Annotated in this window: 49 protein-coding genes; 3 read left to right on the top strand and 46 right to left on the bottom strand. The window is 34.8% G+C overall.

Annotation, left to right across the window (positions count from 1 at the left end; genetic code table 11):
• The 3 genes from HMPREF3029_RS07285 to HMPREF3029_RS07275 form a co-directional block, all read right to left on the bottom strand.
• Positions 1–531: sigma-70 factor domain-containing protein (locus tag HMPREF3029_RS07285; protein ID WP_305778327.1), on the bottom strand; the 531-nt coding region annotated here is incomplete at its 3' end.
• A 15-nt stretch (positions 532–546) separates the two neighbouring features.
• The gene (dnaG, locus tag HMPREF3029_RS07280; RefSeq protein WP_070710279.1) at positions 547–2,298 is read right to left on the bottom strand and encodes a DNA primase; all 1,752 of its coding nucleotides are present in this window, start codon (positions 2,296–2,298) and stop codon (positions 547–549) included.
• An 11-nt stretch (positions 2,299–2,309) separates the two neighbouring features.
• The gene (locus HMPREF3029_RS07275; RefSeq protein WP_070710278.1) at positions 2,310–3,116 is read right to left on the bottom strand and encodes a pyruvate, water dikinase regulatory protein; all 807 of its coding nucleotides are present in this window, start codon (positions 3,114–3,116) and stop codon (positions 2,310–2,312) included.
• A gap of 257 nt (positions 3,117–3,373) precedes the next feature.
• Between HMPREF3029_RS07275 and HMPREF3029_RS07270 the strand changes: the two genes are divergently transcribed.
• Positions 3,374–4,765 carry a glycine--tRNA ligase gene (locus HMPREF3029_RS07270; protein ID WP_070710277.1) on the top strand — a complete coding sequence of 464 codons (1,392 nt, stop codon included), beginning with the start codon at positions 3,374–3,376 and terminating at the stop codon, positions 4,763–4,765.
• 38 nt (positions 4,766–4,803) lie between these two features.
• Here HMPREF3029_RS07270 and recO read toward each other — a convergent pair whose 3' ends face one another.
• The 21 genes from recO to lepA form a co-directional block, all read right to left on the bottom strand.
• Entirely contained in the window at positions 4,804–5,544 is a 741-nt protein-coding gene (recO, locus tag HMPREF3029_RS07265) for a DNA repair protein RecO (protein WP_070710276.1), read from the bottom strand.
• An 8-nt stretch (positions 5,545–5,552) separates the two neighbouring features.
• Positions 5,553–6,455 carry a GTPase Era gene (gene era, locus HMPREF3029_RS07260; protein WP_070710275.1) on the bottom strand — a complete coding sequence of 301 codons (903 nt, stop codon included), beginning with the start codon at positions 6,453–6,455 and terminating at the stop codon, positions 5,553–5,555.
• Entirely contained in the window at positions 6,455–6,871 is a 417-nt protein-coding gene (gene cdd, locus HMPREF3029_RS07255) for a cytidine deaminase (RefSeq protein ID WP_040928377.1), read from the bottom strand. Before cdd ends, era begins: the two co-directional genes overlap by 1 nt.
• Complete coding sequence (locus tag HMPREF3029_RS07250; protein WP_070710274.1) at positions 6,872–7,225, bottom strand: diacylglycerol kinase family protein; 354 nt, start codon at positions 7,223–7,225, stop codon at positions 6,872–6,874. It lies immediately after the preceding gene.
• Position 7,226: 1 nt separating this feature from the next.
• Positions 7,227–7,691, bottom strand: a complete 465-nt coding sequence (gene ybeY, locus HMPREF3029_RS07245; RefSeq protein ID WP_070710273.1) for an rRNA maturation RNase YbeY — start codon at positions 7,689–7,691, stop codon at positions 7,227–7,229.
• A complete protein-coding gene (locus HMPREF3029_RS07240) occupies positions 7,678–8,640 on the bottom strand; it encodes a PhoH family protein (protein WP_070710272.1) in 963 nt (320 codons plus the stop codon). The genes ybeY and HMPREF3029_RS07240 overlap by 14 nt, the downstream gene beginning before the upstream one ends.
• A gap of 41 nt (positions 8,641–8,681) precedes the next feature.
• A complete protein-coding gene (locus HMPREF3029_RS07235) occupies positions 8,682–9,416 on the bottom strand; it encodes a YwiC-like family protein (protein ID WP_070710271.1) in 735 nt (244 codons plus the stop codon).
• 61 nt (positions 9,417–9,477) lie between these two features.
• On the bottom strand, positions 9,478–9,996 hold the full coding sequence (locus HMPREF3029_RS07230) for a hypothetical protein (protein WP_070710270.1): 519 nt from the start codon (positions 9,994–9,996) through the stop codon (positions 9,478–9,480).
• A gap of 8 nt (positions 9,997–10,004) precedes the next feature.
• Positions 10,005–10,997 carry a flotillin-like protein FloA gene (gene floA, locus HMPREF3029_RS07225; RefSeq protein WP_070456415.1) on the bottom strand — a complete coding sequence of 331 codons (993 nt, stop codon included), beginning with the start codon at positions 10,995–10,997 and terminating at the stop codon, positions 10,005–10,007.
• Positions 10,997–11,671 carry an NfeD family protein gene (locus HMPREF3029_RS07220; RefSeq protein WP_168165520.1) on the bottom strand — a complete coding sequence of 225 codons (675 nt, stop codon included), beginning with the start codon at positions 11,669–11,671 and terminating at the stop codon, positions 10,997–10,999. Before HMPREF3029_RS07220 ends, floA begins: the two co-directional genes overlap by 1 nt.
• A gap of 113 nt (positions 11,672–11,784) precedes the next feature.
• Positions 11,785–11,961, bottom strand: a complete 177-nt coding sequence (rpsU, locus tag HMPREF3029_RS07215; RefSeq protein ID WP_040928386.1) for a 30S ribosomal protein S21 — start codon at positions 11,959–11,961, stop codon at positions 11,785–11,787.
• A gap of 105 nt (positions 11,962–12,066) precedes the next feature.
• Positions 12,067–12,729 carry a deoxyribose-phosphate aldolase gene (gene deoC, locus HMPREF3029_RS07210; RefSeq protein ID WP_070456410.1) on the bottom strand — a complete coding sequence of 221 codons (663 nt, stop codon included), beginning with the start codon at positions 12,727–12,729 and terminating at the stop codon, positions 12,067–12,069.
• Positions 12,730–14,115, bottom strand: a complete 1,386-nt coding sequence (mtaB, locus tag HMPREF3029_RS07205; RefSeq protein WP_070622158.1) for a tRNA (N(6)-L-threonylcarbamoyladenosine(37)-C(2))-methylthiotransferase MtaB — start codon at positions 14,113–14,115, stop codon at positions 12,730–12,732.
• A gap of 71 nt (positions 14,116–14,186) precedes the next feature.
• Positions 14,187–14,900, bottom strand: a complete 714-nt coding sequence (locus HMPREF3029_RS07200) for an RsmE family RNA methyltransferase (protein ID WP_070710268.1) — start codon at positions 14,898–14,900, stop codon at positions 14,187–14,189.
• Between the two features lie 5 nt (positions 14,901–14,905).
• Positions 14,906–15,838, bottom strand: coding sequence for a 50S ribosomal protein L11 methyltransferase (gene prmA, locus HMPREF3029_RS07195; RefSeq protein ID WP_040928389.1), 933 nt, complete (start codon positions 15,836–15,838; stop codon positions 14,906–14,908).
• A gap of 2 nt (positions 15,839–15,840) precedes the next feature.
• Positions 15,841–16,974, bottom strand: coding sequence for a molecular chaperone DnaJ (gene dnaJ, locus HMPREF3029_RS07190; protein WP_070456401.1), 1,134 nt, complete (start codon positions 16,972–16,974; stop codon positions 15,841–15,843).
• Between the two features lie 84 nt (positions 16,975–17,058).
• Entirely contained in the window at positions 17,059–18,879 is a 1,821-nt protein-coding gene (gene dnaK, locus HMPREF3029_RS07185; protein WP_068128248.1) for a molecular chaperone DnaK, read from the bottom strand.
• Between the two features lie 44 nt (positions 18,880–18,923).
• The gene (gene grpE, locus HMPREF3029_RS07180) at positions 18,924–19,484 is read right to left on the bottom strand and encodes a nucleotide exchange factor GrpE (RefSeq protein WP_070622162.1); all 561 of its coding nucleotides are present in this window, start codon (positions 19,482–19,484) and stop codon (positions 18,924–18,926) included.
• 3 nt (positions 19,485–19,487) lie between these two features.
• Positions 19,488–20,456: a heat-inducible transcriptional repressor HrcA gene (hrcA, locus tag HMPREF3029_RS07175; protein ID WP_070710267.1), complete on the bottom strand. Its 969-nt coding sequence runs from the start codon at positions 20,454–20,456 to the stop codon at positions 19,488–19,490.
• 82 nt (positions 20,457–20,538) lie between these two features.
• Entirely contained in the window at positions 20,539–21,657 is a 1,119-nt protein-coding gene (hemW, locus tag HMPREF3029_RS07170) for a radical SAM family heme chaperone HemW (protein WP_070710266.1), read from the bottom strand.
• A 61-nt stretch (positions 21,658–21,718) separates the two neighbouring features.
• A complete protein-coding gene (gene lepA, locus HMPREF3029_RS07165; protein WP_070456973.1) occupies positions 21,719–23,542 on the bottom strand; it encodes a translation elongation factor 4 in 1,824 nt (607 codons plus the stop codon).
• 161 nt (positions 23,543–23,703) lie between these two features.
• On the opposite strand from lepA, the gene rpsT reads away from it, so the two are divergent.
• Positions 23,704–23,946, top strand: coding sequence for a 30S ribosomal protein S20 (rpsT, locus tag HMPREF3029_RS07160; protein WP_068128241.1), 243 nt, complete (start codon positions 23,704–23,706; stop codon positions 23,944–23,946).
• 34 nt (positions 23,947–23,980) lie between these two features.
• Here rpsT and holA read toward each other — a convergent pair whose 3' ends face one another.
• Positions 23,981–24,943, bottom strand: coding sequence for a DNA polymerase III subunit delta (gene holA, locus HMPREF3029_RS07155; RefSeq protein ID WP_068128239.1), 963 nt, complete (start codon positions 24,941–24,943; stop codon positions 23,981–23,983).
• Between the two features lie 84 nt (positions 24,944–25,027).
• On the opposite strand from holA, the gene HMPREF3029_RS09155 reads away from it, so the two are divergent.
• On the top strand, positions 25,028–25,168 hold the full coding sequence (locus HMPREF3029_RS09155) for a YqzM family protein (protein WP_083286812.1): 141 nt from the start codon (positions 25,028–25,030) through the stop codon (positions 25,166–25,168).
• A gap of 23 nt (positions 25,169–25,191) precedes the next feature.
• Here HMPREF3029_RS09155 and HMPREF3029_RS07150 read toward each other — a convergent pair whose 3' ends face one another.
• The 21 genes from HMPREF3029_RS07150 to HMPREF3029_RS07050 all read right to left on the bottom strand — a co-directional run.
• Positions 25,192–27,324, bottom strand: coding sequence for a DNA internalization-related competence protein ComEC/Rec2 (locus tag HMPREF3029_RS07150; protein WP_210400784.1), 2,133 nt, complete (start codon positions 27,322–27,324; stop codon positions 25,192–25,194).
• 74 nt (positions 27,325–27,398) lie between these two features.
• Positions 27,399–27,863, bottom strand: a complete 465-nt coding sequence (locus HMPREF3029_RS07145) for a ComE operon protein 2 (RefSeq protein WP_070622172.1) — start codon at positions 27,861–27,863, stop codon at positions 27,399–27,401.
• A 10-nt stretch (positions 27,864–27,873) separates the two neighbouring features.
• A complete protein-coding gene (locus HMPREF3029_RS07140; protein ID WP_168165518.1) occupies positions 27,874–28,464 on the bottom strand; it encodes a helix-hairpin-helix domain-containing protein in 591 nt (196 codons plus the stop codon).
• A gap of 49 nt (positions 28,465–28,513) precedes the next feature.
• Positions 28,514–29,227 carry a class I SAM-dependent DNA methyltransferase gene (locus HMPREF3029_RS07135; RefSeq protein WP_168165517.1) on the bottom strand — a complete coding sequence of 238 codons (714 nt, stop codon included), beginning with the start codon at positions 29,225–29,227 and terminating at the stop codon, positions 28,514–28,516.
• Complete coding sequence (rsfS, locus tag HMPREF3029_RS07130) at positions 29,217–29,552, bottom strand: ribosome silencing factor (RefSeq protein WP_102167356.1); 336 nt, start codon at positions 29,550–29,552, stop codon at positions 29,217–29,219. The genes HMPREF3029_RS07135 and rsfS overlap by 11 nt, the downstream gene beginning before the upstream one ends.
• Positions 29,553–29,566: 14 nt before the next feature.
• Complete coding sequence (gene yqeK, locus HMPREF3029_RS07125) at positions 29,567–30,124, bottom strand: bis(5'-nucleosyl)-tetraphosphatase (symmetrical) YqeK (protein WP_070456388.1); 558 nt, start codon at positions 30,122–30,124, stop codon at positions 29,567–29,569.
• Positions 30,117–30,680: a nicotinate (nicotinamide) nucleotide adenylyltransferase gene (gene nadD / locus HMPREF3029_RS07120; protein WP_070622404.1), complete on the bottom strand. Its 564-nt coding sequence runs from the start codon at positions 30,678–30,680 to the stop codon at positions 30,117–30,119. The genes yqeK and nadD overlap by 8 nt, the downstream gene beginning before the upstream one ends.
• The gene (gene yhbY, locus HMPREF3029_RS07115; protein ID WP_068128226.1) at positions 30,677–30,970 is read right to left on the bottom strand and encodes a ribosome assembly RNA-binding protein YhbY; all 294 of its coding nucleotides are present in this window, start codon (positions 30,968–30,970) and stop codon (positions 30,677–30,679) included. Before yhbY ends, nadD begins: the two co-directional genes overlap by 4 nt.
• Positions 30,967–31,764, bottom strand: a complete 798-nt coding sequence (aroE, locus tag HMPREF3029_RS07110; RefSeq protein WP_070622403.1) for a shikimate dehydrogenase — start codon at positions 31,762–31,764, stop codon at positions 30,967–30,969. The genes yhbY and aroE overlap by 4 nt, the downstream gene beginning before the upstream one ends.
• Before the next feature lies 1 nt (position 31,765).
• Positions 31,766–32,869 carry a ribosome biogenesis GTPase YqeH gene (gene yqeH / locus HMPREF3029_RS07105; RefSeq protein ID WP_070622402.1) on the bottom strand — a complete coding sequence of 368 codons (1,104 nt, stop codon included), beginning with the start codon at positions 32,867–32,869 and terminating at the stop codon, positions 31,766–31,768.
• On the bottom strand, positions 32,870–33,400 hold the full coding sequence (locus HMPREF3029_RS07100) for a YqeG family HAD IIIA-type phosphatase (RefSeq protein WP_070622400.1): 531 nt from the start codon (positions 33,398–33,400) through the stop codon (positions 32,870–32,872).
• A 176-nt stretch (positions 33,401–33,576) separates the two neighbouring features.
• On the bottom strand, positions 33,577–34,275 hold the full coding sequence (locus HMPREF3029_RS07095; protein ID WP_083286810.1) for a 5'-methylthioadenosine/adenosylhomocysteine nucleosidase: 699 nt from the start codon (positions 34,273–34,275) through the stop codon (positions 33,577–33,579).
• Complete coding sequence (gene greA / locus HMPREF3029_RS07090) at positions 34,268–34,747, bottom strand: transcription elongation factor GreA (RefSeq protein ID WP_040928411.1); 480 nt, start codon at positions 34,745–34,747, stop codon at positions 34,268–34,270. The genes HMPREF3029_RS07095 and greA overlap by 8 nt, the downstream gene beginning before the upstream one ends.
• Positions 34,748–34,759: 12 nt before the next feature.
• Complete coding sequence (locus tag HMPREF3029_RS07085; RefSeq protein WP_068128217.1) at positions 34,760–35,368, bottom strand: O-methyltransferase; 609 nt, start codon at positions 35,366–35,368, stop codon at positions 34,760–34,762.
• Between the two features lie 93 nt (positions 35,369–35,461).
• Entirely contained in the window at positions 35,462–36,586 is a 1,125-nt protein-coding gene (gene mltG, locus HMPREF3029_RS07080; RefSeq protein ID WP_068128215.1) for an endolytic transglycosylase MltG, read from the bottom strand.
• A 52-nt stretch (positions 36,587–36,638) separates the two neighbouring features.
• On the bottom strand, positions 36,639–36,947 hold the full coding sequence (locus HMPREF3029_RS07075) for a DUF1292 domain-containing protein (RefSeq protein ID WP_068128213.1): 309 nt from the start codon (positions 36,945–36,947) through the stop codon (positions 36,639–36,641).
• A 12-nt stretch (positions 36,948–36,959) separates the two neighbouring features.
• Positions 36,960–37,382, bottom strand: coding sequence for a Holliday junction resolvase RuvX (gene ruvX, locus HMPREF3029_RS07070; RefSeq protein WP_068128211.1), 423 nt, complete (start codon positions 37,380–37,382; stop codon positions 36,960–36,962).
• On the bottom strand, positions 37,375–37,638 hold the full coding sequence (locus HMPREF3029_RS07065) for an IreB family regulatory phosphoprotein (RefSeq protein ID WP_040928416.1): 264 nt from the start codon (positions 37,636–37,638) through the stop codon (positions 37,375–37,377). The genes ruvX and HMPREF3029_RS07065 overlap by 8 nt, the downstream gene beginning before the upstream one ends.
• A gap of 60 nt (positions 37,639–37,698) precedes the next feature.
• Positions 37,699–40,326 (bottom strand): alanine--tRNA ligase, encoded by a 2,628-nt coding sequence (gene alaS / locus HMPREF3029_RS07060; RefSeq protein WP_070710264.1) that lies wholly within the window; start codon positions 40,324–40,326, stop codon positions 37,699–37,701.
• Positions 40,327–40,548: 222 nt separating this feature from the next.
• Positions 40,549–42,915: an SF1B family DNA helicase RecD2 gene (locus HMPREF3029_RS07055; RefSeq protein ID WP_246828754.1), complete on the bottom strand. Its 2,367-nt coding sequence runs from the start codon at positions 42,913–42,915 to the stop codon at positions 40,549–40,551.
• The coding region (locus HMPREF3029_RS07050; RefSeq protein ID WP_070710263.1) for a tetratricopeptide repeat protein at positions 42,915–43,411 on the bottom strand (497 nt) is incomplete at its 5' end. The genes HMPREF3029_RS07055 and HMPREF3029_RS07050, both read right to left, overlap by 1 nt.

Raw genomic sequence — 43,411 nt, 5'->3', positions numbered from 1 at the left:
AAAGTCGAACTTTTCAACAGCTTTAATAAGACCCATATTCCCTTCCTGAATAAGATCTAAGAATAGCATCCCACGACCAACATAACGTTTTGCAATACTGACTACGAGACGTAAGTTTGCTTCAGCTAATTTATTTTTCGCCTCTAAGTCTCCCGCTTCAATACGCTTAGCGAGTTCGACTTCTTCTTGAGCCGTTAATAAATCTACGCGTCCGATTTCTTTTAAATACATACGTACTGGATCGTTAATTTTAATACCGACCGGTGCAGACATATCACGTACGTCTAATTTATCATCTTTATCTTCAGCGTCTTTTTCGTTAACAAGTTCAATCTCTGCAGTATGAATTTGCTCAAAAAATTCATCCATTGCATCAGAGTCTAAGTCAAAATTTTGTAACTTATCGGCAATTTCTTCGTGAGATAACTCACCTTCTTGTTTTCCCTTTTCTAATAGGAACTGTTTTACAGACTCAATATTCGTCATATCTAGTTCATTTTCATCTAATGATAGCGTCTTTTTAACAGACATTGAAATCCCCCTAATTTATTTTGACTTTGGAAATTTTTGGAGTTCTATTAATTGATTAAAGAGTTCTAACGCTCGCTCATCATCTCCAATGAGTTCAGCTTGCTCAATTTCTTTGATCAGATTATTTTTCTTCCCACTACTTGAACTTATACCACAAATCGCCTGTACATAATCATTTAATTCTTGCTCTTCTAAGACAGGTAAATCAGTCGCGATAATGTTTTCTAAGCAAGTGATTAATTCGGGTTCAATATAAGATAAAAACATCTGTTTATCAAATGTATCGAATTCGCTAAAATATTCCAGTAATTTATATATTATATCATAATACCCACTTGTTTGAAATAAATCTAACTTAAAATTAGAGTTGAAATACTGCATTCTCTGTTTACTGTTGATTAATGTATGCATAATGTGTTTCTCTTTAAATTCACGAGACGTTACACGTGTTACTTTTGGACTATTAAAGTTTTGCTTATTGTTTTGTCGACGCTCTTTATTAGGTAATTGTCGATGGATAAGTTCTTCCTCTACTTCATAAAGTTCAGAAATCTGTTTAACAAGTCGACTTTTTTCCACCTCATTATCGATATATTTTAATAGTTGAATCGAATGATTTAAGTACTCAGAAAACTTTAAGTCATTTCGTTTTGAATGTTTAAGTTTTTCTTTCGCATCATAAATAATAAAGTGTTCTCTAGTTTCATAAATATATTTCTCAAATGATTCTTCGCCGTGTTTTTCTATAAACTCATCCGGGTCCATACCAGTTTGTAGTGGTATGACATATGGATTACCTTTTTGTTCGAGTATCTTTTCTCCAACTGATCGTGTTGCATTTTTACCCGCCTCGTCTCCGTCGAACATTAAAGTAATATTTTTAGAGACTCGCTTTAAAATTTCAATTTGCTTTAAAGACACACTCGTACCCATCGTTGCCACGACGTTTTTTATAGACGTATTTTTTACTTTTAATACATCCATATGTCCTTCCATTAAAATAACTTCTTTTTCATCTTGGATTACTTTATAAGCGTCAGATAAATTAAAAATAATCGAGCTTTTATGGAAGATGTCTGTTTCAGGTGAGTTTAAATATTTCGGTGTATCATCACCTAACGCTCGTGCTGTAAAAGCGACATATTTACCTTTATGATTTTTAATCGGTATCATAATACGGTTTCTAAATCGGTCAAAGTACTCGAACGTCTCTTCGTTTCGTGCAACGAGACCAGCTTGGTACATCATCTCTTTAGAGAACTTTAGATTTTCTAATAGCTGAATAGCACTATCTTTTATATTTGGAGCAAAACCGATCTTTTCCTTTTTGATTTGTTCGAGTGTAAAACCTCTCTTTAATAAATAGTTCAGTGCTTCTTTCCCTTCAGCAGTTGACACTAAAATATTATGATAGTTATCTACCATAATCTCATGCATTTTAATGAGTTGAAGCTCTTTTGAATTCACATTCGTTTGTTTATGTTTAACTTTAATACCCGAACGCTCGCCAAGAGATTGTAATGCTTCATTGAAGGGAAGATTTTCCATCTCCATATAAAAATCAATTACTGATCCATTTGCTCTACAACCGAAGCAATAATAACTTCCCGTATCTTTATAAACGTTAAAAGAAGGTGTTTTTTCGTTATGAAATGGACAAAGCCCAACGTAGTTATTACCTCTTTTTTCTAAATCAACATATTCTGAAATGAGATTTACAATGTCAGTAGATTCTTTTACTTGATCCACTACAGATTTTTCTGCCATTCAATACACCTCTATAAATTCATAATTCTAATAATCTCACTCGCGGTTTCTTCTATCGCTTTATTTGTAACATTGATTGTACAGCAACCAATTTTTTTAACTGTTTGATGGAAATACTCGAGTTCCGCTTCGATTCTTTCGTTTTGCCCGTATTTAGCATTTTCAAGTAAACCAAGTTGCTCGAGTCGTCTTTTTCGGATTTCAAACAGTGAAGATGGATCAATTTCTAAACCGATACATTTATTAGGGTCGATTTCAAATAGTTGTTCTGGTAATTCGACTTCTGGGACAAGTGCAATATTAACAACTTTATATCCCCTATATGCTAAAAACTGTGAAAGTGGTGTTTTAGATGTTCTCGAAACACCAATTAATACGATATCTGCATATTTTAAACCAGATGGGTCTCTACCATCGTCATAACGTACTGCGAATTCAATCGCTTCTATCTTTTTGAAATAGTCCGCGTCGAGTTTATGGACACGACCAGGTTCATATAACGGTCCATCCTCTAGTTTTTCTTTCAGCATATCCATAACGGGTGTCATAACGTCTACAAATGGAATATTGAGTTGTGTTAGTTTCTCTACAATATACTTTGAAAGCTCTGGTTTAATGAATGTGAAAATTACAACGACATTATCTAATTTAATCGATTGAATGAAATTATCGATATCCTTTATATCTGTTAAATGCGCATATCTTTTTAAATTAGTTTCTTCTACTACAACATCAAACTGAGATAGTGCTGCTCGTGCAACTACTTCTCCAGTTTCACCAATAGAATCTGATGCAATGACTATTTTTAAATTTTTCACGTATGATCATTCCTTTATAAAACGATAGATATATGTGTGATTGATACGTTTTGTTGCATTGTGAATACTTTAATTATATAATATATGTGACAGCGAGTTAAGAGTAGTGAAAGCTTAACGCATAAATTGGCATATAAAAGTAAATAACGAAATGAAGTAATTTTAAATTATAAATAAGGGTGGAACCGCGAGTATATACTCGCCCCTGGGTAACATTTTTTTGTTATCCAGTTTTTTTATGTAAAAGGAGAATGAAAATGTCAGAAGAAAAAAAGTACTCAATGGAAGAAATTGTAAACTTCGCGAAAACGAGAGGTTTTGTGTTCCCTGGTTCTGAAATCTATGGTGGTCTTGCGAACACTTGGGATTACGGTCCACTTGGAATCGAATTAAAAAACAACGTCAAACAACAATGGTGGAAAAAATTCATTCAAGAATCTCCATATAACGTTGGAATCGATGCATCTATTTTAATGAACCCTAAAGTATGGGAAGCATCAGGTCACTTAGAAAACTTTAACGACCCGATGATCGACTGTAAAGCATGTAAAGCACGTCTTCGTGCAGATAAGCTGATTGAAGAACATATGCATAAAACAGACGATAGCTTTGTTGCTGATGGTATGGAATTCGATGAGATGAGTAAACTCATTGACGATGAAGGTATTAACTGTCCAGTGTGTGGTGCACATGACTTTACTGAAATTCGTCAATTTAACTTAATGTTTAAAACGAGCCAAGGGGTAACAGAAGATTCTTCTACAGATATTTTCTTACGTCCTGAAACAGCTCAAGGAATTTTCGTTAACTTTAGAAATGTACAACGTTCGATGCGTAAAAAATTACCATTTGGTATCGGTCAAATTGGTAAATCATTCCGTAACGAAATTACTCCAGGTAACTTTACGTTCCGTACGCGTGAATTCGACCAAATGGAATTACAGTTCTTCTGTAAACCAGGTACTGAATTAAAGTGGTTTGATTACTGGAGAGATTTTGCTGAGACTTGGTTAAAAGACTTAGATATTGATATGGATAAAATTAGAATTCGTGCACACGATGAAGATGAGTTATCACACTACTCTAACTCTACAGTTGACTTTGAGTACTTATTCCCATTCGGCTGGGGAGAGTTATGGGGTATCGCATCTCGTACAGACTTCGACTTATCTAAACATATGGAGTTCTCTGGTGTTGATTTTAAATACCATGATCCAGAAACGAACGAAAAATACGTACCATTTGTTATCGAGCCGTCACTCGGTTTAGACCGTATGACACTTGCATTTTTAGTCGATGCATATGAAGTTGAAGACTTAGGTGAAGGTCAAGAGCGTAACGTCTTAAAGTTACACCATAAGCTTGCACCTTTTAAAGCAGCAGTTTTACCACTATCTAAAAAGTTAAGTGAAGATGCAATGAAAGTATACGAGCAACTTGCTCCTGACTTCAACATCGAATTTGATGAAAGTCAATCTATCGGTAAACGTTACCGTCGTCAAGACGAAATCGGTACACCGTATTGTATTACATTTGACTTCGACTCTGTTGAAGACAATAAAGTAACAGTACGTGACAGAGATACGATGGAACAAGAACGTATCGCTATCGCTGACTTAAATGACTACTTAAAAGATAAAATGAAATAATAATAAAGCAGTGACGTAAATAATTTACGACACTGCTTTTATATTTGAAGTAACTTTCTCGTTTTAAAAAATTCTCCGGTATATTCTTGAAACAACATATCGACAAATTTAAAAAGCTTCTTTCCGTCTTCTTCATCGATATTGATAGAGTTTAAATGTTCGACTTGAACGTGCTTTAAAAATGCTGCTAAATAGATTGAGCGGCTACTCACATATACTGAGCGCTCTAAATGTTCTTCATCATAATGATCATTACATATGACTCCGTGGTATTTAAACGAATATCGGTTCATATTTTCATAACTATAACTGCCACATAATACACATTTGTCAACATTTAATAGTGCACCGTACATTGGAAATAGTTTTATAATGACAAAACTTAACACCGAATATTTTTCATTTTTTTCATCGAGTAGTTTAAACGCTTGATGCATTAGTCGGTATAACGACGGATCAGCGACTTCTTCATCGGTTACTCGACTAATGAGTTCAACGATATAACTCGCTATCGTATACGTGTCAAAATCACTATTAATGTTGTTGTAACTATCGATAATATCAATTTCTGTTAACGTGCCCATACCTCGATGTCTTGAATACGTAAATAACGTATGTTTATATCCTTGTTTTAAACTATTAAACGGACTTCTTGGCTTGTTAAATCCACGTGCCATTAACGGTACAAGTGCACCATGCTCACTGAGTACTGTGATAATTTTACTCGATTCACTGTAATTCGTTTGTCGAATCATGAATCCTTTATTTTGGTGGATCAAACTATCACCTAATATTCTTCATCTTTATAGCCTAAACTTCTAATAAATTGAGGTTTGTTTCTCCAGTCTTTTTGGACTTTTACCCATAATTCTAAATACACTTTATCTCCAAGTAATGCTTCGATATCTTTACGTGCAAGCGTTCCAACACGCTTTAGCATCTTGCCACCTTTACCGATGACCATTCCTTTTTGAGAATCACGTTCGACGTATATCGTCGCTTCAACTTTTACTTTTTCACCGTCATTTTCTCGCTTCATCTTCGTCACTTCGACTCCAATTGAATGTGGAATTTCTTGATCAGTTAAAAGTAAAATCTTTTCACGAATTAACTCTGAAACGATAAAGTGCTCTGGATGATCCGTAATTCTGTCTTTTGGATAATACATTGGTCCTTCTTCAAGATGAGTTTCGATAACATCTAATAATTGACCAGTATTTGTACCTTGTAACGCACTGATTGGTACGACATCACTAAATTCAAAATCAGTCGTATATCGTTTAATAATTTCTGGCAACTCATCTGGGTGAATTAAATCGATCTTATTGATGACTAAAATAACAGGTGTATCTGTATCTCTAATCATATTCATGACGAATTCGTCCCCAGGACCTTTTTTCTCAGTTGCATTTACGACGAATAAAATAACTTCTGTTTCACGTAGCGTTCGTTTAGCAACGCGCATCATATGTTCACCGAGTTGATGTTTTGGTTTATGAATTCCAGGTGTGTCGATAAAAATCATTTGTGCTGTTTCTGTCGTATACACACCTTGAATTTTATTTCTCGTCGTTTGTGGTTTATCACTCATAATCGCGACTTTTTGACCGAGTACGTGATTCATAAATGTCGATTTACCGACGTTTGGTCTCCCGACGATCGTAATAAAACCAGATTTAAAAGTTGACATTAATCCATATCCCTTCCGCTAAATCCTAATGGTAACAATTCATCGACTGTCTTTTTAATACAGCGCTTATCTTTACTTAGCATATAGACCGGCATATCATCATGAGTCAGTTCTTTTAACACTTGACGACAAACACCACATGGACTCGCTGGATCTTTAGCATCTGTAATTACGACACATGCTTTAAACTTTGTAATCCCTCTTGCATATGCAGAAACGAGTGCCGTACGTTCTGCGCAAATTGTCGCTGGATATGATGCGTTTTCGATGTTTGCACCGTACACATATTCATCGTCTTCAGTAATAAGTAACGCACCAACGTTAAATTCAGAATACGGTGTATAAGCGTTTTGTTGTGCTTTAATTACTTCATCGTACCATTCATCTTTAAAAATCCCATCATCAATAATTGCCATTTATAACACTCCTATCAATTTTAATAACTTTGGTAGTAATATGATTACACCAATTAAGGCTGCGTAAATACTCGAAAGTAATACTGCAAAACTTGCGATATCTTTTGCATATTTTGCATGTTGTTCAAAATCACTCGTTACGAGGTCAACGACCTCTTCGATTGCTGTATTTAAAGCCTCTGTAAGCAGCACTAAAAATATTGCACTAAGTATAAAGAGACATTCCGTCATATTAATCGATAAAAAATATGAAACGATGATGACAAACAATGCACTGACTAAATGTAAGACGTAATGAGAGTCTTTTGTAACGAGTCGTAGAAATCCAGCAAATGGATATTTAAACCGCTTCATGTTAATCTCTCGAGATTCCAAATTCATCTAATATTTCTTTTTGAAGACCGAACATTTCTTTTTCATCTGCTTCAGTCATGTGATCATATCCAAGTAAATGTAAAAATCCGTGTAAAGATAAAAACATTAATTCACGTTTATATGAGTGACCGTATTCTTCTGCTTGTTCTTTCGCACGATTTGTATTAATAATAATATCTCCAAGAGTTACTGGCATTCCTGGAATTTCTATATCATCACTTTCATCGTCTAAAAAGGCAAACGAAATCACGTCTGTCACTTCGTCTTTATTTCGATAATCTCTGTTAATTTCTTTTATTTCATCTTCTGAAACAAATGATATAGATACTTCAGCTTCTTCACTTTGTTTTAAAAACTCATATGAATAATTAAGTAGTGATTCTATATCTTCTTTTTCTAAATCTGATGAATAATTATCATCGTCCAAAAAATCAATCATTAACATTTAAATCACCTGCTTCATATGCGCGAATTATTCTTGATACAAGTGGGTGTCTCACAACGTCTTGATCTGTAAAGTGATTAATTTGAACGCCACGTACATTTCTTAATCGTTCTACACTCTCAATTAAGCCACTTCTCGTTTTACTCGGTAAGTCAATTTGTGTTTCGTCGCCTGTGACGACCATTTTAGAGCCGAATCCGAGACGTGTTAAAAACATCTTCATCTGCATCGAAGTTGTATTTTGTGCTTCATCTAATATGATAAATGCGTCATTTAGCGTACGCCCTCTCATATATGCAAGAGGAGCCACTTCAATAATACCACGTTCGATAAGTCGATCCGTATGTTCTTGACCTAAAATTGCATGTAGGCCGTCATATAACGGACGTAAATACGGGTCCACTTTTTCTTTTAAATCACCAGGTAAAAATCCTAGGTTTTCTCCTGCTTCGACTGCTGGTCTTGTTAATACGATTCTTTTAATATCATTATCTTTTAACATTTGGCACGCGATAACTACAGCTAAAAATGTTTTACCTGTACCTGCTGGTCCGATTCCAAAAGTTAAGTCGTTGTTTTTAATATGATTGACGTATATTTGTTGACCAGTTGTTTTTGCTCGAACTGGTTTACCTCTATAGTCTTTTGCGATCTCTTCTTTGTATAGATCTTCTAAATATTCTAACGTGTCTTTTTCTGCCATTTGAATTGCAGATTGTAAGTCACGTAAAGTTACTTGATGTCCTTGTTGTTTTACGCGAAGTAACGACGTTAAAATATTATAGATTTTTACTTCTGTTTCTTCATTATCACTTTTAATTTTAACTTCATGTCCATTTGAACGAATCTCAGCGTCATATTCATCTTCTAAAACTCGAATATGGGAATCGTTTACCCCTAAAATTTGTTGTGCGTCGTCCAAATTATCAAAATGTATCACTTTTGGCATGTACTAACCCTCTCTGTTTTGAAGTATAACTATTTTTTAGATTACCTAAAATATACCATAAATAGTGATATAACTATAGTCACGAACACTACATGGATGATTTCTAATATCCCAAGTTGCTTTGGTTTCCATCCTCTCCCGTAGACATAAACCGCTCTTATAAAACCAAATGTAAATGCGATACCGACTACCGGATGGTAAATAAAACCAGCTACCATAGTTATAAAATGATAAATAAATGACGCCCATTTATAAGTCGGATTGTTTTTCTCACGAATGACTGTTTTAACAACGAGTGCTGATCCAATGAAATATAGTGTCGATACAATCATCACAAAGTATAGATTAAACGTCATTGAATGAGTGTTTAAAAATCCTGTTGCTCCACCGGCTAAACTGAAAATGATAATTGCTGCTATATTATTCAGCATATTTCTTTCATCGCGTGTGTAGGAAAAATAAGCATTCAATATACCGAATGGAATCATACATAGGAAAAAGAAAATGACTCTATAATCAGTAACAATCGGATAAATTAGAATTAGAAGCGATAGACTCGTAAAAAGAAGCGCACTATTTAAAACTTCATATTCTTTACGTTTAATTCTTTTAAAAAAATAAAGTATATGATCAGCTGCAAAAAATATGAACAACCATCCGATAATGAAAAACAATTGAGAAACATGGAATCCTCCTGCAACTATTCCTAATATCGGAGGCATAAAAACCATCGCCCATGCACCGTGCTGGTTTTGCTTTTTAAATTTAAACTCCATTACTCACACCTCTCCTCCATTATACAATGAATACTCATGTAAACAAAAAAGAGCTAGGTAATTACCTAACTCTTCTCATCTTACTTTTCGGCGGACCGAGAATCTCTTTCATCACGATACCGTTAACGACTGCTTCTTTATCGAATGATAACTTTTTATTGTACGGACTATCGTCAAAGATAACTTGTTTTACTTCATCAGTTCCATTCGTGAGAACTGATTTTTCTTTATTTTTTTGTAGCTCTGCGACTCTCTTTTTCGCTTCATCCGCTTGACGCTGTCTTTCTTTGAGTCGTTCTTTTTCACGTTTATATTTGTCCTCAACGGCCTTTTTAGAAGTTTTGTCTAACTTAGGTTTTCCTTGTTGTGTTGTCGTCTCTTGCTTTAAGTCCGTAAATTCTTTTTTTAAACGTTTAAACTCGTCCACCGCTTCAGTTTTTGATTTTTGATATTTTTCATTTAGTTTATCAAAATCAATATTTCTTGGATTCTTAGATTGCTTTTCCTTTTCTTTAGCATCATTGAGATATGATATTATCCCACCAATAGCAAAAATTATTAATGGTACGAGTAACTCCATATTATCACTTACTCTTCTTCATTATATTTCGTTGGATCTGTCATCTTGTTAATAGAATCTCTCATTTTTGTGTCTGCTTCGATGTTCTTTAAATCGTAGTATTCACTTACAGTGATACGGCCTTCCTCTAAAGCTTTTGCAAATGCAAGTGGTACTCTAGATTCAGATTCTACTACTTTCGCGTGCATCTCTTGAACACGTGCTTTCATTTCTTGCTCTTCTGCTACTGCCATTGCACGGCGCTCTTCAGCTTTTGCTTGAGCGATATTTTTATCTGCCACAGCTTGTTCAGTTTGAAGGTCTGCACCGATGTTTTTACCGATATCTACGTCAGCGATATCGATCGATAGAATTTCAAACGCAGTTCCTGAGTCTAGTCCTTTTTCAAGTACAGTTTTTGAGATTAAATCTGGGTTTTCTAATACAACTGTGTGATGCTTTGAAGAACCGATTGTCGATACGATACCTTCACCAACACGTGCTACAATTGTTTCTTCACCGGCACCACCGACGAGACGGTCGATGTTGGCACGTACTGTAATACGCGCTTTCGCTTTTACTTCGATACCATTCATTGCAACACCGGCAATAAATGGCGTTTCGATAACTTTCGGGTTAACTGACATTTGAACTGCTTCTAAAACGTCACGGCCTGCTAAGTCAATTGCTGCACAGCGTTCAAACGTTAAGTTAATATCTGCACGTTGTGCCGCAATTAATGCATCAATTACTCTGTCTACGTTACCACCAGCTAAGTAGTGTGATTCTAATTGGTTTGTCGTTACGTCAATACCAGCTTTACGTGCTTTAATTAACGGTTCTACAACACGTTTTGGTTTAACTTTTCTTAAACGCATACCAATTAACGTAAATATACCAATCTTAACTCCAGCAGCTAATGCTGAAATCCATAATCCTACTGGAACAAAAGATAAAATAAACATTACCGCTATAAAAATAACGACAACGAATAATATAAGTGAGATTAAACCACCTGTCATTAATTATCCACCTCTTCATTTTTTATCGGTCTAACAACAATTCGAGTACCTTCAACGAAGATCACTTTTACTTTAACGTCTCTTTCTATAAAAGTTCCCTCTGCTACCGCATCAATTCTATTATCATCGATTATTACTGTTCCAGAAGGTCTTAATGGTACTGCAGTCACTCCTACTTTTCCAAGTAGATAAGAACGGTCATCAAATGAAGTATAACCACTTTCGCTGTCTGTCGCGTCTGTCAAGACAAAACGCTTCCATAATGGGACTCTCTTCTTTTTCATTTTGACTAAAACACCTACCTCTATCGCAACTAAAATGATAATGAGAAATACGATAACACTATAAAGCATTGGGTCATTCGTTATAAATATAATACTTATAAAGAGTAAAATCGTTCCGATGACGCCGAGTACTAATCCGAAGATAAAAAACTCTAAAACGATTAGTGCAGACGCAACTAATAGTAATAACAACGCAAACACACTCGACTCGTTTACGAGTATATGTCCGAGATAAAATGTGAAGATCGAAAATATACTCAGTACACCAACGAAATTAATTTTGTGTGAAAAGAGTTGATATGTAAGTCCTAGAAAGAACGTTAACAAAAGAATTGTTGAAACGACTGGACTCGATATAAAGTTAATAATATTTATCAATAACCCGTTCACGTTGAATTCCTCCATTTTATTATACATAACTCCATTAATTTTTTATATAAAAAAGGGGATGATTCTCATCATCCCTTTATTTATAATTCTGTTACTCGAGGGAGTTACACGAATTATCTAAATTTACGTTTACGTGCCGCTTCTGATTTTTTCTTACGTCTTACAGAAGGTTTTTCGTAATATTCTCTTTTACGTGCTTCTTTAATCGTACCGCTTTTAGAAACTGTACGCTTGAAACGACGTAACGCATCTTCGATAGATTCGTTTTTTCTTACTACTGTTTTAGTCATCGTGTTCCCCTCCCTCCGAAATAACACAAAGAGCAAATATTTAAGATATTAAAATAATATCTAGTGTATATTATATTATAAATTTAATAATATGGTCAAGGTGTTTTAATATTCTGAATTACTTTTTTCACCTAGAACAATTTTCACACCACTTGATGCACCAAGTCTTGTTGCACCTTTTTCAATCATTTGTAATGCGTCTTCTTTAGAGCGGATGCCTCCACTTGCTTTAACACCGAGTGCATCTCCAACTGTTGACTTCATTAGCGTAACGTCTTCTACTGATGCTCCTCTTCCGTTAAATCCTGTTGAAGTTTTAACGAAATCTGCACCTGCTTTTTTAGAAAGTTCACTCGCTGTTACGATCTCATCAGGAGTTAGTAACGCTGTTTCAATAATTACTTTAACAAGCGCTTCACCTTTAACATTTACGACTGCTTCTATGTCTTTTTGAACCGTTTCTAAATCTCCAGTTTTTAATGCGCCGATATTAATGACCATGTCAATTTCATCAGCACCATTACGAATCGCTTGAACCGTTTCAAACTGTTTAACTTCTGACGTCGTCGCTCCGAGTGGGAATCCAATAACTGTACAAACTTTCGTGTCGCTACCTTCAAGTAGAGACTTACATAGCTCAACGTGTGACGGATTCACACAGACGCTAAAGAAATTATATTGTTTTGCTTCTTCACATAATTTTTTAATATCGTCTGTTGTTGTATCTGGTTTTAATAATGTGTGATCGATATATCGTTCTATTTTCATTTAAATCCTACTTTCCATATGTGCAGCTTCACTTGTGTGCACATGTCTTTCTAAATAATCGTACTGTTTTACCATCGGTTTTTCGAGCACTTTAACGATTTCACCTTTTGATACTGGATAACCTGGCTCTGTCACTTTAACTTTAACGAGTTCACCAGTTAGGCTTTCATCTCCATCTACTGCTACTTTCATGTAATTATCCGCATGTCCAACGAGAATACCGTCTTCCATTTTTTCAGGAATAATTTCTAATACGTCATCTTTAAACTTCTCAGCATAGCTTAACGCAAGTGCGTCCGATAACTCGATGAGTTTTTTTACACGCGCTTCTTTCGTTTCATTATCGATTTGATCTTTCATACGTGCAGCTGGTGTTCCTGTACGTGTTGAGTACGGGAATACGTGTAATTCTGAGAAATGATGCTTTTTAATGAAATCATATGTTTCCATAAACTCTTCTTCTGTTTCACCAGGGAATCCAACGATAACATCTGACGTAATCGCAGCACCTGGCATCATTTCTTTAAGTCTTAAAATACGAGATTCATAAAAGTCCATCGTGTACTTACGTCTCATACGTTTTAAAACAGTATCTGATGCAGATTGAACAGGTATATGGAAGTGTCTTACAATTTTATTTGAATGATAAATAACTTCGAGTACTTCATCTGTTAATTGCGACGCTTCGATACTAGAGATTCTTAAGCGATTAAGACCTTCGACTTTTTCGAGATCTCTTAGTAACATCGCTAAGTTATAATCTTTTAAGTCTTCACCGTATCCACCAGTATGAATACCTGTTAAAATGATTTCTTTATAACCCGCTTCAACAAGTTTTTCTGCTTGTTCAATTACCTTTTCAGGGTCTCTAGAGCGCATTAAACCACGTGCCCACGGAATAATACAAAATGTACAGAAGTTATTACACCCTTCTTGAATTTTTAATGTCGCACGTGTGCGGTCTGTAAAGTACGGTACGTCCATTTCTTCAAACGTACGTTTTTTCATAATATTTTGAACGCGGTTAATCGGTTGACGTTCTTCATGATACTGTTCGACATAGTCAATTAACTTATCGCGATTTTCTGTTCCGATAATTATATCAACACCAGGTATTGCCTCGATTTCTTTTGGTGCAGTCTGAGCATAACATCCAGATACTGCAATGACCGCATCTGGATTTTGACGAATCGCTCGACGAATCACTTGACGTGACTTTTTATCACCTGTATTTGTTACTGTACAAGTGTTCACAACGAAAACATCTGCATTATCTTCGAATTCAACGCGTGAATATCCTGCATCTTTAAAAATTTGCCACATCGCTTCAGTTTCGTAATGGTTTACTTTACAACCGAGCGTTGAAAAGGCAACTGTTTTTTCCATCTATATCAAATCTTTCTTTTAAAATAATCATCAGCTATTTTAACATAATGAAAAGTGCGCTTCAATAAACGTTAATTATATATGCTGTCGATCACCGATAACATATATAAAGGTGCGGTCTCTGCACGTAATATACGTTTCCCGAGTTGAACAATTGTAAAGTTATTATGTGACGCGACTTCACTCTCTGTAAATCCACCTTCAGGCCCAAAAATAATTGCGATATGATTATCTTCTTTATTTAAAGCAGATGCGAATTTTTTATTTTCTTGAAGTCGAACATCTTCATAAGCAATAAAGACGTTGTCATACTGTGAAAAGTCAATGGACTTTAGTTTACCTAGAAATTCAATCGTAGGAATCGTATTACGTTTTGACTGTTCGCTTGCCTCTGTTACTATTTTTTCAAAACGTATTTTACGTTTTTGTTTTTTCTTTTCATCAAGCTTCACAACTGAGCGATCTGCGTCATAAAAATAGAAATGTTCCGCACCGAGTTCGGTACTTTTTTGCAACATAAAATCGAGTTTATCTCCTTTTAAAATCGGAGCATATACACTCACTTTAATGTTGCTCTCTACACTTTGAATCGTAGAAATCACTTCTATTTTAAACGGGGTGTCTTCAATTATTTTCACGATAAAGACACCCTTGTTTTTGTCCACAACTTCTATTTTGTCACCAATAGACATACGCATCACATTAAAAATGTGATGCGTATCTATATTTAAGTCTGTATAAATTTCGTTTTCTTGTAAAACAGTATCTACAAAATATCTTTGCATAGCACTTATCCTTTTTTAGATAGTATACTCACCCATCCATCGTCTTCTAAAACTTCGATTATACTAAATCCAGCATCCTTTAATTGTGAAAGAATATCTTCTTTTTTCTCTACAATAATACCACTTGAGATAAAGTAACCGCCATCGTTTAATACTCGATAAGAATCTGTAATCATATCCTCAATAACATGAGCTAATATATTCGCAACGACTATATCATAATTTTTTGTTTCATTTTTTAATAAGTCCGCTGCTCTTAAGTCGACAGGTTTAGTGTCATTTAAATTAAAGTTTTCTTCAGCAACTGTTAATGATAACGTGTCGATATCTGTTGCTGTTAAGTCTCTCGCGCCCATTAAATACGCGCCGATTGTTAGAATCCCAGACCCTGTACCAACATCAATCACTTTATGTTCTGGTCGAATGATTTTTTCGATAAACGTTAAACACATCGACGTCGTCGGATGGTCTCCTGTACCAAATGCCATTCCTGGATCAAGCTTAATTAAACGGTCATTAGCGTCATATTCATAATCATCCATTTCCCATGACGGAACGATGACAAATGACTCTGACACTCTAAAACTATGGAAATACTTCTTCCATTCATTTTCCCAATCCGCTTCTTCTACAGTATCCACTGTAACTTCAATCTCGTCACGATTAATGATTGCTTCATTTTCAGAAATGAACTGATTAATAAGGTTCAGCTTTTCATCAAGATTTTCCGTCTCATCGTAATATACTGAAATACGAATATCTGACTCTGGATAATCACTTTCGTTTAAACGGAATTTATGTTCGAAATCATCGATATTACTTTTCATTAAATCAACTGAATAATCGACAGAAATACCATTAGAAATATCTGTTAAAAATAGAGATAGTGGTGCTTCATTTTCAATCTGTGAGTGTAACGAAATTTTATACCACTTCATAATTAGTCCCCTTTAAAGAATCGACGTGCTTTATCTGTAAATGATTCTTGCGATCCTTTTACTTGATTACCGTTTAGTTCGGCCAGTCTTCTAAATAATTCTTTTTCTTCTTCTGAAAGTTTCGTCGGTGTCTCTACTCGAATTGTAACGATTTGGTCACCAAAACCAAATCCATTGACGTTTTTAACACCTTTTTCTCTAAGACGTAATTTACGTCCAGACTGAGTGCCTGCTTTCACGTCGATTTCAACTGGTCCGTGTAATGTCGGTACTTTTACTTGGTCACCAAGCGCTGCTTGTGAGAACGTAATAGATAATTCATAGTGAATATCGTCACCATCACGTACGAACTCTTTGTCTGGTTTCACTCTAAATGCGATATAAAGGTCACCCGCTGGTCCACCGTTATATCCAGGTTCACCATATCCTTGAAGACGTACTTGTTGTCCGTTATCAATACCTTCAGGAATAGTCACTTCGATTTCAACATCTTTTTGTATTGTTCCTTTTCCGTGACACTTATCACATGGATGTTCGATTTCTTGACCTGTTCCTCCACATGTTGGACATGTACGTTGTGTTCTAATTTTACCGAATGGTGTATTTTGTTCTACATTGACGTTACCTGTTCCTGAACACGTTGAACATGTCTTTTTAGACGTTCCGGCTTTTGCTCCGCTTCCATCACAATGATCACATTCAACTTCTTTTGTGATTGTGACAGTCTTTTTACCTCCGAAAACCGCTTCTCTAAAGTCGATTGTCATCGTATATTGTAAATCGTCACCTTGGCGTGGTGCATTTGGGTCTTGACGACGGCTTCCACCGAAGAAACTTGAGAATATATCTTCAAATCCTCCAAATCCACTTCCACCGAAGTCATTAAATCCACCGCCGAATCCTCCAGTACCATCAAATGCACTATGTCCAAACTGATCATACTGACGACGTTTTTCATCGTCATATAGTACGTCGTATGCTTCTGTTACTTCTTTAAATTTTTCGTCTGCGCCTTCTTCTTTGTTAATATCTGGGTGATATTTCTTAGACAGTTTACGATATGCGCGCTTAATTTCTTCTTTTGTTGCGTCTTTGTTTACGCCTAATACGTCATAATAATCTTTTTTAGTAGCCAATTTTTCTCCTCCAACATACAAATATTACCATTTAAAAAAGTCAAAGCCAAATGCATTGGCTTTGACTTTAAGAGTCTATCTATATTACTTGTTGTCGTCTTCGTTAACTTCTTTAAAGTCCGCATCTACAACGTCATCATCTTGAGCTGGTTGACTAGCGTCACCTTGTTCTTGTTGCATTTCTTGGTAGATTCTCATAGAAACTGCTTGAAGTGCTTGTTCAAGTGCTTCTTTCTTAGATTTAATTTCATCTAAGTTATTCTCTTCAAGTGCTTTTTGTAATGCATCTTTCGCTTCGTTTACGCTCGTTTTTTCATCTTCAGTAACTTTGTCGCCAAACTCTTCTAAAGTTTTACCACTTTGGAATACGAGTTGGTCTGCTTCGTTTTTAAGATCTGCTTCTTCACGACGTTTTTTATCTGATTCTGCATTTTCTTCTGCTTCTTTGATCATGCGTTCGATATCTTCGTCTGAAAGATTTGAAGATGCTTCAATTTTAATGCTTTGCTCTTTACCAGTTCCTAAGTCTTTTGCAGACACGTTTACGATACCGTTTTTGTCGATATCAAACGTAACTTCGATTTGTGGTACTCCACGTGGTGCTGCTGGAATGTCTGTTAATTGGAAACGTCCAAGCGTTTTGTTGTCTGCAGCCATCTCACGCTCACCTTGTAGAACGTGGATATCTACTGCTGGTTGGTTATCTGCTGCTGTAGAGAACACTTGTGATTTACTAGTTGGGATTGTCGTATTTCTTTCAATTAAAATTGTGTTTACGCCACCCATTGTTTCAATACCAAGTGATAACGGTGTAACGTCGAGTAATACTACGTCTTTTACATCTCCAGATAATACTCCACCTTGGATTGCTGCACCCATTGCAACAACTTCGTCTGGGTTAACAGAGCGGTTGATTTCTTTACCTGTTTCTTTTTTGATTGCTTCTTGTACTGCTGGAATTCTCGTTGAACCACCGACTAAAATAACTTCGTCAAGATCTGAGAAACTTAAGCCAGCATCTTTAATTGCGTTACGTACAGGAATCATTGTTCTTTCAACTAAATCGTGTGTTAACTCATCAAATTTAGAACGCGTTAATGTCGTTTCTAAGTGTAATGGACCTGCTTCTCCTGCACTAATGAATGGTAGAGAAATTTGTGCTGATGAAACACCTGATAAGTCTTTTTTCGCTTTTTCAGCTGCATCTTTTAAGCGTTGCATCGCCATTTTATCTTGTGATAAATCAATGCCGTTGTCTTTTTTGAAGATGTCTACTAAGTAGTCGATGATTTTTTCGTCAAAGTCATCTCCACCTAGTTTGTTATCCCCACTCGTAGCTAGTACGTCGAACACACCGTCACCAAGTTCTAAAATAGAAACGTCGAACGTACCTCCACCTAGGTCAAATACGAGTACTTTTTCTTCCTCTTCTTCTTTGTCTAAACCATATGCTAACGCTGCAGCTGTTGGTTCGTTAATGATACGCTCTACTTCAAGACCAGCGATTGTACCTGCGTTTTTAGTCGCTTGACGTTGTGAGTCATTGAAGTATGCTGGAACTGTAATAACTGCATGTGTCACTTTTTCACCTAAATAGCTTTCTGCTGTTTCTTTTAAATCTTGTAAAATCATCGCAGAGATTTCTTCTGGTGTATATGATTTACCTGCAACTTCTACTTTATAGTCTGAACCCATGTGACGTTTAACACTCATCACTGTGTCAGGGTTAGTAATCGCTTGACGTTTTGCAACCTCACCAACTTGTCTTTCTCCATCTTTAAACGATACAACTGATGGTGTCGTTCTGTTACCTTCACGGTTAGCGATAACTTTCGCTTCTCCACCTTCTAATACTGAAACTACTGAGTTTGTAGTACCTAAGTCAATACCAATAATTTTAGCCATAATTAAAATTCCTCCATAAAATATCTATATTATATCTGTTAATATTATTCACTTACTTTGACCATGCTCGCTCGAATGACACGGTCTTTTAGTAAATACCCTTTTTGGAATTCTTCAATCACTACACCAGATTCAACACCGTCTTTTGCTTCCGTCATAATTGCTTGATGGAAATTCGGATCAAACGGTTCGTCTAATGCTTTGATTTGAGTAATTCCATTTGCTTCAAGTTTATTTAAAAAGTCGTTATAGACCATTTCAACACCCTTATGCAGTGATTCAAACGATTCAGAATCTCCTGTTTCTTGAAGCGCACGTTCTAAATTATCTAGCACCGATAATAGATCAGTCGCTAAACTTTGATTTTTATATTTGTTATTTCTTTCTGTTTCTTCTCTAGAACGTCTTTTAAAATTTTCAAATTCTGCATAAAGTTTTAAATATTTGTTTTCAGATTCATCCAGTTGTTCCTCTAACTGTTCTACTGGATTTTCTTCTACTTCTTCAACTTCTTCGATTTCTTCCAAATCTTCGTTCTTTTCTTCTGTAAGTTCTTCAGTTTCTTTTAGTTCTTCTTCTTGTATGTTTTCATTCTTCTTTTCCACGCACTAACTCTCCTTTTGATTAAATGCATGTAATAATGTGATTATTTTTTGATACCCCATAATTTCTGGGCCAATCACCATCAAGTTAGCCGTCACATCGTTATAAGTGACGTTTGTTGATACGATTGATAAAAGTTCATAGTTTTCATCGATTTCTTCACCAAAACGTACTTCAACTTCACGACTATGTGATCGTAATTGTGGAAGTTTTGCATGCTCAATGTCATTGTAAAGTTGAGTGAGCGTTTCTACATCAGTTTCAAAGTCTCTCAGTAAAAATCCGAGTCCTGAGTAAAACGATACTGTTTTCTCATCGCCTAGGTTCTCGATTTTTTCGGATAATTTTAATAAAAACTGCTGTAACAACGGATTGTTTTTAACGAGATGCGTTTTAACAATATTAATTGCTTCTTTAATAGAAGCATCAATAAGTAATACATTTAAGTCTCTCATTAACACATCTAAATCGTGCTGTTTTATATCTCGTGACTTTCGAATCGTCACTTGCTTTACCGCTTCACTATCTAACACGATGACTAAAAGCACAAGCGCGTCTGAAATCGATGTGAGGTAAACACCTTTAACTACTTCTTTTTCATCTGTTAATGTAACGTAAGTTAAATGTTGTGTTTTGTTGCTAAGTGTATGCGCAATACCTTGTCCTAAACGATTTAAATTCGACTCATTAAAATCAAATTTAAAGTCGATTTTAGCTGGCATACTTTCAATATCTCGTTGAATATCTTCGATGTACTTTCTAAGACCTTTTCTCGATGGAATTCGTCCCGATGAAGTATGTGCTTTAGAAAGATATCCAAGATTTTCTAACTCTGCCATTTCGTTACGAATTGTCGCACTAGAAACATCTAATGGATATTTCTCTAACAATCGCTTTGAACTAATCGGTACGCTCACATTTAAAAAATCATCTACAATAAAATGAAGAATGATCTCTTGACGTTTTGTAAGCATCCTTTCACCTCATTAGCACTCATCATCTCTTAGTGCTAATTCTATAATAATCAATAGGTCAAAGAATGTCAAGACTTAACCCTCAATCGATTAAAAAATCAATAAACACGTCGTTTCCAACCATTTTCCCTTGCTCTGTCAACGATAAATATTCTCCGTTTATTTGTAAATTATTTTGATTAATATGCTTTTCAATAACATCTCCATATATATCAAAAAGAGAAACTCCATATTTATCTTTAAACTGGTTGATTTTTAGTCCTTTGTTTAATCTTAAGTTTAAAAACATTTCTTCTTCGTACATCTCTTTATTAGATAATTTATGAATTTCCTTAATCGCATTCGTATCTTCTTTCATACGATTAATATAGTGCGGTACTGGTTTTACATTAAAATATCTTTCTCCATTTACATATCCATGGCTCCCAGCACCTGCACCGTAATATTCATTGTTTTTCCAGTATGTCTTATTATGCATCGATTCATACTTTGGATCTGATGAAAAATTTGATATCTCATATTGGTGATAACCGATTTTTTTTAAACCTTCCATTACACGCTCATATCTTTTTCCTTCTACTTCAGAATTTGCTATGTGTAATTTCCCTTGTTTAATTTTGTTATAAAAAATCGTATGTTTTTCAATAATCAATGAATACCAAGAAATATGTTTTGGTTGTAACACTTTTATATTATTCAATGAGTCTTCAATATGTTGAGACGTTTCCCCAGGAAGGTTATACATAAGATCAATCGAGTAATTATCTAAACCAATTTTTTCCATATGATTAATAGAGCGATAAATATCATCAAAATTATGCGTACGTCCAAGAATTTTTAATAGCTCGTTATCAAATGTTTGTACACCGAGAGACACGCGATTTACACCGTATTCTTTTAATAGACTGATTTTTTCAGTCGTTAACTCATCTGGATTTGCTTCGAACGTATACTCATGACTGACATTAAAATTATCATTAATAAATAAAAGTAATCGTTCAAGCTGGTTCAGATTTAAAGCGGTTGGTGTTCCGCCACCGACGTATATCGTTTTTAAACTACGTTCTTTTAAGTACTTTAATTCTTTAATTAACATATCTACATACGTGTCGACGGGCTGATTGTCGATTAAAAACTTATTAAAGTCGCAATATGCACAAATTCGATTACAAAACGGAATGTGAATATATAGGCTATCCATAATTGCCTCCTTAAAAAAAATGAGAAATCATGAAACATGATTTCTCTTTTAAAATAATCAATTAGTCTTCATCCATACGTAATACTGCTAAGAAAGCTTCTTGTGGAATTTCAACTGAACCAACAGCTTTCATCTTCTTTTTACCTTCTTTTTGCTTTTCTAGTAGTTTACGTTTACGTGATACGTCCCCACCGTAACATTTAGCAAGTACGTTTTTACCAATCGATCGTATATTTGTACGTGAAATAATTTTGTTTCCAAGCGCTGCTTGAACAGGCACTTCAAATTGCTGACGTGGAATTAACTCTTTTAGTTTCTCTACGAGTGCACGGCCTCTTTGATATGCAAAGTCTCTATGAACGATAATACTTAATGCATCGACGACTTCGTTATTTAGTAAAATATCCATTTTAACTAATTTCGATTCTTTATATCCGATGATTTCGTAGTCTAAACTTGCATATCCTTTCGTATGAGACTTTAACGTATCGAAGAAATCAAATACGATTTCTGCTAATGGTATTTCATATTTAACATTCACGCGAATATCATCTAAATAATCCATCGTTATAAAGTTACCACGATTCTTCTGACAAAGTTCCATCACTGCACCAACATAATCGTTTGGTACCATAATCTCTGCCTTTACATAAGGTTCTTCGATATAATCAATTAAATCTTGTTTTGGCATTTGTGACGGGTTATCTACGTTATGTATTTCACCGTCTGTTGTATGCACTTTATAAATCACTGAAGGTGCTGTCGCAATTAAGTCAATACCAAATTCACGCTCTAGTCGTTCTTGGATAATCTCCATATGAAGCATTCCTAAAAAACCAGTACGATAACCAAATCCTAATGCTTGAGAAGATTCTGGTTCAAACTCTAATGCAGAGTCATTTAACTGTAATCTTTCAAGAGCTTCACGTAAATCTACATAGTCTCCAGAATCAATTGGATATAGTCCACAGTACACCATCGGGTTCATACGTTTATATCCAGGTAGCGGAGTATCTGTTGGGTTGTTTGCATGTGTAATCGTATCACCAACACGTGCGTCAGATACTGATTTTACTTGTGCTGCTAAAAATCCAACGTCTCCAACAGTTAGTTCGTCAACTGCCATTGGAGCTGGCGTATGTATGCCGACTTCAGTTACTTCAAATTCGGTACCTGTTTGCATCATACGAATTTTATCTCCAACTTTAACCGTACCGTCAAACACACGAATCGACGAAATCGCACCACGATATTGATCGTATTCAGAGTCAAAAATTAACGCTTTTAAAGGTGCACTTGGATCACCTTCAGGTGGTGGTACAGTGTCTACGATACTTTCTAATATATCATCGATACCAATATCCGCTTTTGCAGATGCGCGTACCGCATCGTCTTTATCTAGACCAATGACATCTTCAACTTCCTGTGCAACACGTTCTGGATCTGCAGCAGGTAAGTCTATTTTATTAATTACAGGTACTAATTCTAACTCGTTATCTAATGCAAGATAAACGTTCGCGAGTGTCTGTGCTTCGATACCTTGAGCAGCATCGACGACTAAAATTGCACCTTCACATGCCGCGAGAGAACGTGATACTTCATAAGAGAAGTCGACGTGCCCTGGTGTATCGATTAGGTGGAAAATATACTCTTCTCCATTTGGTCTTGTATATTTTAACTGAACAGCGTTTAACTTAATCGTAATACCACGCTCTTGTTCAAGCTCCATTGCATCGAGTAGTCTGTCGGACATATCACGTGCAGCTACTGATTCTGTATGCTCAAGTAATCGATCGGCTAATGAAGATTTCCCGTGATCGATATGAGCTATAATAGAAAAGTTTCTAATTTTCTTTTGTCTTTCTAAACGCTTTTTGTCGTCCATAATATATCCAACACCTTTACTAACAATTGAATTAATTATATCAATTTCATATAGTTTCATCAATTCATTTTGAAAGTGTACATTGCATTACACTTGTAAATCTGATAGAATATTTTTGTTGCAATCAAAGTTGTACAACTTTTAACTCTGGAGGTGCAAACATGGCTAACATTAAATCAGCAATTAAACGTGTTAAAACTACACAAGCAGCTACTGAACGTAACATTGCTCAAAAGAACGCAATGCGTACTGCAATCAAAGCTGCAGAAACTGCGAAAGAGAACAACGCTGAAAATGTTGAAGAATTAGTAAACAAAGCAATCAGCTTAGTTGATAAAGCTTCTAACAAAAACTTATTACACAAAAATAAAGCAAGTCGTTTAAAATCTAAACTTGCTAAGTAAAGAAAACTTCCTAATTTTAGGAAGTTTTCTTTTTTTATATTTTGCTTATGAATACTTCAAATAAAGCTTCGCTATCTAAATACGTTGATTTTAACTCATAATCCATATCTCTAATTAACACCATTTTTTGAAGTAATACTTCTAACGGATACTGATTGACTTGAGACATCGCTAATTTCACACGATACGGATGCACTTTTAAACGACTACTAATTTCATCTTGACGCATTCCCTCGTTCATTAAAATCTTCGTTTGATAATATAACCTAAACTGTGACGAGATTAGCCCGAGTAATTTAATCGGCTCTTCTTTTTGTAATATTAAATCTCTAAATACATCGACCGCTTCACGCTTTTGATTTTTAAGAATAAAGTCTGTTAAAGAAAACACGTTTGCTTCTAAACTTTTACTAACTATAATATTCACGTCTTCAACTGTAATTATATCGTGGGCAAACAACATCAACTTTTCTAACTCATTTTTAACAATCGTATAATTCGCACCTGTACGATTTAGTAATTCATTTACTGCATCGTTTCGAATTGTCAAACCTTCACTTTTAACAGCGTCGTTAATATGTTGAACGAGTTCACGTTCATTCATTTCTTCACACTCAATGATTTTCCCTTGTTTTTTTATGAGTTTCGTAATCTTTTTTCGGTTGTCTAATTTTTCAGCAGATGTCACGAAAATGAGTAACGTATCGTCTTCTTTGTCCTCGATATATTGGATCATTTTATCGATGTTGTGATCGATAGACGTTCTCTTCTTTTCGGCTGTAAATAAAAATGCATCTTTTACAATCACGACTTTTCGATCCGATAAAAACGGTAGCGTAATACTCTCTTCGATAATATGTTCAATCTCTGTTTCGATATAATCAAAGACGATTCGATTAAAGTCATCGACTGTTGCTAAATAGTCTTTCGTTAACTTATTGACTGTTTCGTCTATACGCACTCTATTCTTTCCGTATACTAAATAGAGTTTTTCCATGTAATCACCATTCTTAATTGAATTCACTATAGATTTTTCTCTAACTCTATTCTATACTATAAATAAGTAATAGGGGGTTATGTCATGAATAAATTTGAAAAAAATGTACAATCTAAAAATAACGACGTAATCGATTCAGGACTTGCATTTTTAGTCGGACTTTTAGGATTCACTGCAGTCTATGTGATTGCACAAATTTTCCAAATCGTCGCGAGTTTTAACTAGAGCTAATTTTATTAGCTCTTTTTTTATTTATAACAACGGTTCTCTATCTTTCGTAATTTATGTTTTGTACAATAACCATTCTTTTTAAAAGTAATCTCGACCATCCCGGATTCTTTAGTACTTACAATTTCCTTATTGTACTTGGTGAGTAAATCCGTTACCTCTTTATGCGGATGTCCATATGAATTATTTACCCCACTCGATATAAGTGCTAAATTAAATTCTCTTTCTACAAGATCCACGCCGGTACTCGTATTCGAACCGTGGTGGCCAATTTTTACGATATCTATTTTGTTCACATTTTTTAATATTTCTTCTTCATACTCTACACTTAAATCTCCGAGCATTAGTATATGATAGTCAAATAGATTTACATCTAGCACAATCGACTGGTCATTTGAATTATTTGTATGAATGATTGTATTGACATTTTTTAAAGTTATACGCTTAAACTTTAACTCACTTACTTCTGTAGAGTAAAGGATATTTGATTCACTAAATTGTTTTAAATATCCTTCAGTAAGCTTTTCATCTCGCGGGTTTATATATACGTTCTTAATCGGCAGTTTACTACTAATATAAGTCGCTTCACCCATATGGTCGTTGTCCATATGACTAATGACGAGTAAGTCTATTTTTCTTATACCATTTTCTTTTAAATACGGTAAAATCGTTTTTTCTGCAAGTCGAATTTCATAATCATTTCTATAAAATTTGCCACCAGTATCTACGAGAATTGTTTGATTGTACTTTTCATCGATGATTAAAAACGCATCTCCTTGTCCGACATCGACCATTACAAATTTTATATCGTCTTTAAAGTTAAACGACGATAATAATAAAAATACAATAAATATTAACGTCATTCGAATTATTTTTTTGAGACTTTTTGTCAGTACAGTTCTTATATGAAAATAGCTAATAATCGCTAATATGACGATAAATATCGACGATATGTTTTTTATCGGCAAACGGTGTTCAATTACATTCCCTAAATAAAGTATGAGTGATGTATTCGTTGAAAAGATTAAGTGTAGAAGATAATCAAAACATTCCGGAAGATACGTAAATAGACTCATGTTAAAAATAAAAACAGAAGGGAAAATGACAAAACTGAATATTGGACCGAATATTAAGTTCATTACAATTCCACTGATCGACACTTCGTTAAAGTGAAATAGTATTAAAACAATTGTACACACTTCACATATTACAGTAACAATTATCATTTGTATGAAAGGTTGTCTATCATTAAAGAAATGACGGCTAAGAATAATTGTGAACGTCGTAACATATGACAACTGAAAACCTGCATGAAAAATTATATAAGGATGAATTACAAATTGAATAATTGCAGTTAAACTGATGATCGCTAAATACGGTTTTTTATTAAAATAACTCGTAATAATGAGTAACACTGCCATAAGTACAGCTCGAAGTACACTTGGAGAAAATATATTAATCATTAAAAATATAAGTAAACATATGACTACGAGTGCTTTAACATATTCAATCGGTAGTCTAAATCGTGTAAATAAAAATATCAGTACCATCGTAATATACGCAACGTGTGTACCTGAAATCACGTATAAATGGTAAATACCGAGTTTTTGAAGTGCTGAAAAGAATTGTGAATCTAGCATCATCTTATTACCGATTGACAGCATTAATATATCCCCGGTGTACGGATAATTACTAATCTTTAAAACTTTTTCGGTATACTTATATTTTAAATTATTGATTTTCATCTTTACTGTTTTCTTCGTTTCTGAACAGTTTGAACGATCGTCTTTCACATAAATACTTCCAACTACGTTAGAAATTTTCATCGATAACGCTTGATTACGTTTAATAAAATTTCTTTCAATATTTGGTTTCACGACTTCAAAATCGCCATTACACATTGTACCGATTGGAAGAAGTGCTTCATTCTCCATATAAACATAAAAACGATAATTTTCATATTCACCAATATAAGAAATCGTATCGTTATTATATTTGTAGTCTGATATTGTGAAGTAATCAATAGTCTCCTCTTTAAAGGTATCTCTATTAGAATAGAAATATGTACTAGAAATAATTACAGAAATTAAAATTAACGTATATACGATATAACTAATTCTCTGTATAAAGACGATATATGTAATAATGACCATAAAAAATAACCCTAGCAGTGGAATTTTCACGATTAACGCTCCACTGACTAAGGCTAAAAAAATTAAAAATAAAATCATAATTTCACTTTTAAGTATTCATATATTTTATCGACATCTAAATCGATCTGTGCATATTTAACACCTGTCTTATCGAGTAATTCAATTGCATACGGATGGTTTTTATACGACTCTCTATAATAAATGTTTTTAATACCTGCTTGAATTAATGCTTTTGTACAATGTATACATGGGAAGTGTGTTACGTATATCGACGCATTCTCTGTCGATACTCCGTTTTTAGAACATTGAAGTAACGCGTTAACTTCTGCGTGAATCGTACGAATGCAGTGACCATCTTCTAAATAACAACCGACGTCTATACAGTGATCTTCTCCACTTACTGAACCGTTATACCCACCAGCAATAATACGGTTATCTTTAACAATTGTAGCCCCTACGCTTAAGCGTTCACACGTTGAACGTAGTGCGAGTAACATCGCCTGAGCCATAAAATATTCGTGCCAATTGATACGCTCCACAGTTTCACCCCTAAATTTCTATATCATTTTCTAAGTTTTCAAACGTTTTTTGCCCAATACCAGGTATGTTCATTAAATCTTCTTTCTTTTCAAACAAACCATTCTCTTCACGATAATTAATAATCGTTTCAGCTTTCTTTGCACCGATTCCATTTAACGTCATCAGTTCGTCTTTACTCGCTTTATTTATGTTGACGATATGGCTACTTGAAGTTTCACGCTCTATTTCGATTATTTCACCTTTTGCTGGTACATAAATGCTCATTTCATCTCTTAACTTTTCTGATTGATTAATTTGGTTTAAGTCTGCAGAGTCAAGTGGTTCACCGATTAATATAATGTCTTTAACTCTCGCGTCCTTTGGCATTTCATATACATTTGGATGCTTAACAGCACCTTTTATTTCAACAAATATTGAGTTTAGACTCATAGTATCTACTTCTTCTTCGACTTGTGCATGTACACTATTATCTACTTCTACAGGTGTTGTATATTCAAAATCATCTGTCGTTTTAAAAAATAAAATAAACATGACGACTGCTATAATACCTAGTGCAGCAGTAGAAATAATCGTTTTATATTTAAAAAATAATTCAGTCATAAGACACCTCTTTATATACATATGCTGTCAAAAGCTGAATTATCTTTTTTTATTTTTTTACGATGTAAAAAGTGCGTTCTGAATAGTCTCGAATAGTTCCATCAGAATCGAAATCACTAAACGCTTTTACTAATTTAAAATTCAGTGCCTGTAATACATTTAACACAGTATCATGAGTAAATGTTCGTTGATAATGAGATTCAAAATATCTTTCATATAAATCATCTTCATTTTTAATAAAAAACGTTAGCTCATGATGAAGAGACAAATCATCATCTTTTACTGTATTCCAAATATAGACGAAATCATCACTTTCATCCGTAAACATTTCGCCTTCAATCATCGCATTTACTTTACTCTCACTATGAATATCAAAAATAAAGACTCCGTCGTCATTTAAATGTTCGTATACATTTAGAAGAACGCGTTTAAATGAATCTAAGTCTTCGACATAATTTAAGACGTCGACTGTCGCGATTACCAAATCAAATGATTCATTTAGCTTAAAATTTTTCATATCATTAACAAAATATTGACTAGAGTCATCATTTCTCGTGGCGATTTCAATCATCGTTTCAGAATTATCGATCCCTATCTTTTTAGATGCAGTTAACTGTTTTAAAATTTCACCTGTACCACATCCAACATCTAGAATTGACGTGTTTTTGTTAAATGGTTCTATAATATCAATCCATAAACTGTATGGGATGTCATAATTCATAGCTTCGTATAAATAGCTAAACGCCTCATACTTAGAGCTCAACCGCTTCACCATCATAATATAGACGCTCTAAATTATAGTACTCACGCTCTACTTTTGTAAAGATATGTGCGATAACATCTCCTAAATCGACTAGAATCCATTTACCTTCTCGCGATCCTTCAACCGAAACTTGGAGGTCGTTATCTTCTGCAAGTGCTTCTAAAGCACCTGCAATTGCTTTTACTTGACGGTCTGATGATCCGTGACAAATGAATACGTAATCCGCAATTGTACTCGATTCTCTAACATCAAATACTCGAATATCTTCCGCACGTTTACCATCGACTGCATCAATTGCTAAATCTAATAATGTTTTACTTTCCAAAGTATCCATCCTTTTTAATTATAATAGTTATAACACTTAAACGTTTCACTATATATTTTTACACCTTGTTCTGCTAAATAACAGATATTTCTTCTCGTAATTTCAAATACCGCACGTTCTAAATCGTGATCGTTATATACGATATCTCTAATGTCTTCAACACCAGGTGTTGTTCGAGCGGGTTCAATATAATCTGCGACAAAAATAATTTTTTCAACTAAATTCATGTCTGCACGACCAGACGTATGATTTTTAATAGCGAGAAGAATTTCTTCATCGTGAATATTAAACTCTTTTTCCATTAAAAATGCTGCGATAGGTCCATGTAAAATCGCACTCGTGTATAGTTGTAGTTCGTCATCTAAACTATTCTCTTTAACGATTTCATGCATATCATTTAAGTCGTCATACTTACAGTAATCATGTAAAAGACCAGCAAGATGACATTTCTTTTCATCTGCTTTAAACAATCGTGCCATTAAAACGGCCGTTTCAGCAACACGCAAGGAATGTGCGAATCGCTTTTCAGGCAACTTTTCTTGTACGAGTTGTTTTGCTTCAAGCTCATTCATATAGCTCGTGCTCCTTAATATAATCAAATACGTTCTTATGAACGAGATGACTATAATAATCGTCATTTCCGATACGTTTACGTATTTCGCTAGAACTCACTTCAATTATAGGTACTGTTGCTGTTAGAAATGGTGCAGTAATATTTGTCTCTTCCATCGTACGTTTTAATACAATAAACTGCGCAATTTCAAGTAGTTCTTCGTGCTTATACCATCTATCAAATGCGTGAAACTGATCTTCTCCCATAATAAAATAGAGTGTATCATTCGGGAACTTTTCTTTTAAATAACACATCGTATCATACGTATAGCTTTTACCTTTATGTTCAAGTTCGAACATGTCAATAGAAATAAAGTCTAAATCTTTAGTCGCACGTTCAATCATTTTTAAGCGGTCCGATTCATGAATCGGACGGTCCGCTTTATGTGGTGATTGAAATGCTGGGACGATAATTACTTCATCTAAATCAAAATGACGTTTTGCTTCAACGATTAAATGAGTATGCCCGATATGAATCGGGTCTAGTGTCCCACCAAACACTCCGATTTTTCTCATGGTAATTGAATCGTCTTCTCTTCTTTGTTTTCTTTATACAAAACGATAATACTTCCGATAATTTGAACTAAATGACTGTCTGTACCAGACGCTAATTTCTCAGCGATCTCTTTTTTGTCGTACGGACAGTTTTGAAGTATAGAAATTTTTAATAGTTCATGACTATTAAAGTAATCGGAAATTTGATCATTGAATTCATCAGTTACACCTAATTTACCGACTTGAAAGACCGGTTTTAAATCATGTGCAAGTTTTCTTAAATATCTTTTTTGTTTACCAGTTAATGTCATCCATTATTCTCCTTTAAATACGTTCGCAATACTGACTTTACTTCTTCTCTATCTCCTACTTTTCCTGTCCATATTTCATATGACATCATCGCTTGATTTACGAGCATATCAAGCCCATTAAATGACGTTTTAAAATATGACATAAAAGGAGTGACTGCAGGATTATAGATTAAATCATAACCTACTGTACTTTCTATATTGGTCAGTTGATTTAGTTTAAACGTTTGAAAAGCATCTTCACTCTTTAAACCGAGTGGTGTTGCATTTATAACAATATCAAACGCCCCACCTTCAAACTCATCAATTGTTAACGCTGTAAAATCATGAGTTCTAAAACTTTGAAAACTTTCTTTACGGCGCGTAACAATTGTCACTTTAGAACCGAGCTCAAGGTGTGCAAGACACACTGCTTTTGACGCACCACCCGCACCTAGTATTAAAACGTTATCGTGTTTAATATCGTTGTCAATAATCGTTTGTTTATATCCAGATACATCTGTATTATACCCGTATAATTTATGATCTATTCGTTTAACTGTATTTACTGCGTAAATTTCCTTCGCATGACCATCTATCTCATCTAGATATTGGATAATTTCTTCTTTATGAGGTACCGTCACGTTTATGCCTAAAAGATTTTCTTTTTTCATAATTGCATCAATATTTTTTAGTTGCTCAGGTGTAATTTCTAATTTACCGTAGTTTAATGGATCATCGTTCTTTTTAAAATTAGTATTATGAATCAGTGGTGAATACGTATGATGTATTGGATAACCAATGACTGCATAGCTCATTTTACTTATCCTTAAATACCGTATGGCGTGCAATCACTTTTACACCTTTAGGTACTGTAACGTTTACTGTGATATCTTTATCCACTGTTATAAAACATAATCCACTAATTAAAATATCACTACGAACGTCTGTTTTAAATGTATATGTCTCACTATTATCAAGTAAAATAGGAGACTCTAATTCTGGTGGTGCAAGTAATCCATTGTAATGCTTACGATAAAATTCTTTCGCATTATCTAGTTTCGTACGATGAACGACAAGCTTATCACTACGATATATTGTAAAACTAGAGCGATTACCTGTTACAAAATCAATTTGTGCCAAGTTTGAAACAAATAAAGTTTGTCCTTCGTCTAATTGATATGTGAGTGGCTTAATTTCTTTTTTAGGCATAATATGTTTTACGTCGTCTAGAGATAACACCGTACTCATCGCACTTTTTGCAATAACTCCAGGAGTATCATACATAAACTGATTATTTCCAAGAGGTATATCGATCATACCAAGTGTCGTTCCAGGGATATTAGACGTCGTAATCACTTCTTTTTCACCTGTTGTTGCTTCTATTAATTTATTAATTAACGTAGATTTACCAACGTTTGTCGTACCAACTACATATACATCTTTACCTACGCTATATTGATTGATTTGTTCGATCAAATCATCTAATCCAAAACCTTTTGCACCTGAAACAACGACTGTTTCATTGGCAATAATTCCTTCATCTGCAAGCATCTTTTTAAGGCGATTCAATAAACGACTCACATTAGTAGATTTAGGAAGAAGATCAATTTTATTTACCGCAACGATAATTTTCTTATTTCCAACGATACGGTTAAACGATGGAATAATACTACCTTCAAAGTCAAACACGTCGATCACTTTAACGATAACTCCGTCTTTTTCATAAATCGAGTTTAACATCGTCATAAATTCCCCAGATTCAATATTAACGTCAGGTGTCTCATTATAATTTTTTAAACGAAAGCAACGTCTACAAATGACGTCTTCTTCGTGAATACGACTTTTTGGTACAAACCCGCTTTCATTTTCATCTTCAGACTGTAGTACTGCGCCGCAGCCGATACATTTATATTCAGTCATTTAATAGTTCCTCCAATTTAGTAAGTCCTCATCAGCTATCCATTTCATAATACGTCGTTCCATACGGCGGTTAAACTTCGTAACAAAAGCGTCTTTCTCTTTTACAGGTAACACTAAAATACTATCGATTCCAGTTCTATTGGCACCGAGTACGTCTGTCATCACTTGGTCTCCAATCATTACAACTGCTTTCTTCTTCACACCGAGCTCTGTAATTCCTTTATGGAAGCCTCGCATTGCTGGTTTTCTCGCTGTATGAATGTACTTCAAATCTGAGTCTTTACAAAAGCGTTCGACCCTTTTTTTTCTTCCGTTAGATAGAATAAGAACTTGAATACCATCTTCTTGTAACGTTTCTATCCATTCGATGACTTCATCGTTAATATCTGGATCATCAAAAGCGACGAGTGTATTGTCTAAGTCAATCATCACTGCAGTTTTGTCATGTGATTTTAAATAATCAGATGTAATGTCAGTAAAACGATTGACGTAATCACTTGGCAAAAAATAATCTTTTAACACAGTTTTCATATCATTAACCTCTTAATTTTTAAAAATAAAAAGCGCCCAAAAAAGGCGCCGTCTCAATTACTCTTCAATTCCTTGTGTGTGTTCAACTTCAGTTTCTTTATAAATAAAGAAACCAACAATTGTAGTTACAATTAAGGCAAAAACCATAAGAAATAGCATTACTTTACCCCTCCGAATCACAGTTTCTCTAATACTAATTTTACCGTGTTAGATGAGTGAATACAAGCTTTTCTAAGAAACTCATCATAGTTCATATCCGCTGAACCATCTGCTTTGTCACTCATCGAACGTAATATTAAATACGGTGTTTTAAATTGATAACACGTTTGTGCAATCGCAGCAGATTCCATATCGACTGCTTTTGCATTACTGAACGCATTTAAAATCTTTTGTTTTTTATCATCTGTGTCGATAAATTGATCGCCACTAACGACTTCACCGACTGTATAGTTAATTTCATTGTATTCATTAAGTGCAAGTTTCGTAGCTTCTATAAAGCGCGTATCTGCTTCAAAGTTGAGTGGCATTGATGGTACTTGCCCTATTTCATAACCAAATGTTGTCGCTTCAACATCGTGGTGCGCAGTATGACTGCTTATGACCATATCTAAAATATCGAGTTCTTCAGCTAAACTACCAGCAACACCAGTATTAATGATCACATCTACGTTAAAAGTTTGTATTAATAACGCTGTAATAATCGATGCATTTACTTTACCGATCCCACTTTCAACGAGAACGATATTTTTATCTTGTAACGTACCTTCATAAAACTCAACGTGAGCAATATTAACAGTACGTGTAATGTCCATGTCATTTTTTAATATCTCTACTTCCGGTTGCATTGCTCCAATAATACCAATTGTATTAGTCAATTTTAACGATTTTCACTTTCATTTCGTTACCGTTTGGAAGTGGTACGTTTACTTCATCGTTTAATTTTGAGCCGATTAATGCGCCCGCAATCGGAGACTCATTTGAAATTTTACCTTCAAATGGATCTGCCTCTGCAGAACCGACGATTTTATAAGATTCTTCAGGTCCATTTGGTAACTCTTTAAATGTTACTGTTTTACCAATTTGAACTTCTGTATTATCGACGTTTTCTTCGATAATTTTAGCGTAACGAATCATCTCTTCAATTTTAGAGATTTCTTGCTCTACGAAACCTTGTTCATCTTTTGCTGCATCGTACTCAGAGTTCTCAGAAAGGTCTCCAAAACTACGTGCAACTTTAATCTTTTCAACGACTTCAGGTCGTTTTACTGTTTTTAAATGATCGAGTTCTTCTTGAAGTTTGTCAAATCCTTCTTGTGTCATTGGGTATTCTTTATTATTTAAATCCATGTTTTCACTCCGTTATTTACTTATAATTAATAGTCCATCGCCGACATTTAAAAATGACGCTGACGGATAGTTTTCATAAATGTATTCGTTAAATTGACGTACTTTATCACGTAGTTTAATTTTGTTTTTACTATGTAGATTCTCTTCTACAATTTGACCACGTAATAATATATTATCGACAACGATAATACCATCATCCGTAAGTAGTGGACTGTACTTTTCAAAGAAGAGCTTATTGTTACCTTTCGATGCATCGATAAAAAGCAAATCAAATGTATCTTCTAATTCGACTTCTTTTGCATCACCGAGTATACCATTCACTCTTTCACTTACACCGTGTTTTAAAAAGTTTTCTTTTGAAATGTCATATGAAGCTTCATCTTTCTCAATCGTCGTTAATGTAATATCTTTGTTGACACTGAGCATATGGAGTCCACTATATCCGATTGCTGTTCCGATCTCTAATATTTTTTTACGACGTGTTAATTGAATGAGTTGTTTTAATACAGTCAGTGCATCGCTATCGATAATTGGTACACGATTATTTACAGCGTACTCATAAACGTCTTGAAACGACTCAGTTTTTGTGTTCAATTGTTTTAAATATTCTTCTATAGTCATGTTTTCACCACAAAAATATACAACCGGCAAATCAATGCCAGTTGTAGATATTAGTTAGATATTAACATAAAGTTTTAAAAAGAGAAAGCGAAATCAGTCACCTTCTATATACTTTTCACGATTCTCTTGGTGTTCTTCATATGTTTCAGCGAAATGGTTAACTCCATCCTTATCAGCTAAGAAGTAGTAGTAATTCGTATTCGCTGGATTTAATACACTTTGAACGGACTCAGTTCCAGGTGCACCGATTGGCCCTGGTGTTAATCCTTTATGAATATATGTGTTAAACGGGTCATCGACTTCTAAGTCTTCGTATAAGACGACTTCTTTATGAATGCCTTTTGCGTATAAAACAGTCGGGTCCGTTTGAAGAGGCATCGATGGATTTTCAGCCATTCTGTTTAAAAACACACTCGTAATTTTAGCGCGATCAGCTAAACTCGTCGCTTCTTTTTCTACAAGTGAAGAGAATGTTAAGAATTCATGGAATGATAACTCTTCATTTTCTCCTTCATAGTTCACAGTGTATGTGACAGATTTATATAAGTTAAACGTATTACTTCGCGTGGCGTTTAACATTTGACGCACTAACTTATCTAAATCCGGCTGCTCTTCAGTGATATCGTAAGTCGCTGGATATAAGTACCCTTCGAGCGGATATTTAATATCTTCATCAAATATTTCATCCGTTAACATGTCTTTATAATCTTTTTGCAACTCTTTTAAATATTCTTTGTCTTGAACTAAGTTTATAAACTCATCTTTTTCAACTGGAAGTACTTCTTGTACGAGATCTCCAATTTCATCGACAGTATACCCTTCAGGCACTGTTAATTTATAATGCACCTCTTCGTACAACACACCAGTTTCTAATGTTTTTGCAATTGTTTCATAATCCATAGAAGGCGAAAGTTCAAATTCTCCCGCTTGATAGTTTGAAATGCTATTAAGTCTTAAGTAAAGTTTAAAAAACTTACTGTTTTTAATAATCCCTTTCTCTTCTAACATATTACTAATATCAGTCGATGAAGAACCTGCTGGAACTTCAACTCGTACGACCTCGGTTGAATCTTTGTCTAACGGCTTCATACCTTGCTTAATGTAAAACACGCCAAACAATGCTCCTAAAACGAGCATTGCAATAATCGCAAGGACGATGATTACCGAAACATAAGATGATACGTTTTTTGAAAATCTTAAATCATCATTGTTTGTCATAATTTCTCCTTATTTTTAAAAATTGCTCCCGAATTCACGGAAGCAATTATAATTATTCTTCAATATCGTCAAAGTTTGTGTTTACGATTTCTTCAATCATGTCCCACTCTTCATCAGATTCAACTGGTGCAAAGCGGTAATTTTCACCATCGTCTAAAGGTTCAGCAATCATAGGAATTAATTCGATTTGCTCATCATCATCTTCAGAGTTATAGTTGCTTTCTTCTGCAACAATTACGTATGTTTTGTCAAATCCTGGATGATGAAACTCCATTAATTTTCTGTAAAGTGTTTCATTACCTTCTTCATCGACAAGCGTCATTAACTCATCATCTGTGTTTAATTCAAATTCATTTGACATTAATATTCTCCTTTAATTAAATCGGTCTAAGTACCCTTGTAATATAAATACTGCAGCCATTTTATCGATCACTTTACTACGTTTTTTCCTCGATAAATCCGCTTCAAGAAGCGTGCGTTCTGCGGCCATCGTACTGAGTCGTTCATCCCACAATTCAACTTGAATTGTCGGAAACTTTTCTTTTAAAAGTTCAGAAAAATGAATCGAACGTTCGCCACTTTCACCGACTGAGTTATTCATGTGCTTCGGTAAACCGACGACAATCGTCGTAATATTTTCATCTTTAATAATTTTTGCTAGATCATTTAGACCAAAATCATTTTGTGCCGTATCGACCTTTAAAGTTGTTAACCCTTGTGCTGTCCAGCCTAAACTATCACTCACTGCAACACCAATCGTTTTAGTACCTACATCTAACCCAAGTGTTTTACTCATTGAGTTCACGTGTAATATAACTTTTCACGAGCACTTCCATAATCTCGTCACGTTCAATATGACGAATTTGGTTTCTCGCTTCGTTATGGCGCGGAATAAATGCCGGGTCACCACTTTGTAGATATCCTACAATTTGGTTTACAGGATTGTAGCCGCGTTCTTCAAGTGTTTTATATACATTCGAAAGGACGTTCTTGATATTCTCATTTTGTGCTTCTTCAATGTTAAACTTCATTGTCTTATTTAAATTATCCATGCAGTAACACTCCTCGACTACTTAAGTTAGATAGTGTTAGTATAACAAATTATTATATTATTAAAAACCATTTAGATAATCTTTAACGATTTGTAAAGCTTCTGACATATTTTCAGTGTTCGTTCCGCCACCTTGTGCCATGTCCGGGCGACCGCCACCTCTACCGTCAACGGCTTCAGCCATTTGTTTCATAATATCTCCAGCTTTTACGACTGATGTTTTATCTTTAGGCACCGTAACGATCATCGATACTTTACCGTCAACATTTGAAATGAGTGCGATAATGCTTTCTTGGTTTTTAGATTTAATGACATCCATCGTCTCACGTAGTTCTTTCACACTATCTACTGAAACTTCTGTCGCGATTAAATTAAATCCGTTAATGTCGAACGTTGCATCTGTTAAATCAGATAATGCATCTTTTTGAAGTTCTGATTTTAATGACTTTACTTCTTTCTCTAGTTGCTTCTTATCTTCAATTAATTGTTCAAGTTTAGAAATTGTATTTCCTGATTCTACTTTTAAGTGCGTATTTACGTCTTCAAGTACGTTGTCTTTATCTTCATAATATTCAACCGCATATTTTGAAGTGACCGCTTCGATACGTCTTACACCAGCACCAATTCCACTTTCTGAAATGATTTTAAAGAGTCCAATTTCTGATGTGTTTCTAACGTGGACACCACCACATAATTCAACGGAATACTGATCGATATCAACAACTCTAACAATATCTCCATACTTTTCACCGAATAATGCCATTGCCCCTTTACGTTTTGCGTCTTCAATTGGCATCTCGTTAATGTCTACGTAAAGTGAATCAAAGATTTTTTCGTTTACGATACGTTCAATCTCTTTTACTTCTTCTTTTTTAAGACCTTCAAGATGTGTAAAGTCAAAGCGTAGACGTTCTTTTTCAACGAGTGAACCTGCTTGATTCGCATGCTCTCCAACGACGTCTTTTAATGCTTGGTGTAGTAAATGTGTTGCTGTATGGTTTTTATTGATAAAGTTACGGCTTTCACGATCCACTGTTAACTCGTATGTTTCACCTGTTGTTATGACTCCTTCAGTAACAGTTACTGTATGGATGTTTTGTCCGTTTGGTCCTTTATATACATTTTTAACTTCCATTGTACCGTGTTCATTTTTAATGAAACCGATGTCTGCAACTTGTCCACCACTCACTGCATAAAACGGTGTTTTATCAAAAATTACGTCGACGTCATTACTTCCGTCATAATGATTGACAACTTCATCATTTGAAACGATGTAAAGCAGTTCAGCAGTTTCATTTAAGTGAGTATACCCCGTAAAGATACTCTCCTTATCTAATTTCTGGTACGTTTCTGATTGTACGTTCATCGATTCAGAAGATTTTCGCGCAGCGCGTGCACGTTCTCTTTGTCGTTCCATCTCTTCTTTAAAACCGTCAAGATCAACAGCAAGTCCGTCTTCTTCTGCGTACTCTACTGTCATTTCAACAGGAAATCCAAAAGTATCATATAGTTTAAATGCATCTTTACCACTAATTACTTCATCTTCTTTTAATGCTTTTTCTTTAACTGTACGGTAAATTTCAATACCTTCGTCAAGCGTTTGTAAAAATCTCGATTCTTCTTGTTGAATTACTTTTTTAATAAAGTCTTTATTTTCACCAATTTCTTTATAGAACGCGTTCATAACGTCGTCTACGACGTCAACTAATTTATATAAGAACGTTTCGTTAATCCCGAGTTCTTTTGCGTAACGCGTTGCACGACGAATGAGTCTTCTAAGCACGTATCCACGTCCCTCGTTGCCAGGTAACGCACCGTCACCAATCGCAAATGCAACTGTACGGATATGATCACTAATAACTTTAAACGCAACGTCATCCTTATCGTTATCACGATAAGTTTTACGAGAAGCTTTCTCGATTTCATTAATAATCGGAATAAATACGTCCGTATCAAAGTTTGTTGGTACGTTTTGGATTACGCTCGATAATCTTTCAAGCCCGAGCCCTGTATCAATGTTTTGACTTGGAAGTGGCGTATATGAATGATCGCTATTATGGTTAAATTCAGAGAATACTAAGTTCCAAATTTCTAAGTAACGTTCGTTTTCTCCACCTGGATACATTTCTTCTCTTGGTGTATCTCCTTCATATGATTCCCCACGGTCGTAGAATATTTCAGAGTTTGGTCCACATGGCCCTTCACCGATATCCCAGAAGTTTCCTTCAATACGGATAATTCGGCTTTCTTCAATACCAATTTTATCTTTCCAAATATGATATGACTCATCATCTTCAGGGTGAATCGTCACGTATAATTTATCTACTTCAAAGTTTAACCATTGATCACTCGTTAAAAATTCCCAAGCAAATTCAATTGCTTCCTCTTTAAAATAGTCACCGATTGAAAAGTTACCAAGCATTTCAAAGAACGTATGGTGTCTCGCTGTAAAACCGACATTTTCAATATCATTCGTACGAATCGACTTTTGCGCGTTTACAATTCTTGGATTGTTTGGCTTTTCAGTTCCATCAAAATACTTCTTTAACGTTGCCACACCTGAGTTGATCCACAGTAACGTGTCGTCGTTAACTGGTACTAAGCTTCTACTTGGTTCAATGTTGTGTCCTTTTGTTTCGAAAAAGTCTAAAAACATTTGACGTAGTTCGTTTGTTGAGATTTGTTTCATTTTAATTCCTCCTAAAATAAAAAATAGAATTCGCCCTTATTAAAAAGGGGCGAATTCTATCCGCGGTACCACCCAAATTATGAATGTTATTCATCACTTTAAGTATATAGTTGTGTGCACAAAGATCGATGCATTGCTCTCATCTACCGCAACGTTTCTGTATTTTCATCGAATAAAATAGTTCTAATATCAGTATAATTATAAAAATCATACGTCTTAAAGTCAATTGAAATCATACGGTGAAACACCTGACATGTTAATCATCGGGTCGATTCTTTTTTGCATGATTAATTCCATCGTTAATATATGATTATCTGTTTCTTCAATTGTCTCTTTTATATCTGTTTGTTTAAACATTTCTTTTAAATACGTTTTTAACATCGTTTGACGTTCGATACCTTCTTGGTTAATTGCATGGATAAAGGAATCTGGTTCACCGCATAAGACGAGGGATTCTTTTGCGCGCGTAATACCAGTATAAATAATATTCTTTTGTAACATATGATAATACTGTCTGACGATTGGCATAATGACAATTCGGTATTCACTACCTTGTGCTTTATGGATACTCGTACAATATGCGTGAGACAACTCTGAGTAATCTTTACGTTCATATACGATTTCTTGACCTAAAAAGTCTACCGTAATCGATTCTTTTGTGCCCGTTTTATCGTCTCGATATGTAATTTCTGTAATGATTCCACTGTCACCGTTAAACACATTATCTTCACGACGATTTTCAAGTTGAATGACTTTATCGTTTTCTCTATATATCTTATCTCCGAACTCGACTTCTTTTTTGTCTTCACTTGGAGGATTTAATACTTTTTGAATCGTTTGATTTAACACATTTATACCGGCAGGTCCTCTATAAATCGGTGCAAGCACTTGAACATCTTGCATCGTATACCCCTTTTTAACCGCACCCTTTACGACGATGTCAACAATATTTATAATGCCACTCGCGTCCGTTTGGAAAAAAGTACGATCTGGATGTCTCTCTAAAATATTTACTGGCAAGTTATTGTTAATTTGATACGCAAGTTGGATAATCGACGACGATTCCATTTGCCTGTATATCTTTTTTAGAATTGTCACGGGCACAGATTGTGATTCTATTAAATCTTTAAACACTGTTCCAGGACCGACTGACGGTAACTGAGCATCATCTCCAACGAAGACGATTTGCGTTTCTGGCAATACGTTTTTAATAAACTGATAAAACAACCACGTATCGACCATCGACATCTCATCGACGATTATTAAATCTGCATCGATAATATTGTCTAATATATCTGTCTCTTCAGTATCACGACCATATCCAATTAACCGGTGAATTGTCGACGCGCCTATACCTGTTGCGTCTTTCATTCGTTTTGCTGCACGTCCTGTTGGTGCGGCAAGCTTTATTGGATACTCTTCACCTTCAAAGTCGATAAACTTATCTATATTATGTAAAATTCTATACACCTCAATAATCCCTGAAACAATTGTTGTTTTACCTGTCCCTGGTCCACCTGTTACGACAGATATCGGATTAAGAATCGCATGCTTTATTGCTTTTTGTTGTTCATCATTAAATGTAATTTCTAACGACTTCTCGACTTGTGAAATCACTGTTTCAATACGTGAATGACTATACGATTCTACTTTTAGTTGACTAAGTCCATAAACTTTTTCAGCAGATTTACGTTCGCTAATAAAAAACAATTTTAACGTCACTTTATTGTCTCTTATTACTAATTCATCTTTTTCAGCGAGCTCGTCAATACGTTTATGAATGTCAGATGCTGAAAAATAAATCGAACGATTATTTAATATATTTAAAGATAGATCGATTAAATCGTTTAACTCTACGTACGTATGTCCGACTTCATTTAACTCTGTCTCTAATGCGTATTTAATTCCTGCATCGATTCTTTCGGTTGAATTTGGTTCGATACCTGCTTTAATTGCGATTTCGTCCGCTTTTTTAAATCCGATACCGAATATATCTTCGACGAGCTTGTATGGATTATTTTGTAGAACGTTTAATATATCTTCTTTATATGTATCGATAATTTTAGCGCGTTTTGAAGGTGCAATACCAAGCTCAATCATCATTAAATCCGCACGAGTCGTCGATTCGTTTTCAACGACTGTTCGGTATATTGTTTCTTTTCGTTCTTTTGTCAGACCCTTTACTCGGTCTAAATTCGACTTGCTTTCTATTATGAGTTCTAACGTCTTGTCACCGAGCGTATTTACGATGTTTTCTGCTGTTTTTTGGCCGACACCTTTAAACTTTTCACCAGATAAGTATTGTATGATTCCTTCTTTTGTCTGCGGGACATTCTTTTTAATTTGCCGTGCACTAAACTGTTTACCAAACCGTGCATGTTCGACAATTTCGCCTGTAAATGTGTACGTTTCATGTTCATCGACATGATGAAAATTCCCAGTGATGATCGTCTCTTCTTTTAATTCTGTGTTCGTTTCTTCGATAAAGACACGCATGACGTAGAAGTGATTATCATCATTATGAAATATTATTTTGTCGACAGTTCCAGTAACGAATAAATCATCTTCTATCGTCAATTGTGTCATCATTATCCCTCGTTTATATTTTTTATGCCGTTATGTGCAAGTATATGGTCTGGTTTGATTTGAATTGCTTTTTCAAAATGTCTTTTTGCTGCATCTTTATCGTCATATTTTGTCCATTTAATAAGTCCTAAGTTATATTCTGCGTCGGCATAATCGTATTTGTCCGTAATATTCGTAAGTAAAATTTCACCTTGATCGAGTAAGCCGAGCTGGCAAAGTGTTAACGCATATTGAAATACGAGTTCATAGTCTTCTTTATCCGCTTCATACATCGCTTCAAAAAACGGAATAGACATACTTAAATTTCCTTCATGGACATGCGTCATCGCGAGTAAATAGTTAATGTCTTTGTCTTCATTAAACGTATCATAAATACTTAAGAGTAACGTACGTGCATCTCTATATTTCCCTTCATTAAAATACATATTGCCGAGCGTAAAATATGCCACAGAATTATTTTTATCAAGTTCAATTGCTTTTAGTAAGAAGTTGTTCGCCT

It is taken from the genome of Nosocomiicoccus sp. HMSC059G07 (assembly GCF_001815515.1).
Lineage (GTDB): Bacteria > Bacillota > Bacilli > Staphylococcales > Salinicoccaceae > Nosocomiicoccus > Nosocomiicoccus ampullae_A.
The sequence above is the reverse complement of the archived record's forward strand: the minus strand, read 5'-3'. Positions and strand labels throughout refer to the sequence as shown.

Excerpts from the sequence above, each read along its gene's own strand:
- dnaG (WP_070710279.1), bottom strand. The coding sequence starts at position 2,298 with ATGGCAGAAAAATCTGTAGTGGATCAAGTAAAAGAATCTACTGACATT.
- HMPREF3029_RS07270 (WP_070710277.1), top strand. The coding sequence starts at position 3,374 with ATGTCAGAAGAAAAAAAGTACTCAATGGAAGAAATTGTAAACTTCGCG.
- era (WP_070710275.1), bottom strand. The coding sequence starts at position 6,455 with ATGTCAACTTTTAAATCTGGTTTTATTACGATCGTCGGGAGACCAAAC.
- cdd (WP_040928377.1), bottom strand. The coding sequence starts at position 6,871 with ATGGCAATTATTGATGATGGGATTTTTAAAGATGAATGGTACGATGAA.
- HMPREF3029_RS07250 (WP_070710274.1), bottom strand. The coding sequence starts at position 7,225 with ATGAAGCGGTTTAAATATCCATTTGCTGGATTTCTACGACTCGTTACA.
- ybeY (WP_070710273.1), bottom strand. The coding sequence starts at position 7,691 with ATGTTAATGATTGATTTTTTGGACGATGATAATTATTCATCAGATTTA.
- HMPREF3029_RS07240 (WP_070710272.1), bottom strand. The coding sequence starts at position 8,640 with ATGCCAAAAGTGATACATTTTGATAATTTGGACGACGCACAACAAATT.
- HMPREF3029_RS07235 (WP_070710271.1), bottom strand. The coding sequence starts at position 9,416 with ATGGAGTTTAAATTTAAAAAGCAAAACCAGCACGGTGCATGGGCGATG.
- HMPREF3029_RS07230 (WP_070710270.1), bottom strand. The coding sequence starts at position 9,996 with ATGGAGTTACTCGTACCATTAATAATTTTTGCTATTGGTGGGATAATA.
- floA (WP_070456415.1), bottom strand. The coding sequence starts at position 10,997 with ATGACAGGTGGTTTAATCTCACTTATATTATTCGTTGTCGTTATTTTT.
- rpsU (WP_040928386.1), bottom strand. The coding sequence starts at position 11,961 with ATGACTAAAACAGTAGTAAGAAAAAACGAATCTATCGAAGATGCGTTA.
- deoC (WP_070456410.1), bottom strand. The coding sequence starts at position 12,729 with ATGAAAATAGAACGATATATCGATCACACATTATTAAAACCAGATACA.
- mtaB (WP_070622158.1), bottom strand. The coding sequence starts at position 14,115 with ATGGAAAAAACAGTTGCCTTTTCAACGCTCGGTTGTAAAGTAAACCAT.
- HMPREF3029_RS07200 (WP_070710268.1), bottom strand. The coding sequence starts at position 14,900 with ATGCAAAGATATTTTGTAGATACTGTTTTACAAGAAAACGAAATTTAT.
- prmA (WP_040928389.1), bottom strand. The coding sequence starts at position 15,838 with ATGAAGTGGTATAAAATTTCGTTACACTCACAGATTGAAAATGAAGCA.
- dnaK (WP_068128248.1), bottom strand. The coding sequence starts at position 18,879 with ATGGCTAAAATTATTGGTATTGACTTAGGTACTACAAACTCAGTAGTT.
- hrcA (WP_070710267.1), bottom strand. The coding sequence starts at position 20,456 with ATGCTTACAAAACGTCAAGAGATCATTCTTCATTTTATTGTAGATGAT.
- hemW (WP_070710266.1), bottom strand. The coding sequence starts at position 21,657 with ATGGATAGCCTATATATTCACATTCCGTTTTGTAATCGAATTTGTGCA.
- lepA (WP_070456973.1), bottom strand. The coding sequence starts at position 23,542 with ATGGACGACAAAAAGCGTTTAGAAAGACAAAAGAAAATTAGAAACTTT.
- rpsT (WP_068128241.1), top strand. The coding sequence starts at position 23,704 with ATGGCTAACATTAAATCAGCAATTAAACGTGTTAAAACTACACAAGCA.
- holA (WP_068128239.1), bottom strand. The coding sequence starts at position 24,943 with ATGGAAAAACTCTATTTAGTATACGGAAAGAATAGAGTGCGTATAGAC.
- HMPREF3029_RS09155 (WP_083286812.1), top strand. The coding sequence starts at position 25,028 with ATGAATAAATTTGAAAAAAATGTACAATCTAAAAATAACGACGTAATC.
- HMPREF3029_RS07150 (WP_210400784.1), bottom strand. The coding sequence starts at position 27,324 with ATGGTCATTATTACATATATCGTCTTTATACAGAGAATTAGTTATATC.
- HMPREF3029_RS07140 (WP_168165518.1), bottom strand. The coding sequence starts at position 28,464 with ATGACTGAATTATTTTTTAAATATAAAACGATTATTTCTACTGCTGCA.
- yqeK (WP_070456388.1), bottom strand. The coding sequence starts at position 30,124 with ATGAATGAGCTTGAAGCAAAACAACTCGTACAAGAAAAGTTGCCTGAA.
- nadD (WP_070622404.1), bottom strand. The coding sequence starts at position 30,680 with ATGAGAAAAATCGGAGTGTTTGGTGGGACACTAGACCCGATTCATATC.
- yhbY (WP_068128226.1), bottom strand. The coding sequence starts at position 30,970 with ATGACATTAACTGGTAAACAAAAAAGATATTTAAGAAAACTTGCACAT.
- aroE (WP_070622403.1), bottom strand. The coding sequence starts at position 31,764 with ATGAGCTATGCAGTCATTGGTTATCCAATACATCATACGTATTCACCA.
- yqeH (WP_070622402.1), bottom strand. The coding sequence starts at position 32,869 with ATGACTGAATATAAATGTATCGGCTGCGGCGCAGTACTACAGTCTGAA.
- HMPREF3029_RS07100 (WP_070622400.1), bottom strand. The coding sequence starts at position 33,400 with ATGAAAACTGTGTTAAAAGATTATTTTTTGCCAAGTGATTACGTCAAT.
- greA (WP_040928411.1), bottom strand. The coding sequence starts at position 34,747 with ATGGATTTAAATAATAAAGAATACCCAATGACACAAGAAGGATTTGAC.
- HMPREF3029_RS07085 (WP_068128217.1), bottom strand. The coding sequence starts at position 35,368 with ATGACTATAGAAGAATATTTAAAACAATTGAACACAAAAACTGAGTCG.
- mltG (WP_068128215.1), bottom strand. The coding sequence starts at position 36,586 with ATGACAAACAATGATGATTTAAGATTTTCAAAAAACGTATCATCTTAT.
- HMPREF3029_RS07075 (WP_068128213.1), bottom strand. The coding sequence starts at position 36,947 with ATGTCAAATGAATTTGAATTAAACACAGATGATGAGTTAATGACGCTT.
- ruvX (WP_068128211.1), bottom strand. The coding sequence starts at position 37,382 with ATGAGTAAAACACTTGGGTTAGATGTAGGTACTAAAACGATTGGTGTT.
- HMPREF3029_RS07065 (WP_040928416.1), bottom strand. The coding sequence starts at position 37,638 with ATGGATAATTTAAATAAGACAATGAAGTTTAACATTGAAGAAGCACAA.
- alaS (WP_070710264.1), bottom strand. The coding sequence starts at position 40,326 with ATGAAACAAATCTCAACAAACGAACTACGTCAAATGTTTTTAGACTTT.
- HMPREF3029_RS07055 (WP_246828754.1), bottom strand. The coding sequence starts at position 42,915 with ATGATGACACAATTGACGATAGAAGATGATTTATTCGTTACTGGAACT.